General features: G+C 61.9%; 56 protein-coding genes (1 of these 56 running past the window's edge). 30 read left to right on the top strand and 26 right to left on the bottom strand.

Translation table 11 applies throughout. The features are described from left to right. On the bottom strand, positions 1–449 hold a 449-nt coding region (locus E8A46_RS06785), incomplete at its 3' end, for a glutamine synthetase beta-grasp domain-containing protein (protein WP_291558992.1). 550 nt (positions 450–999) lie between these two features. Here E8A46_RS06785 and E8A46_RS06780 point away from each other — a divergent pair. Next, positions 1,000–1,200, top strand: coding sequence for a DUF2735 domain-containing protein (locus E8A46_RS06780; RefSeq protein WP_291558990.1), 201 nt, complete (start codon positions 1,000–1,002; stop codon positions 1,198–1,200). A gap of 90 nt (positions 1,201–1,290) precedes the next feature. Here E8A46_RS06780 and E8A46_RS06775 read toward each other — a convergent pair whose 3' ends face one another. Together E8A46_RS06775 and E8A46_RS06770 are read right to left on the bottom strand one after the other, a co-directional pair. Further along, entirely contained in the window at positions 1,291–1,731 is a 441-nt protein-coding gene (locus tag E8A46_RS06775) for an MliC family protein (protein ID WP_363251230.1), read from the bottom strand. Between the two features lie 8 nt (positions 1,732–1,739). Then, complete coding sequence (locus E8A46_RS06770) at positions 1,740–1,940, bottom strand: hypothetical protein (protein ID WP_291558989.1); 201 nt, start codon at positions 1,938–1,940, stop codon at positions 1,740–1,742. A 309-nt stretch (positions 1,941–2,249) separates the two neighbouring features. On the opposite strand from E8A46_RS06770, the gene fabG reads away from it, so the two are divergent. Next, on the top strand, positions 2,250–2,930 hold the full coding sequence (gene fabG / locus E8A46_RS06765; RefSeq protein WP_291558987.1) for a 3-oxoacyl-ACP reductase FabG: 681 nt from the start codon (positions 2,250–2,252) through the stop codon (positions 2,928–2,930). On the opposite strand, the gene E8A46_RS06760 is transcribed toward fabG, so the two are convergent. Beyond that, positions 2,927–3,271: a GrlR family regulatory protein gene (locus E8A46_RS06760; protein ID WP_291558985.1), complete on the bottom strand. Its 345-nt coding sequence runs from the start codon at positions 3,269–3,271 to the stop codon at positions 2,927–2,929. The genes fabG and E8A46_RS06760 overlap by 4 nt on opposite strands. A gap of 138 nt (positions 3,272–3,409) precedes the next feature. Here E8A46_RS06760 and E8A46_RS06755 point away from each other — a divergent pair, with 138 nt between their 5' ends. From E8A46_RS06755 to E8A46_RS06745, 3 genes are all read left to right on the top strand, one after another. Then, complete coding sequence (locus tag E8A46_RS06755) at positions 3,410–4,096, top strand: DUF2161 family putative PD-(D/E)XK-type phosphodiesterase (protein WP_291558984.1); 687 nt, start codon at positions 3,410–3,412, stop codon at positions 4,094–4,096. A 34-nt stretch (positions 4,097–4,130) separates the two neighbouring features. Then, positions 4,131–4,430 (top strand): putative quinol monooxygenase, encoded by a 300-nt coding sequence (locus E8A46_RS06750; protein ID WP_291558983.1) that lies wholly within the window; start codon positions 4,131–4,133, stop codon positions 4,428–4,430. Between the two features lie 94 nt (positions 4,431–4,524). After that, entirely contained in the window at positions 4,525–4,827 is a 303-nt protein-coding gene (locus tag E8A46_RS06745; protein ID WP_291558981.1) for a hypothetical protein, read from the top strand. A gap of 73 nt (positions 4,828–4,900) precedes the next feature. Here the strand turns inward: E8A46_RS06745 and E8A46_RS06740 are convergent, their stop codons facing one another. Both E8A46_RS06740 and E8A46_RS06735 read right to left on the bottom strand, forming a co-directional pair. Further along, the gene (locus E8A46_RS06740) at positions 4,901–5,521 is read right to left on the bottom strand and encodes a GNAT family N-acetyltransferase (protein WP_291558978.1); all 621 of its coding nucleotides are present in this window, start codon (positions 5,519–5,521) and stop codon (positions 4,901–4,903) included. Between the two features lie 154 nt (positions 5,522–5,675). Continuing rightward, a complete protein-coding gene (locus tag E8A46_RS06735; protein ID WP_291558976.1) occupies positions 5,676–6,074 on the bottom strand; it encodes a PaaI family thioesterase in 399 nt (132 codons plus the stop codon). 171 nt (positions 6,075–6,245) lie between these two features. Between E8A46_RS06735 and E8A46_RS06730 the strand changes: the two genes are divergently transcribed. Further along, positions 6,246–7,061 carry a cobalamin-binding protein gene (locus E8A46_RS06730; RefSeq protein WP_291558974.1) on the top strand — a complete coding sequence of 272 codons (816 nt, stop codon included), beginning with the start codon at positions 6,246–6,248 and terminating at the stop codon, positions 7,059–7,061. On the opposite strand, the gene E8A46_RS06725 is transcribed toward E8A46_RS06730, so the two are convergent. Beyond that, complete coding sequence (locus tag E8A46_RS06725; RefSeq protein ID WP_291558972.1) at positions 7,027–8,307, bottom strand: ArgE/DapE family deacylase; 1,281 nt, start codon at positions 8,305–8,307, stop codon at positions 7,027–7,029. The two genes, E8A46_RS06730 and E8A46_RS06725, sit on opposite strands and share 35 nt — an antisense overlap. A gap of 85 nt (positions 8,308–8,392) precedes the next feature. Here E8A46_RS06725 and E8A46_RS06720 point away from each other — a divergent pair, with 85 nt between their 5' ends. Then, positions 8,393–8,545 (top strand): hypothetical protein, encoded by a 153-nt coding sequence (locus E8A46_RS06720; RefSeq protein ID WP_291558970.1) that lies wholly within the window; start codon positions 8,393–8,395, stop codon positions 8,543–8,545. A gap of 17 nt (positions 8,546–8,562) precedes the next feature. Then, entirely contained in the window at positions 8,563–8,841 is a 279-nt protein-coding gene (locus E8A46_RS06715) for a DUF6719 family protein (protein WP_363251225.1), read from the top strand. Positions 8,842–8,931: 90 nt separating this feature from the next. On the opposite strand, the gene E8A46_RS06710 is transcribed toward E8A46_RS06715, so the two are convergent. The 3 genes from E8A46_RS06710 to E8A46_RS06700 form a co-directional block, all read right to left on the bottom strand. After that, positions 8,932–9,297 carry a hypothetical protein gene (locus E8A46_RS06710; RefSeq protein WP_291558969.1) on the bottom strand — a complete coding sequence of 122 codons (366 nt, stop codon included), beginning with the start codon at positions 9,295–9,297 and terminating at the stop codon, positions 8,932–8,934. Between the two features lie 38 nt (positions 9,298–9,335). Then, the gene (locus tag E8A46_RS06705) at positions 9,336–9,494 is read right to left on the bottom strand and encodes a hypothetical protein (RefSeq protein WP_291558967.1); all 159 of its coding nucleotides are present in this window, start codon (positions 9,492–9,494) and stop codon (positions 9,336–9,338) included. Between the two features lie 823 nt (positions 9,495–10,317). Then, the gene (locus E8A46_RS06700; protein ID WP_291558965.1) at positions 10,318–10,863 is read right to left on the bottom strand and encodes a CreA family protein; all 546 of its coding nucleotides are present in this window, start codon (positions 10,861–10,863) and stop codon (positions 10,318–10,320) included. 211 nt (positions 10,864–11,074) lie between these two features. Here E8A46_RS06700 and E8A46_RS06695 point away from each other — a divergent pair, with 211 nt between their 5' ends. The 5 genes from E8A46_RS06695 to E8A46_RS06675 all read left to right on the top strand — a co-directional run bounded on the left by E8A46_RS06695 (position 11,075) and on the right by E8A46_RS06675 (position 16,913). Beyond that, positions 11,075–12,826: a L,D-transpeptidase family protein gene (locus tag E8A46_RS06695; RefSeq protein WP_291558963.1), complete on the top strand. Its 1,752-nt coding sequence runs from the start codon at positions 11,075–11,077 to the stop codon at positions 12,824–12,826. A 73-nt stretch (positions 12,827–12,899) separates the two neighbouring features. Beyond that, positions 12,900–14,540: a hypothetical protein gene (locus E8A46_RS06690; protein ID WP_291558961.1), complete on the top strand. Its 1,641-nt coding sequence runs from the start codon at positions 12,900–12,902 to the stop codon at positions 14,538–14,540. A gap of 79 nt (positions 14,541–14,619) precedes the next feature. Next, positions 14,620–15,195: a glutathione peroxidase gene (locus E8A46_RS06685; protein ID WP_291558960.1), complete on the top strand. Its 576-nt coding sequence runs from the start codon at positions 14,620–14,622 to the stop codon at positions 15,193–15,195. Between the two features lie 191 nt (positions 15,196–15,386). Beyond that, positions 15,387–16,331, top strand: a complete 945-nt coding sequence (locus tag E8A46_RS06680) for a polysaccharide deacetylase family protein (RefSeq protein WP_291558958.1) — start codon at positions 15,387–15,389, stop codon at positions 16,329–16,331. Between the two features lie 72 nt (positions 16,332–16,403). Continuing rightward, positions 16,404–16,913 carry a dihydrofolate reductase gene (locus tag E8A46_RS06675; RefSeq protein WP_291559015.1) on the top strand — a complete coding sequence of 170 codons (510 nt, stop codon included), beginning with the start codon at positions 16,404–16,406 and terminating at the stop codon, positions 16,911–16,913. On the opposite strand, the gene E8A46_RS06670 is transcribed toward E8A46_RS06675, so the two are convergent. Together E8A46_RS06670 and E8A46_RS06665 are read right to left on the bottom strand one after the other, a co-directional pair. Further along, on the bottom strand, positions 16,910–17,356 hold the full coding sequence (locus E8A46_RS06670) for a DoxX family protein (RefSeq protein WP_291558956.1): 447 nt from the start codon (positions 17,354–17,356) through the stop codon (positions 16,910–16,912). The genes E8A46_RS06675 and E8A46_RS06670 overlap by 4 nt on opposite strands. Positions 17,357–17,493: 137 nt before the next feature. Next, complete coding sequence (locus E8A46_RS06665; protein ID WP_291558954.1) at positions 17,494–19,803, bottom strand: NADP-dependent malic enzyme; 2,310 nt, start codon at positions 19,801–19,803, stop codon at positions 17,494–17,496. 1,077 nt (positions 19,804–20,880) lie between these two features. Between E8A46_RS06665 and E8A46_RS06660 the strand changes: the two genes are divergently transcribed. Both E8A46_RS06660 and E8A46_RS06655 read left to right on the top strand, forming a co-directional pair. Then, complete coding sequence (locus E8A46_RS06660) at positions 20,881–21,873, top strand: ABC transporter substrate-binding protein (RefSeq protein WP_291558952.1); 993 nt, start codon at positions 20,881–20,883, stop codon at positions 21,871–21,873. A gap of 209 nt (positions 21,874–22,082) precedes the next feature. Then, positions 22,083–23,402 carry an adenylate/guanylate cyclase domain-containing protein gene (locus E8A46_RS06655; RefSeq protein WP_291558950.1) on the top strand — a complete coding sequence of 440 codons (1,320 nt, stop codon included), beginning with the start codon at positions 22,083–22,085 and terminating at the stop codon, positions 23,400–23,402. 246 nt (positions 23,403–23,648) lie between these two features. On the opposite strand, the gene aspS is transcribed toward E8A46_RS06655, so the two are convergent. Beyond that, on the bottom strand, positions 23,649–25,421 hold the full coding sequence (aspS, locus tag E8A46_RS06650) for an aspartate--tRNA ligase (protein ID WP_291558948.1): 1,773 nt from the start codon (positions 25,419–25,421) through the stop codon (positions 23,649–23,651). A gap of 352 nt (positions 25,422–25,773) precedes the next feature. Here aspS and E8A46_RS06645 point away from each other — a divergent pair, with 352 nt between their 5' ends. Together E8A46_RS06645 and rnd are read left to right on the top strand one after the other, a co-directional pair. Beyond that, positions 25,774–27,252 carry a protein adenylyltransferase SelO gene (locus tag E8A46_RS06645; protein ID WP_291559013.1) on the top strand — a complete coding sequence of 493 codons (1,479 nt, stop codon included), beginning with the start codon at positions 25,774–25,776 and terminating at the stop codon, positions 27,250–27,252. Positions 27,253–27,664: 412 nt separating this feature from the next. Then, positions 27,665–28,813 (top strand): ribonuclease D, encoded by a 1,149-nt coding sequence (gene rnd, locus E8A46_RS06640; RefSeq protein WP_291558946.1) that lies wholly within the window; start codon positions 27,665–27,667, stop codon positions 28,811–28,813. Positions 28,814–28,975: 162 nt separating this feature from the next. Here rnd and E8A46_RS06635 read toward each other — a convergent pair whose 3' ends face one another. The 5 genes from E8A46_RS06635 to E8A46_RS06615 form a co-directional block, all read right to left on the bottom strand. Beyond that, complete coding sequence (locus E8A46_RS06635) at positions 28,976–29,152, bottom strand: hypothetical protein (RefSeq protein WP_291558944.1); 177 nt, start codon at positions 29,150–29,152, stop codon at positions 28,976–28,978. A 63-nt stretch (positions 29,153–29,215) separates the two neighbouring features. Further along, positions 29,216–29,392, bottom strand: coding sequence for a hypothetical protein (locus E8A46_RS06630; RefSeq protein WP_291558942.1), 177 nt, complete (start codon positions 29,390–29,392; stop codon positions 29,216–29,218). After that, entirely contained in the window at positions 29,389–29,952 is a 564-nt protein-coding gene (locus tag E8A46_RS06625; protein ID WP_291559011.1) for an isochorismatase family protein, read from the bottom strand. The genes E8A46_RS06630 and E8A46_RS06625 overlap by 4 nt, the downstream gene beginning before the upstream one ends. Before the next feature lie 33 nt (positions 29,953–29,985). After that, positions 29,986–30,594 carry a GNAT family N-acetyltransferase gene (locus E8A46_RS06620; protein ID WP_291558940.1) on the bottom strand — a complete coding sequence of 203 codons (609 nt, stop codon included), beginning with the start codon at positions 30,592–30,594 and terminating at the stop codon, positions 29,986–29,988. Further along, positions 30,581–31,207, bottom strand: a complete 627-nt coding sequence (locus E8A46_RS06615; protein WP_291558938.1) for a hypothetical protein — start codon at positions 31,205–31,207, stop codon at positions 30,581–30,583. Before E8A46_RS06615 ends, E8A46_RS06620 begins: the two co-directional genes overlap by 14 nt. A 53-nt stretch (positions 31,208–31,260) precedes the next feature. Here E8A46_RS06615 and E8A46_RS06610 point away from each other — a divergent pair, with 53 nt between their 5' ends. Continuing rightward, on the top strand, positions 31,261–32,307 hold the full coding sequence (locus E8A46_RS06610) for a LysR family transcriptional regulator (protein ID WP_291558936.1): 1,047 nt from the start codon (positions 31,261–31,263) through the stop codon (positions 32,305–32,307). Between the two features lie 57 nt (positions 32,308–32,364). On the opposite strand, the gene E8A46_RS06605 is transcribed toward E8A46_RS06610, so the two are convergent. Beyond that, positions 32,365–33,447, bottom strand: coding sequence for an autotransporter outer membrane beta-barrel domain-containing protein (locus E8A46_RS06605; protein ID WP_291558935.1), 1,083 nt, complete (start codon positions 33,445–33,447; stop codon positions 32,365–32,367). A gap of 445 nt (positions 33,448–33,892) precedes the next feature. On the opposite strand from E8A46_RS06605, the gene E8A46_RS06600 reads away from it, so the two are divergent. Then, complete coding sequence (locus tag E8A46_RS06600) at positions 33,893–34,096, top strand: cold-shock protein (RefSeq protein ID WP_291558933.1); 204 nt, start codon at positions 33,893–33,895, stop codon at positions 34,094–34,096. 183 nt (positions 34,097–34,279) lie between these two features. Here E8A46_RS06600 and purN read toward each other — a convergent pair whose 3' ends face one another. Together purN and purM are read right to left on the bottom strand one after the other, a co-directional pair. Next, positions 34,280–34,933, bottom strand: a complete 654-nt coding sequence (gene purN / locus E8A46_RS06595) for a phosphoribosylglycinamide formyltransferase (protein ID WP_291558931.1) — start codon at positions 34,931–34,933, stop codon at positions 34,280–34,282. A 23-nt stretch (positions 34,934–34,956) separates the two neighbouring features. Next, the gene (purM, locus tag E8A46_RS06590) at positions 34,957–36,030 is read right to left on the bottom strand and encodes a phosphoribosylformylglycinamidine cyclo-ligase (RefSeq protein WP_291558929.1); all 1,074 of its coding nucleotides are present in this window, start codon (positions 36,028–36,030) and stop codon (positions 34,957–34,959) included. Between the two features lie 158 nt (positions 36,031–36,188). Here purM and E8A46_RS06585 point away from each other — a divergent pair, with 158 nt between their 5' ends. The 4 genes from E8A46_RS06585 to ppx all read left to right on the top strand — a co-directional run bounded on the left by E8A46_RS06585 (position 36,189) and on the right by ppx (position 41,304). Then, positions 36,189–36,731 (top strand): CDP-alcohol phosphatidyltransferase family protein, encoded by a 543-nt coding sequence (locus E8A46_RS06585; RefSeq protein WP_291558927.1) that lies wholly within the window; start codon positions 36,189–36,191, stop codon positions 36,729–36,731. Positions 36,732–36,772: 41 nt separating this feature from the next. Beyond that, positions 36,773–37,453: a DnaA/Hda family protein gene (locus tag E8A46_RS06580; protein ID WP_291558925.1), complete on the top strand. Its 681-nt coding sequence runs from the start codon at positions 36,773–36,775 to the stop codon at positions 37,451–37,453. A 137-nt stretch (positions 37,454–37,590) separates the two neighbouring features. Further along, positions 37,591–39,789, top strand: a complete 2,199-nt coding sequence (locus E8A46_RS06575; protein ID WP_291558923.1) for an RNA degradosome polyphosphate kinase — start codon at positions 37,591–37,593, stop codon at positions 39,787–39,789. Between the two features lie 12 nt (positions 39,790–39,801). Further along, on the top strand, positions 39,802–41,304 hold the full coding sequence (ppx, locus tag E8A46_RS06570; RefSeq protein WP_291558922.1) for an exopolyphosphatase: 1,503 nt from the start codon (positions 39,802–39,804) through the stop codon (positions 41,302–41,304). Between the two features lie 45 nt (positions 41,305–41,349). On the opposite strand, the gene E8A46_RS06565 is transcribed toward ppx, so the two are convergent. Both E8A46_RS06565 and ndk read right to left on the bottom strand, forming a co-directional pair. Next, the gene (locus E8A46_RS06565) at positions 41,350–42,219 is read right to left on the bottom strand and encodes a TerC family protein (protein ID WP_291558920.1); all 870 of its coding nucleotides are present in this window, start codon (positions 42,217–42,219) and stop codon (positions 41,350–41,352) included. Between the two features lie 78 nt (positions 42,220–42,297). Then, positions 42,298–42,720: a nucleoside-diphosphate kinase gene (gene ndk, locus E8A46_RS06560; RefSeq protein WP_291558918.1), complete on the bottom strand. Its 423-nt coding sequence runs from the start codon at positions 42,718–42,720 to the stop codon at positions 42,298–42,300. A gap of 280 nt (positions 42,721–43,000) precedes the next feature. On the opposite strand from ndk, the gene E8A46_RS06555 reads away from it, so the two are divergent. The 3 genes from E8A46_RS06555 to E8A46_RS06545 all read left to right on the top strand — a co-directional run bounded on the left by E8A46_RS06555 (position 43,001) and on the right by E8A46_RS06545 (position 45,608). Continuing rightward, positions 43,001–43,249, top strand: a complete 249-nt coding sequence (locus E8A46_RS06555) for a sulfur globule protein precursor (RefSeq protein ID WP_291558916.1) — start codon at positions 43,001–43,003, stop codon at positions 43,247–43,249. 206 nt (positions 43,250–43,455) lie between these two features. After that, positions 43,456–43,647 carry a hypothetical protein gene (locus E8A46_RS06550; RefSeq protein ID WP_291558914.1) on the top strand — a complete coding sequence of 64 codons (192 nt, stop codon included), beginning with the start codon at positions 43,456–43,458 and terminating at the stop codon, positions 43,645–43,647. Positions 43,648–43,742: 95 nt separating this feature from the next. Next, positions 43,743–45,608: an ABC-F family ATP-binding cassette domain-containing protein gene (locus E8A46_RS06545; protein ID WP_291558913.1), complete on the top strand. Its 1,866-nt coding sequence runs from the start codon at positions 43,743–43,745 to the stop codon at positions 45,606–45,608. Positions 45,609–45,649: 41 nt separating this feature from the next. Here the strand turns inward: E8A46_RS06545 and E8A46_RS06540 are convergent, their stop codons facing one another. The 3 genes from E8A46_RS06540 to E8A46_RS06530 form a co-directional block, all read right to left on the bottom strand. Then, positions 45,650–46,189: a hypothetical protein gene (locus E8A46_RS06540; protein WP_291559009.1), complete on the bottom strand. Its 540-nt coding sequence runs from the start codon at positions 46,187–46,189 to the stop codon at positions 45,650–45,652. Positions 46,190–46,353: 164 nt separating this feature from the next. After that, positions 46,354–46,806 carry a DNA polymerase III subunit chi gene (locus E8A46_RS06535; RefSeq protein WP_291558911.1) on the bottom strand — a complete coding sequence of 151 codons (453 nt, stop codon included), beginning with the start codon at positions 46,804–46,806 and terminating at the stop codon, positions 46,354–46,356. Between the two features lie 11 nt (positions 46,807–46,817). Further along, the gene (locus E8A46_RS06530) at positions 46,818–48,323 is read right to left on the bottom strand and encodes a leucyl aminopeptidase (RefSeq protein ID WP_291558909.1); all 1,506 of its coding nucleotides are present in this window, start codon (positions 48,321–48,323) and stop codon (positions 46,818–46,820) included. 349 nt (positions 48,324–48,672) lie between these two features. Between E8A46_RS06530 and lptF the strand changes: the two genes are divergently transcribed. From lptF to E8A46_RS06510, 4 genes are all read left to right on the top strand, one after another. After that, positions 48,673–49,842 carry an LPS export ABC transporter permease LptF gene (gene lptF, locus E8A46_RS06525; protein ID WP_291558908.1) on the top strand — a complete coding sequence of 390 codons (1,170 nt, stop codon included), beginning with the start codon at positions 48,673–48,675 and terminating at the stop codon, positions 49,840–49,842. Next, positions 49,839–50,936 (top strand): LPS export ABC transporter permease LptG, encoded by a 1,098-nt coding sequence (gene lptG / locus E8A46_RS06520; protein WP_291558906.1) that lies wholly within the window; start codon positions 49,839–49,841, stop codon positions 50,934–50,936. The genes lptF and lptG overlap by 4 nt, the downstream gene beginning before the upstream one ends. 77 nt (positions 50,937–51,013) lie before the next feature. Beyond that, complete coding sequence (locus E8A46_RS06515) at positions 51,014–53,425, top strand: LPS-assembly protein LptD (RefSeq protein WP_291558904.1); 2,412 nt, start codon at positions 51,014–51,016, stop codon at positions 53,423–53,425. Positions 53,426–53,510: 85 nt separating this feature from the next. Then, a protein-coding gene (locus E8A46_RS06510) for a SurA N-terminal domain-containing protein (protein ID WP_291558902.1) crosses the window boundary here: on the top strand, positions 53,511–53,817 show its beginning. 629 nt of this gene lie beyond the right edge of the window; the window shows 307 of its 936 coding nt (coding positions 1–307); it begins with the start codon at positions 53,511–53,513; its stop codon lies beyond the right edge, outside the window.

Here is a 53,817-nt window from a genome sequence, read left to right as displayed (position 1 = left end):
TTGCGCGCGACGTCGCCGACATTCTTGTAGCCGACGCCGGTATAATACGGGCCCTGCGGCGCCGGATAGCCAGCCGCGGGAAAGCCGAGCGGACGGCCGTCCTTGTAAAAGAAATATTCCTGCTCGAAGCCGAACCACGCGCCTTCGTCGTCCAGAATGGTCGCGCGCTTGTTGGTGACATGCGGTGTCTTGCCGTCGGGCATCATGACTTCACACATCACCAGCGCGCCGTCGGTGCGCGCGCCATCGGGATAAATGGCGACCGGCTTGAGCACGCAATCCGAACTGTGGCCCTCTGCCTGCATGGTCGAGCTTCCGTCGAAGCCCCAAAGCGGAAGCTGCTCCAGCGTCGGGAAGGAATCGAATTCCTTGATCTGGGTTTTGCCGCGCAAATTCGGAGTCGGCGCGTATCCGTCGAGCCAGATGTACTCGAGCTTATACTTTGTCATTGAGCCTCTCTTGAGTTGATGATGCGAAGGTGGGGAAACCGAAGCCTCTTGGTCACCACACGCGTACCCGGCCACCATCGGCCAGTCTTTACTAAGCAATTAAAGTGCCAATCGCTGCATTGCGGGAGAGCTATCGCGACGGGGAAATCCCGTTCGGTCGAACCGACTTCCGGTCGCTTCGAGGTGCGGCAAAGGCGCGCGGGGCGCGTTGCCGGCGGACGCGGGATGACCTGACTTAGGCCCAGATTGCGCCTGTTTCCGCAGCAATCGGCGGCATCGCCCCTCGCCCCGATCAATAGCGCGGCAGCTCTCCGCAATATTCCGCAAGAAGATGAAGTCTCTCCGCAACCTTGGCATCGGCCCACGCGTTAGCCAGGCTGCCGCTGCTTTGGAGGAGGCAAAAGCAAAAGTGCCTACATTTTATTCATAAAATGATTTTTCTTTAATCAGGTTGCACGACCGGAGTGCAGGGACGATATCGATTCCAGTAACCACTCGCGAACGAGTCGGGCGCACCATGAATCAAAGCGCTACGACAAAGGAGATACCGATGAATACGAACCTGAATCACGGGTCTGCAAAGATCTACCAATTCCCTGCCGGGGGCCGCGCGGCTCTCGGCGTCCGTCGCCATGAGGAGACCAAGGCCGTCACCGATTCCGACTCATTGCGCGTCAGCGAAGCTGCGTGCGGTGGCAGCTGGTATCACGAAGCGGCCATCCAGGAATCCAAACCGTTGCGTGAACGCTGATGCGAGGCGCGGACTCGATACCGATGCGCCGCCAGTCGCCGATGCGATATCAACAACAAAGGGTCGGAACGAAAAGGTTTCGGCCCTTTTTCATGTCAGCTCGCACGCGGTAACCGGTCGTTTGACATGCCTGATCGTGCTGCCAGCCTTTGTGATCATCAGGGTCACGCCGCCGCCCGAATAGTGCGCGCCGGAGAAGGCCAGACGCTTTTTCAGCGTCACCGCCCGTCCATCGATCTGCAAATGTGCGCGCGTATCGTATTTGAAAAATCCGACGATGAACCGGGTGCCATCGGCACAGCGATAGTTCTCGAAGCTCTGCGCTAACGCGGCCGACGAGCCGGTGACAACGCCTGCGAAAACGAGCGCGGCACCGGAAATGGCGGCCTTGTACCCAGTCATATTGCCCCCGGCTGCTTCTCTCCCCCGCGGATATGATCCGCCGGACACGATGTGCAATACCCGCGTGATGCGCGGGTGTACAGCCAGGATCGGAAAGGGCCGATGAACGCGCCGCTGCGAAGCAGCCAAAGAACTGCTTACGCCGCTGCTTCCAGTTCAGCGTCGAGGTCGGCAATGACGTCCTCGAAGGCCGAGATCGCCTGCTGAACCGCGGCGATCTGTATCAATTCCCAGCCGCCAACCGGACCGTTGCGGTTTTGCAGCGCGACAACCAAATCCCGCCGCTGCTCCTTGAGCTGAACCAGCGGCAAGCCGTGGTCAGGCAAATGTCTCATCATGATGTTTTCCAACCCCTGGATTGAACCAACCGCAGCATAGCCGGACGGTTCTGCAGTTCGCTTATAGAATTCGGACAAATTTTAACGATCGGCGCCAGGAGCCGAGGCCCGGAGATCCAGGCCCCTTGCCTGGGGCGCGGTTTTAATCGCGTCGCCGGGTGCTTTTGCCCGTGTCAGGCATTGGGACCGTCCGTTCGCGGCGACGTAAGACGTATCGACCCGAATTTGGTCGCAAAGTCTCGCAGCATTGCAAATGAATTTTGCCTGACGGTAGTGTGGGCCGCTTCCTCCTCGCCCCGGAGATCAATCATGGACGGAAAAATCATTGTCGTGACCGGAGCCTCAGGCGCGCTTGGCAGGGTTGTCGCGATCTCCGCCCTGGCGATGGGTGCCCGGGTAGCCGGCGTCGATCACGCGGCATCGCAGGTTGCGGCAACACCCAACCGGATCGAGCTCGGCGGCGTCGATCTGACCGACGCGGCCCAGGCCAAGCAGGCCGTCGACGCGGCGGCGGCGCATTTCGGCAAGCTCGATGCGCTGATCAACATCGCCGGCGGCTTTGCGTTCGAGGCCATCGCCGACGGTGATCCAGCGACTTGGCAGCGCATGTATGCGCTCAACGTGCTCACCGCGCTGAACGCGTCGCGATCGGCGATCCCGCATCTTGTCGCGTCCGGCGCAGGCCGAATCGTCAATGTCGGCGCGATCGGCGCATTGCAGGCAGGTTCCGGCATGGGCGCCTACGCTGCGTCAAAAGCCGGCGTGCACCGCCTCACCGAGACGCTTGCCGCCGAATGGAAAGGCAAGATTACCGTCAATGCCGTGTTGCCGTCGACCATCGACACCGCGGCCAACCGCGCCAGCATGCCGAAGGCGGATTTCACTAAATGGGTGACGCCGGAGGAACTCGCCAGCGTGATCCTGTTTCTCGCAAGCGATGCGGCCAGCGCCGTCACCGGCGCGTTGCTTCCGGTGAGCGGCCGGGTCTAGTCTGGAACCAGCAGCCGCAGCCTGGACTTGAATCGAATGCTCTGCTTGCCGGCGAGCGCGATGCCGTCGCTTTCGGCGGCGTCATCGGTATAGGTTCCGGTAAAGCCGATCGTCACCACCTTGCGTTCCCAGACCGGCCGCTCGCCAAATGTCGGGGAATGCTCTTGGTTGGTTACCTCGCCCTTCCACCTGCCGTCCGCCGCCGTGTAGGTGCCGAAGGCATAGAAGAACGAGTCACCCCCGCGCAACGTGCCGTCGCGCACGACCATGACCCCCTGATTGCCGCCCTTGATCCCGTCAAGCATCTCGACGGTGATGTGGTAGAGGCCGTTTCTGATCATCGCTTCCGCCACGCCCGCAGTCTGGTCCCGGCGGCAGAATAGCCGCTCCAGGCCTGCCTGATCAAATCCCGCCGCATGCGCCCGGGCGATCCGGGCTAAACTCGCACAGTGAGTCGCAGGCACGACACTGGAGATTGCTTGGAAACCGCACTTTATCTGCCCGTCAAACGTTTCCTCGAGAAGCTCGGCTTTGCGGTCAAGGGCGAAGTCGGCGGCTGCGACCTCGTCGCGCTGAGCGGCGGCGACCCCCCGATCGTGGTCATCGGCGAATTGAAGCTTTCCTTCAACCTTGAACTGGTCTTGCAGGCGGTCGATCGCGCCACCTCCTGCGACGAGGTCTGGCTCGCCGCCAGACTGTCCGAGCGCGGCAAGGGACGGGAGAGCGATGCGCGCTATCGCAATCTCTGCCGCCGACTGGGCTTTGGCATGCTTGCGGTCACCAAGTCGGGCGATGTCGAGGTGATCGTCGCGCCGCCCACGACCAGCCCGCGCCGCGATCCGAAGAAGCGCTCGCGCCTCGTTGCCGAGCATCGGCGGCGCAAGGGGGACCCGGCACTGGGCGGCAGCACCCGCACTCCGATCATGACGGCATACCGCCAACAGGCGCTGGCCTGCGCATTGGCGCTGTCGCAGGGGCCACGGCGCGTGCGCGACCTCAAGCCCGGAATTCCCGATGCTCCGAAGATTCTGCTGCACAACGTGTATGGCTGGTTCGATCGCGCCGAGCGCGGCATTTATCTCCTAACCGATGCCGGACACGCTGCGCTCAAGCGCTGGCCGCAGCAGCCGATCGACTTTGCGGGCGCCGGCGATTCAGTCTCGTGAGATGCCCTGAATTGAAAACGGCGGGAGGGACGCGATGATCGTGGTGACCGGCAGCGTAACGGCGCGGGAAGATTCCTTCCATGAGGCCCGCAAACTGAGCCTGGAGCACGTGCATCGCTCGCGCAACGAGCAAGGATGCATCGCGCACGCCGTGCATATCGATTGCGAAAATTCGCTGCGGCTGGTGTTCATCGAACAGTGGACCAGTCGCGACGCGCTGGCAGCACATTTCGCGGTGCCGGCCTCACGCGATTTTGTCCGCGCCCTGCAGCCGCTGGCCGCGGCCAACCCGACGATCGAGATTTACGACGCCACAGGGGTGGAGAAGCTCTGAACTCGGAAGACGCATAGCTGGATTGCCACATCAATTTCATATTGCAATGCAACATAATGCTCCCTAGATACGCTGCATCAAACAAGAGGCCGCGATGAGTCAGGACTGGAACACGAAATATGGGCCGCGGCGCGTGCGACGCGATCCGCCGACGTTGGAGGAAGCTATCTTCGCCGCGGCGGGTATCACCGACGATCAGAGTGAACAGGCGGAAATCGCGGCATCCCTAATGGGGCTGCCGATCGAATCCGTCACGGCCGAAGTGAAGAAGGCCGGACGCGCCTTTGCGCGTTCCACGACCCGCGTGATCGCCGGAGAACAGGGCGCGCAGCGCTCGGTCGTGGTCGAGCGCCGGATTGTCAGGAAGTTCGGCAACGCCAAGCGGACGGGGACCTGAGACACGTATTTGTCGCGTGACCGCCGATCGCCTGGCCGGCGATCGGCAAATGACGGTGCGCCCGTGCGCCTCGTCAGGCGGTTCGTCCCCAGCCTGACATCCGCAGCATAAATTTCCAGTATTCGCGGTTGAAATTGGCCATCGCCCGCGCCGCATCGAACGGTGTGGCGATCGGGGACCGCGCAGATTCGGGCTGCGCTTGCTGCTTCAGATCGATGCTGCCGGTGGATTCGCCGTGGCGGAACGTCAGATGCGCGCCGAACTTGTTGGCAAGCGTCCGCATCGCCTCATTTTGCGCGCCGGTGGTGATCCGCAAGGAGCGGTAGCCTTTGGCCCGCGCTTCCGCGATCACCTTTCGGAACAATATGCTGCCGACGCCCTGCCGGCGCAATTGGGCTTCCACGCTGAATGCGATTTCCGGCTGTGAATCCGGTGATCGATCCGGCGGATGCAATTCCGCAGCACCTCGGACCAAACCGTCTTCGAGATAGGCGATAATGATGGTGCCGTCTTCAGCGCATTTTGCGGCATAGCGCTCAATGAAGCCATCGTCCATGAAGCCGTGGAAGCGGTCATGGCGGCTTTCCCGGTCAAGCCGCAACAGATGATCGCGCAGCAGCGGCAGTTCTTCCTGCTGACTCAGCGTCCGAACTATGCCTTTGGCCGTCGAGCGGGTCGTATTTTCGTAATTCACGTCAAAACTCCTCTTGGAAGGCCCTCGAGGAGGCGTCGAATCCCTAGATCACGTATATTGTGCATTGCAACATGAAATTCAAGGCCGCTTCCCGCCGCAAATTACGGCAGAAAGTCGCGACCAATTCGTTAACCAACCCACCGGCGGACATTTTTCACAGCACCATCTGGGTCTGGGTTACCACCGCGATCAGCTTTCCGTCCTCGGTTTCCAGCCTTGTCTGCCAGACCTGGGTACGCCGCCCCCGATGCACCGGGGTCGCGGTCGCGATCACCGTCATTCCCTCCCTCGCGCCGCCAATGAAATTGGTCTTGCTCTCGATGGTCGTGGTCCCGTTCGCGCCTTCCGGCAGATTGATCACGGTTGCCGCGGCGCCAACTGAATCCGCCAACGCCATCACCGCACCGCCATGAATCATGTGGTTGAGCGTACAGAGGTCGGGGCGGACCAGCATCCGCGCCACGACGCGATCCCTTTCGGCTTCGGTGAAGCTGACCCCCTTCAATTCGGCAAAAGGCATCTTCATCGAATTGACTTTCTCCAGCGGCGTCATGGTCGCCCTCCCGTTGAATTTTCAACCGTCATACGCGGGCTTGACCCGCGCATCCATCAAACTTCGCCAAAGCACTTTTCCGAGAGGATAGATTGCCGGGTCAAGCCGGCAATGATGTCTCTGGTCATACCCGCCGTGACAACCCGTTCAATATTCTGCATATCGTCCGCCATGCGCCAATTCCCTCCCCGCCGGATCGTCTGTCTCACCGAAGAAACCGTGGAGACGCTATATCTGCTTGGCGAGCAGGACCGGATTGTCGGCGTATCCGGCTACGCGGTGCGGCCGCCGCAGGTCCGGCGCGAAAAGCCCCGGGTTTCGGCGTTCATTTCGGCCGACATTCCGAAAATCCTCAAGCTCGAGCCGGACCTCGTCCTCGCTTTCTCGGATCTGCAGGCCGACATCGTCTCCGATCTGGTCCGCGCCGGTATCGCCATCCATGTCTTCAATCAGCGCGACGTCGCGGGCATCCTGGCGATGATCCGCACGCTGGGGGCGCTGGTCGGTGCGGCGGAGCGCGCCGATCAACTCGCGACCAGCTATGAAGAGCGTCTTGCGAACATCGCGTCGGCCACCCGCCCCTCGCCCAAACCAAGGGTCTATTTCGAGGAATGGGACGATCCCCTGATCAGCGGCATCGGCTGGGTGTCCGAACTGATCGAGATCGCGGGCGGCGAAGACATCCTGCCGGACCTGCGATTCCAGCAGGCGGCGAAGGACCGGATCATTTCCCCTGATCTCGTGCGCGCTGCCGCGCCCGACGTGATTCTGGCGTCCTGGTGCGGCAAGAAAGTCGTTCCGGACAAGATCAGGCGGCGGCCGGGATGGGACCAGATTCCGGCTGTCGACAACGACCGGATCGTCGAGATCAAATCGCCGCTGATCCTGCAACCCGGTCCCGCCGCTCTGACCGACGGGCTGGATGCGATTGTCGCAGCACTTTGGCCCTCCGCTACACCTTCTCCACCCCGCACCATTCGGCGATAAACAGCGCGGTGACCTTGGTTGATTTGCGCAGCGAGTCCAGATCGACATATTCGTTGAAGCCATGCATTGCCGCCCCGCTAGCGCCAAAGCACAGGCTCGGAATGTTGTAGTTCAGCCCATAGAACCGCGTGTCGGTGAGCGCGGTGAAGACGAGGTCCTGCACGGCGCCGCCATAGACCTCGTCATAGGCCTTGCCGAACGCGGCTTCCGCCGCCGCTGAATCCTTCAGTTCATAGCCTTCCGAAAGAAACCCGGACCACTCCACGCCAGGCGGATTGTTGGAAAGAAATCGATGATCGCGCGCGGCCGCAGCGATATGGCTGAGAATCTCGGCCTGGCAATCGGCAACCGACCAGCCCGGCAGGATCGCAATCCGGCAATCGACGTCACACCAGGCCGGCACGCTGGAAGCCCAGTCGCCGCCCCTGATGATGCCGGGATTGAAGTTGATCGGATGCGTCACCGCCCTGAAATGGCGATCGCTTTTCGCGCGCTCGTTCCATTCGGCCTCGAGTTTTTGCAGCGACTGGATCAGATGATAGGCCGCGGTGATCGCATTGGAGCCTGAGCCAGCCTCGAACACATGCACGGGATGGCCGCGCACCTTCAGGCGAAACCAGATCACGCCGACCTGCGAGCGCACCATCTTGCCGGAGGTAGGTTCGGGAATGAAACAGGCATCGGCGCGATAGCCGCGCTGCAGGGTCGAGAGCGCGCCGACGCCGGTGCTCTCCTCCTCGATCACGGACTGGAAATGAATCCGCCCCGTCGGCTTGAGGCCCGCCGCCGCGATCGCATCGAGCGCATAAAGCGCGCCGATGGTCCCCGACTTCATGTCGCAGGCGCCGCGGCCATACATCTTGCCGTCCCTCACCACGGGCGAAAACGGCGGCGTCTCCCACATCTCAAGCGGACCGGTCGGCACGACGTCGCAATGCCCCTGCAGGATCAGCGATTTGCCGGCGTTATTTGGCGGACGGTAGGTGCCGACCACGGTGCGGGCTCTCGAAAAATCATGCTCGATCGGCCCGAAACCGCGCAAATCCTTCAGGTCGTCGACATCGATATGCCAGTCGTCGACCTCGTAACCGCGCCGGCGCAACAGATCGCCGATCATGTCCTGGCACGGCCCCTCCGCGCCACGGATAGAGGGTATGGCGACAAACTCCCTGGTGGTCGCAAGCTGCGCGTCGAAATGGCCATCGACCGCGTCGAGGATTTTTTGCCTGGTATCGGTGGCGTTCATGCGTCACGTTTCCCGTTGTTGCTTTCAGAATCGCAGCCGCGTCAATACACTGCCCGCTTCGGTTTCACGCGCCATGGAGACAGCAATGCCCGCTAACCGCAATATTATGTTTCTGATCATCGGCGCATTGATCGTGGCAGTGGGCGTGCTCGGCTACAATCTCTACCAGACCAAAAAGCAGCCGGAAGGCCTGCAGATCAATGTCGGCCCCAACGGGCTGAAGATCCAAAACAAGTGAGACAGAATGCGCCGATCATGAAGCTGCCGCCCGTCAAACGCCGGTCGTCACCGGTATTTGCACTTCTGCTGCTTGGTGGCTGCGCCATGATCGGGCTGGTTACCCCGACACCGGCACAACAGGTTTCTCGCGAGCAGGATATCGGCGACTTGCGGCTCGGGCAGCGCATCAAGGTCGATGACGGAACTTGCCCCGCCGGCCAGGTCAAGGAGATTTCCGGCGCCAAGATGAGCTCGGGCGGGGTGGTCCGGGCGAGCAAGTGCGTTCCGCGTTTGGGACCCAAGCAAAGAAAATAACGGTGCGCCCTCACTCCGGCGGGCGGACGGTCGTTAGCCGATGTCCGCCACCATTCCTTTGCAGCGATGACAGGTTTCCCGGAAGCCAGCCTATTTCAACGGCTCGAACATGCACTGCAGCGTCGGCTTTGCAACCTTTGTGAAGGTTGCTCCGATCTCGGACCGTTTGGCGGGCGGTACCCATTCGGTCTCGATGGTCGGCACGCCGGTTTCGCTGATCCCGCGCAGCAACGCCGAGCGCAGATCGGTGTCTTCTACAGCGGCGGCCGCGTAGTCATGAAGGCAACCGCAAACGGATTCTGGATGCTCCCAGCGCCCCACCATACGGGCAGCGCATTGCCGCACGAATTCTCCGCGCGGATCGGTCGGTTTAATCAGTGATCGCGGCTGGGCGCGCACAGGTCCGCCCAGAACGAGCCAGCCAACAATCACGACGGAACAGATACGAAAAAACATACCAGGCCTTGCCGGCAAAAATTCCGCTCAGCTGCGTCCTAACGGGCCGCAACAACGATGGCGGGCGCGGCCGTGACCAACGCCGAGCCGCTATAGGCGAACGCGCCGAAACCCGGCAGGTTGCCATCCGGCGAACCAGCCAATGTTGGTCCAGCCAGCACGAAGGCGAAAGCGAGGAGGAAACTGAGGGTTCGCATTTGACTGTCTCCGGTTTTTCTGCCGGCGCTGTTCGCCGTTTCTCTTGGCGAAATTGGTAACCATCCGCCGTTTCCGGAGTTCTGCGTCGAAGCCGAAAATGGTTTCGTCGGTCAGGAGAATTGTTTCGTCGCCGCAGCCGGACGAAACACTACGTCAAAAAGACAAATAATTTCAGCAGCATGCCTCCGGAAGAGCACTCGTCCGGGCCTCCCGGCGTCGCCCGGCAAGCCAAAACCAGCGACGACGATGCACCGGACGACCGTCGGCCATTGGCCGAGATGCGGTCGTTCATTGGCCCAGGCGGCCCCAACGCCGGCATGAAGGCCAATGCCACTTCTTAACTTCTCTCGGGTGAAGAGAGCGGGACCGATCGCCGGCTGCCATGAACCGGGACCTTCCGCCTGGCTAATTCGTCAAACCGCATGCAACTTTTATCGGGAGTTGGGCGTTGCCACAAACACCTCAACCAAGGACCGCATCGTGGGCAATGGCAACATCGATGTTGGCAAGGCCGGCCCGACTCGCAAACTCCGTCGGCCAAGTGTTGAAAGCCTGGCTGGACCTGACGGGTTTCCCCAGTTGCGGATCGACGGCAGAGGCCCGGTGAAAGCGGACCTGGAGAGGATTTGTGGCGCGATGTCACAGCAGCATGGCGACAGCGGCCGCGGCAATGAATCGGTGCCGCAAAAGTTGGTGCACCTGGTGGGCTGCCGTGACCCCAACGCGCGGACCGAGCCGTGGGTTCGCCCGCGGCCGGCTTCCCCGAAGCCGTAGCTTCGGGGTACATCATCCCGATTTCAGCTACTGGACGAACTCATTCAGCTACTGGATGAACTCGCCACATTTTTGAACCGCATCGCCGGATCCCCAGGGCATGATGGGTACCGAGGAGGTCGAATTCTTCGGTGACCCTTCGATCAGCCTGTCCGAATAGACCATATAGACCAATACGTTCCGTTTGGCGTCGCAGCCGCGCACGATCTGCATCTTCTTGAAGAACAGCGAGCGCCGCTGCCGGAACATATCGTCGCCCTGCTCCAGCTTGTTCTTGAAGTGGATCGGCCCGATCTGGCGGCATGCCAATGAAATATCCGAGACTTCCTCGGCAATCCCCAGCCAGCCCTTGACGCCGCCCCTTTCTGGCACCGTGAAGTGACAAGCCACCCCTTCGACTTCGGGATCGTCTACGCCATAGGTGGCGAGCTTGTCGTTGGGAGTGAGCCACTTGAAGACGGTTGAACGACGGAAGATCAGGTCCGGTTCGTCGGCCGCCAAGGCCGTCGAAACCGGCCACAACACCAGCGCGAGCGCCAACAGCGCCCGGCGTCCCCATCGTGTGTCATGTTGGCTTAAGGCTTGGCGTGTCATGGCTGTCTCCGTCCGCGGATTCATTGATGTAGGCACTGGCAACAAGCGCCGAAAGCCTGCCGGTAACCGGTGCCGTCCGGCGTTTAACCTAATGTGAGGCTTTTTTGTTACGCTTGGGGCCAAATCGCGGGTGCTGGACGCGTTGCGCTGGTGAACGCGTATCTCGTCTGCAACACTAAATCTCAAGAGTTGGGATTCGAGGAAGATGCGCGTGAACGGGCATACCGCTGCTTTTTTGGCCAAACGGCTTTGGCGATTTGCCATTTTCACTGCGGTCGGAGCGATCGGCATCGCCTCACAGGCGGAAGCCGCGCTGTATTACTGGTCCGATTCCGATCCGGCCCTTTCGCGGCCCGGTCCAACGGTTCCCCCGTCTCGCCAGGGAAAGCGCCGTCATCCTGAAAAAAAGGCCGAGCTTGCCGAGAAGGAATCGGCCAAGCCGCAGGGACCGCTGATCATCTCGATCTCGATCGCCCAGCAAAGAATGAGGGTTTACGACGCCAACGGATTCTTCGCGGAAACCCCGATTTCCACGGGCATGCCTGGCCACCCGACGCCGATGGGTGTTTTCAGCGTCATTCAAAAACACAAATTGCACCATTCCAACATCTATAGCGGCGCTCCCATGCCCTATATGCAGCGGATCACCTGGTCGGGCGTGGCCATGCATGCCGGCGTACTGCCCGGCCATCCGGCATCGCATGGTTGTATCCGCATGCCCATGGCCTTTGCCGTGAAGATGTGGAACTGGACCAAAATGGGCGCGCGGGTCGTCGTCACGCCCGGCGAGATCACCCCAGTCAGCTTCTCGCATCCGCTTCTCGCTGCATTGAAGGTCCCGCCTCAGCCGATCGCAGCCGCCCAACCGAACCAGGACGCGCCGGCCGCTGCAAACGTCGACAAGACCGTCGGCACGGACGCGAACACCAAGCCCGTAATCTCGGAGGCGGTCGCCGAGCTCAGACCGACCCTTGGTCACGATGGCAGCGCCAAGCCGGCAGCGGACGAAACACCGGCTCCGGGGCCGTCGCAGACCCGAACCGCCGATGCCAGCGCTGCTTTGCCGGCGGCCAACCTTGCGGTCACGATGTCCGATGCCGCGCCAGCCAGCCGGAACGCGTCACCGGCCGCTTCATCCGACGACAAAGTCGCCGCTGAAAAAACAGCCGACGCCAAATCATCTGAAGTCACATCTGCCGAAATCGAGCCGGCTAAAGCCGACGCAGTCGATTTCGCGGAAAAGAAGGCCGACGAGGCCGCAGGAAGCCCGGACGTCGTGGCCGTCAAGATCGAGACCGTGGCACGCGAAAACATCAAGGCTGACGCGCCGACAACCGCGGCCCCCAAGGCAATCGAGAAGCCAAGCGAGAAGCCTGACCAAAGTGCCCAGGCGCTGGTAGCTCCCGCCGCCATCCCGGAAGCGAAGAAGGATCAGAGTCGCCCGACCGATGTCGTGAAGGCCGCCGTCCCGAAGCCTGATCCGGCATGGGCTACGGCGCTCAAGCGTGCCGGGCAGATCGCGGTGTTCGTCAGCCGCAAGGATTCAAAGCTCTATGTCCGGCAGAATTTCGCACCGCTGTTCGAGGTGCCCGTGACGATCGCGCCCAGCGACCGGCCGCTCGGAACGCATGTGTTCACCGCGCAGGTCGACAAGGGCGATGCCAACGTCCTGCACTGGTCGGTGGTCTCGCTCCCCGCGCCCGCCAGGAATGCCGTGCGGCGCGACGAGGACGAGCGCAGCTTGCGTCGGCGCAAGATCGCGGGCGCTGGCTCGGTTGAGGTGAAGCCGTTGCCGGTGCCGGACAGTCCCGCCGAAGCGCTGGATCGTCTCACCCTACCCGCCGACACCATGGCAAGGATTACCGAGGCGCTTTCGACCGCTGGATCGATCATCGTTTCGGATCAGGGCATCGCCGCCGGCGAAACCGGCGAAGGAACGGATTTCATCGTTTCGCTGCGTTAGGCCTTTTCGGGAGGGCCCCGCCCTTCGGTCTCCCGTCGCTTTGAGCCAGAGGCTGGGCTAAAAGACCGCCGGCATGGACCAATCTCCCACCCGGGCCTCAACGACCTCACCGCGGATCCGCGCGGCGCCAGATGCCTTCGACCGACTGACATTTCTCGGCTGGCAATGGGGATTGACGGCGATTCTCGCCGGGATGGCAGTCTCGTTCCTGCTGTACGGCTACGCGCTGATCTACTGGCGTAACGCCGACATGGATTTCATGGTGATCTATAACGCGCTTGTCCTCAACGACGGCAAGCCGCAGCTGTTCTTTGATCACACCGGCTACATAACCATCCTGTCCGTCAAGGCCTGGTTCGAGCTGCTGCATCGTCTTGGCCTGCTCAACTCCTACTCGTTATCCGCGATTCCGGCGGCCTCCGACCCCGGAGCCTTCGACGCCGCCATGACCAGCGCCGTTCGCGCCGGTCGCGTTCTCGCGTTTCTGATCGCGACCGGTTGCGTGCTGATTTTTGCGGCGCTGCTCCGCCTCATCGTGCGCGACTGGCGCGTGGCGCTGATCGCGACCTTTGCATTCGCATTTTCCGGCGGCGTCGCCGTGCATTCGCGGATTTTGCGCACCGAGCTTGTCGCGGCGTGTCCGGTCATCTTTGCGCTCATGATCCTGATCGCGATCGGGCGCCGCGCCGGTGTGGCGCGGCCGCTCGGGATGGCGGCGGCGGCGGCACTCTGCATGGTGGGTCTCGAAAACAAGGTGCAGGCGATCCTGCTGATCGGCGCACTGCCGGTTCTGGTCATGCCGTTCGGATGCGCGGGAAGCGCCAGCGTCGCGTTCTGGCGCCAGACACGATCGGGCTGGCCGGCGATAATCGCAGCTGTCGCGGCCGTGGTGGCGGCGTGGGCGGCGTGGCCGCTCATCGCCACCGGCTTTGATCGCGCCCTGCTCGATGCCGCGCTGTTTCATCCGCTGTTGCTCGGCCGCTTCGGCATCTATCAGGCTGCGCTATTGGTCCTGACAGCCGGCTGCATGATCGCCTACGCCGTGATCTGGCACGTCAGCGCGACCGAGACGTTGGCGTCGATGCTGGCGGTCGCCGCCGGCGCTTTGGTGGCGCTGCTGGCGCTCGATCTCGCATACAACCCCGGCAACGTGATCGCGGTGTTCAATCCGCTGGAAAAAATGCTGACCTTTGCCGATGCGGGCACGAACGCTGCGGCGGGCGAATCCAGGCCGTCCGGAATTCTGTGGCTCCTGCTCGATGGAATCGCATCGGTCCTTGCGCGCTACACTTTCGTGCTGCATTCCTCGCCGCGTCCGACCGTGTTTCTCACCTGGCTGATCGTGCCCGGCATCGTTTATGCGTGGATACGCGGCGAAAAGCAGACCGCGGTCCAAGCCCTCGTCCTCCTGCTGGCGGCGACCGGTATCGACGCGCTTGGCGTGCGACGCGGACTGAAATCCGAATATTTCATCTTTACCGATCCCCTGATCATCCTCGCGGGCGCGATCCTGCTCGATTCCCTGACCGAGCTGCGCTTTCGTCAGTGGACCTATCCCATCGCAATGGTTCTGTTCGGATTGCATATCGCGGTCGGCCAGGCCGAGCCGATCAAATACGCCTTCATGCGCAGGGGGCCGGAATCGATATGTGAATGGAACCGCCACTATATTCCGCTGCTCTCGTTGCCCTGGTGCCCTGCGGCCCGCTCATAACGGCTTGTTGAGAGGCACCCGCGCGCCGCTTGCGCTAGTTTCGGCCAGCCTTGATCATGATGAACCCAGGGGGCTTTCGATGATCGACCGGAGGACAATTCTCACTGCAGCGCTGGCCGCGCCGATAAGTCAGGCATGGACACCGACCGCCGGCGCACAGGCCGCAATGACCAAGGTCACCGCCTACGCCTTTTCCTTTCCCGCCTTGGCCGGAGCCGATATCAGTCTGGCGGACTATGCCGGCCGTCCGGTGCTGATCGTCAACACGGCGTCATTGTGTGGCTTCACGCCGCAATATGCCGGCTTGCAGCAGCTGTGGACCGAGTTTCATGACCGGGGCCTGATGATCATCGGCGTTCCCTCCAACGATTTCGGCGCACAGGAACCCGGCGGCGCCACCGAGATCGCGGAGACCACCCAGCACCAATATGGCGTTACCTTTCCAATCGCGGCAAAGACCGTGGTGAGAGGCCCGGACGCGCACCCATTCTACAAATGGGCCGCAAATGCGCGGCCGAAGGACGTTCCTCGATGGAACTTCCACAAATACCTGATTGGCCGCGATGGCTATATCGCCGAGGTGTTCCCTGAAACCGTGGAGCCGCTGGATACACGGGTCAAAACCGCGATTGCGCGGGCGCTCGCTGACTCCTGACCCGGCGCGTCAGGACTAAAGGCCAAAACCCCCGGAATTAACCGGTCTGTGCGACAAATCCACCGGCGGCGAAAAAGCCGTTGCCGTGGCCGCACAGCTCCAACTAGGCTATCATGATCGGGGCAGGAAATCGCTCAGGCGACGGCAAAACGCCGAGGCCGGGCGCGCGATCACGGTAGAGGAAGAACACCATGCGTATTGCGGCAGGTTTGATCTTTGCAGGCGCGGTTTCGCTGTGCATGTCGGGTGCAGCGTGGTCGCAGACCCCCGCCCCCAAGAACAACGCCGCGCCAGCCGCGACGGCGGCAGCAGCGCCCATGCCCGCCGCGGCACCCGCGCAGGCAAAGACGCCTTGCGCAAATCCGGATGCGCTTGGGATCGGCCGCGTCGTCGAGATCGACACCACGGGCGGACCGGGCTTCGGATTCGAGCACTTCAAGCAGCTCGATTTCCTGCGCGACAAGGAAGTGGTGCTGACGTTCGACGACGGTCCGTGGCCGCTCAACACGCCCTCGGTGCTGAAGACCTTGGCGGACGAGTGCACGACCGGCATTTTTTTTCCGATCGGCAAGCACGCGACTTATTACCCGGAAATCCTCAAGCAGGTTCTCGCGGCCGGTCACACCGTCGGATCGCATACCTGGTCGCACGCGACCCTCACCAACAAGAAGCTGACGGAAGACCAGCGCAAGGAAGAAATCGAGAAGGGTTTCAGCGCGGTGAAGTGGGCGCTGGGCGCTTCGCCCTCGCCCTTCTTCCGCTTCCCGGCGCTGCAGCACCCGCCTGAAATGGTGACCTATCTCGGCACCCGGAACATCGCAATGTTCTCCTGCGACCTCGACTCCTTCGATTTCAAGGCGCGCAATCCGCAGCAGGTGATCGACGTCACGATGAAAAAGCTCGACAAGCTCGGCAAGGGCATCATCCTGATGCACGATTTCCACAAGCATACCGCAGAAGCCTTGCCTGCCCTGCTGCGCAAACTGAAGGCCGGCGGCTACAAGGTGGTGCAGATGAAGGCGAAGGCGCGGGTTGAGACCCTTCCGCAATACGACGAAGAGGTTCTGAAGGACGCCAAGCTGCCGACGGTGAGTTCCCGGCCCGTCTCCAGCGTGGTGCAGACGATCTCGGAATAATCCCGGCCGCTGACGAAAACGTCCGTGCCCGCGCTCCACATCGACGGCTATGTCATCGTGTCCGCCGACGGAATGCTGGCGAACGCTGGGCGTGCGATGCCGGATGAATTGAAATTCGAGGGCGACAAGCGATTTTTCACCGCCGCCCTCGACCGCGCCGATCTGATCGTGCACGGCCGGAATTCCTACGAGGACCAGCCGAACTCGCCGGGCAGAAAGCGGATCATCCTGACCCGGAAGATCAATGCCATTGCGCCCGATCCGTCCAATGCGAGGGCCACGCTGTGGAATCCGGCCGGCGCTTCGTTCGAGGCCGCCTGCGACCATGCCGGCGTGGATTCCGGGACGATCGCGATCATCGGCGGACCGGCCGTGTTCGAGATGTTTATGGACCGCTACGATACCTTCTGGCTCTCCCAGGCGCCGCGCGTCAATTTGCCCGGCGGTGTGCCGTGCTTCCCCGGCGTGCCCCGCCATTCACCCCAGGAAATTCTGGCCGCCCATGGCTTAAGAGCCGGCGAAAGCCAGGTCCTCGATATCGCCGACGGCATTACCGTCACACCATGGCGGCGCACGATCTAGACGTCGTAGGCGGGCTCCGGTGCCCGCGACATCCGGCCGTATCCCGCGATCATGAACAGCGCGCCGATGATCGACAGATTTTTCAACGCATGGACCATGTTGTTCCTGGCGTCAGCACCGGTTTGATTCCAGAAGTCGTGAAAGTAGAAGGTTGCGCACGCCACGAACAGGATCAGCAGAAGCGCAAAAAAGCGCGCGCCGAAATTCAGCGCGATCATGAAGCCACAGATCAGCTCGATCGCCCCCGCCGCAATCGCCAGCATCTGCGGCATCGACATCCCGGTCAGGCCCTCCAGCTGCGAGGTGTAGGTTGCCAGCATCGCCGGAAGAACAATCTTCTCGGTCATTTGCGTGGTCGCCGTCAGATCCAGAAGCTTGGAAGCCCCTGAGACAATGAAAAGCACGGCGAACAGAACTCGCCCGAAAGTAATGAACGCTGGCATGGTCGGCCTCACTGAATGCTGCAACCGCGGGTTGGCTGGACGGCGGGACGATTATGGGGGTTCCGCTCCGGCTTTTCAAACAGTCAAATCGATTCCCGGTTGGCTGCCATCGCCAACCGGTGCCCGATTCCATCCGGCTAGCCAAACAGCGACGGTTGCCGGCGGCCCGCCCGCTCCTGGGCTTCGACGGCGGCAACCGCGGTCATGTTGAGGATGCCGCGCGCGGTCACCGAGGGGGTCAGAATATGAGCGGGCCGCGACGGGCCAATCAGAATGGGCCCGACCGGCAGCGCGTCGGCCAGCGCCTTGATCATCTGATAGGCGACGTTGGCGGTGTCGAGGTTCGGCATGATCAGGATATTGGCCTCGCCCTCCAGCTTCGAGTGAGGCAGGATCATCTTCCGCGCCGCCTCCGACAGCGCGGTATCGCCCTGCATCTCGCCATCGGCCTCGATTTCGGGATGGTTCTGCTTCAACAGCGCCGTGGCGCGGCGCATTTTGCGGGAGGATTCGGTATCATAACTGCCGAAATCGGAATGTGACACAAACGCGATTTTTGGCTTGATGTTGAAGCGCTGGACATGGATCGCCGCCAGCGCCGCCATTTCCGCAAGCTCCTCGGCGCTCGGGTTCGGCCGCACCTGGGTATCGGCAATGAAATAGGCGCCCTTGCTGGTGATCATCAGCGCAAGCGCCGCGAAATCGCTCACGCCGGGCAGAAAGCCGACGATCTCGCGGACGTGACGCAGATGGCTCATATAGCGGCCCTCGACGCCGCAGATCATGGCGTCGGCCTCACCGCGCACCACCGCGAGCGCAGCAATCACGGTTGCGTTGGTCCGCACCACGGTGCGCGCGGCGTCGGGGGTCACGCCGTGCCGGCCGGCGACATCGATATAGGACTGGACATAGGACCGGTAGCGCGGATCGTCCTCGGGATTGACGAGATCGAAATCACGGCCGGCCTTGATGGCCAGACCAAACCTTTTGATCCGCGCTTCGACCACCGACGGACGCCCGACCAGGATCGGCCGCGCCAGTTTTTCCTCCAGAACGACCTGCGTCGCATGCAGGACCCGCTCATCTTCGCCTTCGGCATAGATCACGCGGACCGGCTGGGTCTTCGCCTTGGCAAACATCGGCTTCATGACCAGCCCGGAGCGGAACGCAAAACGCTCGAGTTGGGCCGCGTAATCCTCGAAACTGGCGATCGGCCGGGTGGCAACCCCCGACGCCATGGCCGCCTTGGCGACCGCGGGCGCAATGCGCAGGATCAGCCGCGGATCGAACGGGCTCGGGATCAGCGAGCCCGGGCCAAACCCCTGGGATTCGCCGCTGTCAAAGCCGGGCGCGATCGCGTCCGACGGCGGATCGCGCGCGAGCTGCGCGATCGCTTCCACCGCGGCATGCTTCATGTCCTCGTTGATCGCGGTGGCGCCGACGTCGAGCGCACCCCGAAAGATGAACGGAAAGCACAGAACGTTGTTGACCTGATTGGGAAAGTCGCTTCTGCCGGTGCAGATCATCGCATCGGGCCGCGCCTTTCGGGCCTCATCCGGCATGATCTCCGGCGTCGGATTGGCGAGCGCCATCACCAGCGGCTTGTCCGCCATCTGCTTGATCATTTCCGGCTTCAGCACATTGGGAGCGGAAAGGCCGAGAAAGATATCGGCGCCGCCGATCACATCGGCCAGCACGCGCTTGTCGGTCTTCTGCGCATAGACTGCTTTCCAGCGATCCATCAGCGTGTTGCGGCCCTCGTGCACCACGCCGTCGATATCGCAAACCCAGATATTCTTGCGCTGCGCGCCCAGCGAAACCAAGAGATTGAGGCAGGCGATCGCCGCGGCACCGGCACCGGAGGCGACGATCTTGACGTCCGCGAGCTTCTTGCCGTTTAGCAGCAGCGCATTGGTGATCGCGGCGCCGACGATGATGGCGGTGCCGTGCTGGTCGTCGTGAAACACCGGAATTTTCATGCGCGCCTTGAGTTGCGCCTCGATCTCGAAGCACTCCGGGCCCTTGATGTCCTCCAGGTTGATGCCGCCGAAGGTCGGCTCCAGCGCCGCCACGGTCTCGACCACGCGCTCGACGGTGTCGGCGGCGATTTCAATATCGAACACATCGATGCCGGCGAATTTCTTGAACAGAACCGCCTTGCCCTCCATCACCGGCTTCGACGCCAGCGGGCCGATATTGCCAAGGCCGAGTACCGCGGTGCCGTTGGAAACCACAGCGACCAGATTGGCGCGGATCGTCAGCGACGCGGCCTCGGCGGGATCGGCAGATATCGCCATGCAGGCGGCGGCAACGCCCGGCGTATAGGCGAGCGCGAGATCGCGCTGGTTGGCGAGCGGCTTGATCGCCTGAATTTCGAGCTTACCCGGCCGCGGCAGCCGGTGATAGGCGAGCGCCGCGGAATCAAGATCTTCAGAATGGGATGTCATAGATGCTCCAGCGTTTCCGGCCGGGAAACCTCGATTTCGTCAGGCTCGGGGCCAGTTTTCCGGCGGATGGAGGTTGCATGTGAAGCACGCACAGGTGCCTTCGCGCAACATCTGAAACGGCACACGTCAACAGCTCCAGGGGGTATTGATCGTGGCCCGCTGGAGACCCCCTGCCCGCAGCACTTGGCCAGGATTGTGACAATAGCCATGGCCTAACGGCAATCTGAACCGACCTTGAGGGTAACTGCCAAGCTCGCCGAATCAGGCCGGGCCGCGCCCTCAAGCCCTCGTGCTACCTTGAGGTGAACACATCTCCGCGATCCCGCGACGCGTTCGCGCCCGGGTGCTGCCAATAACGTGGCCCTCGACAAACGAAGAGGGCGCAGGGAATGCCGGGTGACGACCTCACCCATGGCCCGCCTGCAACAAAAAAAGCAGGCGGCAGTCACCACAGGTTCGGCCGGATCAACCGGCATTCCCTGCGCGATGGTTTTAACGGTTTCCTTCGTACTCTCCCCGGGGACCGGGCTTTCTTGCCCCCGTCGCAAGCGTGATGCGAAGCATCATCGCCAACTTGACCTCAGCGTCGGGAGGCCAGGACCATACGACTTCGCCGTCCGCGCAAGCCACGTTCGTCTCACGTTCGTCTGACGTGCCCTCCGCGTCCATCGCATCCCCGCCTCACGTGTCGTGACGACCGCGCGTACGTCCCTCTTCATCGAGGCGGGATGCGCGAGAAGATCGTTCCGATTTGCCCGACGCGGCAAGCGCTGATGCGTGCGGCAGATTGGCACGACGGGCATTTTAAGCATGGCGTGCATGCGGGAGTTGCCTGTCGCCGAAGGCGTAACGCGCCATCTTGTCGATTCATAACGGCAGATGACGATCCACCCTACGAGCTGATGATGTCCGTTGATCGGGGTAGACCGGAAGTGACTGGCCCTCGGTCAGAACGACGCGAATGATCCGAAGCGGATATCGGTTGCCTCCTCAGCAACCACATGCGCAGCCGCTTTAGGCCTTCCGTGAAGCTCAATTAAACGAGTAAGATGCCGTTCGCGTGAGCAGAGGGCGAACATGAGGCGGCGCGAGTTCATTACGCTTCTCGGCGGCACGGCGGCAACGTGGCCGCTTGCGGCTCGCGCGCAGCGAACCGAACGGGTGCGCCGGATCGGCGTCCTGACGTTCTCCGCCGAAAGCGACCAAGAAGGGCAGTCGTCGGTCGCGGCGTTTCGGGAGGAGCTTGCGAAGCTCGGATGGGTGGAGGGCCGCAATAGCCAGATCGAGATTCGCTGGGCGGCGGCTGACGTCGAGGTAATGAAACGATTCGCGAAGGAACTCGTCGCGCTTCAACCCGACCTCATTCTGACGAGCAGCACCCCCGCTACCGCGGCCATGCTCCAACAGACGCGTACGCTTCCCATTGTTTTCGTGATTGTCGCCGATCCTGTCGGCAGCGGTTTCGTCGAGAGCCTGCCGCGGCCAGCTGGCAACGCGACTGGTTTCACCCCCATCGTGACGTCGCTGGGTGGCAAGTGGGTGGAGCTGCTCAAGGAGATTGCGCCGCGGCTCGCGCGGGTCGCGTTATTGTTCAATCCGCCAACGGCGACGTTCGTTGAAGGTTATCTGGACCCATTCAGGTCCGCCGCTGCCGCCGCGCGCGCGGAGGCGATTATCGCACCCGTTAAGGACATGCCGAGCCTCGAATCCCTCATTGCCACAGAGGCACAACAGCCAGGTAGTGGCCTCGTCGTGATACCGGACGCCTTCACTATCCAGCATCGTGCGGAGATTATTGCGCTAGCTGCTCGCTACCATGTCCCTGCCATTTATTGGTCCCGCTCATTTACTGAAATCGGCGGCCTGATCTCCTACGGCCCTTATATCGTCGATGAGTACCGACGTGCGGCGGTGTACGCCGACCGCATTCTCAAAGGCTCGAAACCGAGCGAGCTTCCCGTCCAGGCGCCAGTCAAGTTCGAGCTGGTGGTTAACCTCAAGACCGCCAAGTCGCTCGGGCTTGATCTGCCGCCGTCGCTGCTCGCCGCCGCTGACGAGGTAATTGATTAGCCACGCTGTTGCTGCGGTGCATGAGTCCGCTATTGGGCACCAACCGGACCAACGGGGCCGGTCTGATGATGTCCGTTGATCGGGCTAGACCGGAAATGACTGGCCCACGGTCTGAACGACGCGAATGACGACTTCCCCCGGCGGTCAGACTTGATCATGTCGCTCCAGCGCGAATAAGGTTACGTTTCTAATTTAGAGAGAAACGTCCGATGAGCGAAATCGCTCTACCAGAAACGCGTTACGCGCTCAGCGGCGACGTCAACATCGCCTATCAGGTGATGGGCACGGGACCCCTAGATATTGTCATGGTCCCCGGTTTCATTTCACATGTCGAGTTCACGCATGAGCTGGCGGGGTATACGGCATTCTTGCGCCGTCTTTCGACTTTTGCCCGCGTCGTCACGTTTGACAAACGAGGCCAAGGATTATCCGACCGAATTTCAGGCGCGCCGTCACTCGAGCAGCGCATGGATGACGTTCGCGCCGTTATGGATGAGATAGGTTCACAACGGGCGGTGATCGTAGGATTCTCGGAAGGCTCCGCGATGAGCGTGTTGTTCGCCGCGACGTATCCTGAGCGCGTGATGCAACTCATTCTCTTCGGCGGCTTTGCTTTTCCAACGTTTCTGTCGAATGATCTGGAAGAAAGAGTTGCGCGGACCGTGAAGGCCTGGGGCACGGGCGAGATTATGAAGACCGTGATCCCCAGCCAGGCGGCAAATCAAGACGCTTTAAGCCAGTTCGCCAAGCTGGAACGGCTCTCAGCTAGTCCGGGCGCGGTCAGAGCGATCGCGTTGTTGAACGCTCAAATCGACATCAGATCAATACTTCCGGCCGTGCAGGTTCCGACACTTGTGCTACATCGTTCTGCAGACGTGCGCGTTCCAATCGAGGCCGGCCGCGATCTGGCGGCACGGATTCCCAATGCCAAATTCATCGAATATCCAGGCGATGATCACGCTTACTGGACCGGCGATACCGAAGCGTTGCTGGGCGATATCGAAGAATTCGTCACCGGGCATCGCGAAAGTTCATCGACTGAACTTGAGCGGGTCCTGGCCACGGTTCTGTTTACCGACATCGTCGATTCAACGCGCTCCGCAGCGACAATGGGCGATCAGGCATGGCGTCGATTGCTTGACAAGCACGACGAACTTGCGAAGCAGGTCGTCAAGAAGCATCGTGGGGCTTTGATCAAGACAACCGGTGACGGCATTCTCGCAACTTTCGATGGACCCGGTCGTGCCGTGCGATGCGCGCTGGCATTCGGGTCGGCCGCCAATCAAATTGGAATACCGCTGCGAGCTGGGCTTCACACTGGGGAGATTGAAGTTCGGGGCAGTGACATCGGTGGCATCGCAGTGCACGTAGCGGCCCGCGTCATGTCGCAGTGCCAATCTAGCGAGGTCCTCGTATCACGGGTGGTAACCGACCTTGTGGCCGGTGCGGGTCTGCAATTTTCCGAACGTGGATCTTACGAGCTTAAGGGCGTCCCGGGCCGATGGGACTTATTTGCAGCGAGCACCTAGTGCATGTCCGGGTTTGGCGCAAAGACGAAGCGCCGGATGCGTCGGGCAATGTCCGAGTTCGGAAGCAAAGCGGAAGGCATCCGCTCGCGGCGGGTATTTCGCATCTTGCGTCATTTCCGCTATCGCGCGGAATTGTTTGCAGGCGCAAATACACGGCATCGGTCAAGCCAATCTCACGCCTGTCATGAGTCGCGCGCATGGGTCCCAAAGGCAGCAACAAGTCGGCGCCTCGTCGTCGCCGCCGAACTACTTGGCCGGCAGATTGGTCCGGATGTGCAGCTCGCGCAGTTGCTTCGTGGTCGCCTCCGACGGTGCGCCCATCAGCAGATCCATGGCCTGCTGGTTCATCGGGAATAGCGAGATTTCACGCAGGTTCGTCGTGCCGCATAACAGCATGACGATGCGATCGACCCCGGCCGCCATGCCGCCATGCGGCGGCGCGCCGTACTGGAAGGCGCGGTACATGCCGCCAAAACGCTCGACGACGTCCTTTTCGCCATAGCCGGCGATCTCGAAGGCCTTCACCATCGCTTCGGGCCGATGGTTACGGATGCCGCCCGAAGCAATCTCGTAGCCGTTGCAGGTGATGTCATACTGGAACGCCTTGATGGTCAGCGGGTCCTGCCCGTTGAGCGCGTCCAGGCCGCCCTGCGGCATCGAAAACGGATTGTGCGAGAAGTCGACTTTCTTGTCTTCCTCGTTGTATTCGTACATCGGGAAGTCGACGATCCAGGCGAGCTCGAACCGTTCCTTGTCGATCAGGTTCAACTCTTCGCCGAGCTTTGTTCGCGCCAGACCAGAAAACTTCCAGAATTTTTCGGGGTCGCCGGCAACAAAGAACGCGGCGTCGCCTTCCTTCAATCCGAGTGCTGCGCGGATCGCAGCGGTGCGCTCCGGGCCGATGTTGTTGGCGAGCGGACCGGCCCCCTCGCCGCCTTCGCGCCACATGATGTAGCCAAGCCCGGGCTGGCCTTCGCCCTGCGCCCAGGAGTTCATCCGGTCGCAGAACGCGCGTGAGCCTCCGCCGACTCCGGGGATCGCCCAGACCTGGTTCTTCGGGTCTTCCAGCATCCGCGCGAACACCTTGAAGCCGGAGCCGCGAAAGTGCTCGGAGACGTCCTGCATCAGAATCGGATTGCGCAAATCCGGCTTGTCGGATCCGTATTTCCGCAACGCTTCCGCGAACGGGATCCGCGGCCAGGATTTGGTCACCGGCTTGCCCTTGGCAAACTCCTCGAACACGCCCGTGATGACCGGCTCGACGGCTGCGAAAACATCGTTCTGCTCGACAAAGCTCATTTCCAGATCGAGCTGGTAGAACTCACCGGGCAGCCGGTCGGCGCGCGGGTCCTCGTCGCGGAAACAGGGCGCGATCTGGAAGTAACGGTCGAAGCCGGACATCATCAAGAGCTGCTTGTACTGCTGCGGCGCCTGCGGCAGCGCGTAGAACTTGCCCGGATGAATCCGCGACGGCACCAGGAAGTCGCGCGCGCCCTCCGGCGACGAGGCTGTCAGAATCGGGGTCTGGAATTCGAAGAACCCCTGCTCTTTCATGCGCTTGCGCATGGAATCGACGATCGCGCCGCGGGTCATGATGTTCTGATGCAGTTTCTCGCGGCGAAGGTCGAGGAAACGGAACTTAAGCCTTATGTCTTCAGGATATTCCTGTTCACCGAACACCGGCAGCGGCAGCTCGCCGGCCGGGCCCAGCACCTCGATCTCGCTGACGTAAAGCTCGACCGCCCCGGTCGGCAGATCCGGATTCTCGGTACCGCCGGGACGGCGGCGCAACTTGCCGTCCATCCGCACCACCCATTCGGAGCGCAGCTTTTCGGCATCCTTGAACGCCGGCGAATCCGGGTCGGCGACGCATTGCGTCAGCCCGTAATGGTCGCGCAGGTCGATAAACAGCACACCGCCATGGTCGCGGATACGATGGCACCAGCCGGACAAACGAACGCTCTGGCCGATATCGCTGTCGCGGAGCGCGCCGCAGGTGTGGGACCGGTAACGATGCATGGCGACCTTAAGGGTTCAATTCGGAGGGAATCGGAAGGCGAGAGGCCGGTCCGAAGCGGCTGAGGGTTTACCCGAGGCGAACCGGCCGGGCAACCGACCTCTACGGCGTCAGTCAGCCGCGGAAACAAGGCCTTTAAGACAGTCATTCCGGGGCAATGCGAAGCATCGAACCCGGAATCTCGAGATTCCGGGTCTGGTGCTGCGCACCATCCCGGAATGACGCCCAATACCATAGCCTGCATTTTGGGTCAGACCCCTCAGGATGAGGGGATAAAGCGGTTATGACGTGGTAAGACACCGCGCGGCCGTTTTGGGCTCGAAAAAGCCGGCTCCCATGCCTATCTTGAAGGCCATGACGGTCCATTTCCCCTTCCAGAATACCTATGCGGCGCTGCCGGACGGCTTTTTCGCGCGTGTTGCGCCGACGCCGGTCGCTTCACCCCGGCTGATCAAATTGAACCGGCCATTGGCGCAACATCTCGGCCTCGATCCGGACTGGCTCGATAGCCCGGAAGGGACCGAAATCCTGGCTGGCCAGCGCATTCCCGACGGTGCGGAGCCGATCGCCATGGCCTATGCCGGCCACCAGTTCGGCCATTTCGTGCCGCAGCTCGGCGACGGCCGCGCCATCCTGCTCGGTGAAGTGATCGACGCCGATGGGGTCCGCCGCGATATCCAGCTCAAAGGTTCAGGGCCGACGCCATTTTCGCGCCGGGGCGATGGCCGCGCCGCGCTGGGCCCGGTGTTGCGCGAATACATCGTCAGCGAGGCGATGGCGGCACTTGGGATTCCGACCACGCGATCGCTCGCCGCCGTGGTCACCGGCGAGAACGTGATGCGCGAGACCGCGCTGCCGGGGGCGGTGCTGACCCGCGTCGCCTCCAGCCATATCCGGGTCGGGACGTTCCAGTATTTCGCGGCGCGCGGCGATACCGAGGGTGTGCGGCGGCTGGCGGATCACGTGATTGCCCGGCACTACCCGCAAGCGGCGAGCGCGATGCGCCCCTATCACGCGCTGCTGGAAGGGGTCATCGCCCGGCAGGCGGAACTGGTGGCGCGCTGGCTGCTGGTCGGCTTCATCCACGGCGTCATGAACACCGACAACACCTCGATCTCCGGCGAGACCATCGACTACGGTCCATGCGCGTTCATGGATGCCTACGATCCGGCGATGGTGTTCTCTTCCATCGACGAGCAAGGCCGCTATGCCTACGCCAACCAGCCGCGGATTGCGCTCTGGAACCTGACGCGGCTTGCGGAATGCCTGCTGCCGCTGCTGGCCGACGCGCAGGACAAGGCGATCGAGCAGGCGCAGGCCATCCTCGGCGAGTTCGCGGAAAAGTTCACCGCCGCCTATCAGGCGGGACTGCGCGACAAGATCGGTCTGTTCACGACGCGCGACGGCGACGAGGCGCTGGTGCAGGATCTGCTTGATGCCATGGCCAAAAACCAGGCCGACTTCACGCTGACGTTCAGGCATCTCGGCGAGGCCGCGCTCGGTGCCGATAACGATCACGAGGTACAGCAATTGTTCGCCGATCCCGCCGCCTATGACGAATGGGCGGTGCGCTGGCGAGCGCGGATCGGCGATGAGCCGCAGGCTGCGACGGCGCGGCGGACCGCGATGCGGGCGGTCAATCCAGCCTTCATTCCCCGCAACCACCGGATCGAAGAGGTCATCCAGGCCGCGGTCACCCGCGACGATTTCGCGCCGCTCGAAAAGCTTCTGACGGTGCTGTCGCGGCCCTACGAAGACCAGCCGGCCCTTTCGGAGTATGCCGAGGCGCCCGAGCCGCACCAGCGCGTGCTGCAGACGTTTTGCGGGACGTAAATCGTTAACCTTCCGTCGAACATTGGGCGCAAGCGACGGCACCCAGGGTCAGAAATTAACAAGCGGTCAATGGCTTCCCGACAAATCTAGCGGTTTGTTGGGGAGATTTTACCGTGGACGCGCTGGTATTTGAATTCATGGGACTTGCGATCCTTGCGCTTTGCGTCGTCGTGCTGGCGGTTCCCGCCTCGCGGCGGCCATCCGGCCGGCCCGCCAGCGACTACTGACCGGTCTCGTTTCCAGGGCGAAGGGTTTTGACCTGGTCTGAGCCGCCGTCGAATGCGGCCGCTGGCTGTTGCCTAGCGAAAAGGCGCTGGCGGACGCAGATTCAAGGCTCGAATCCACCGCAAGACCCTTGACATATCAGCGCTTTCGGCAGAACGCCGTTCTGAAAAAGCGTTATGGACCGTTCATGGATCTGATTACCACCACCACCGACCTCGCCGCCGTTTGCTCCCGCCTCGCCAAGCACCCGGTCATTACCGTCGATACCGAATTCCTGCGTGAGACGACCTACTATCCGCTGCTATGCGTCGTGCAGATGGCGAGCGCGGAGGAAGCTGTCATCGTCGATGCGCTGGCACAGGGCATCGACCTCAAGCCGTTCTTCGACCTGATGGCCGACGAGAAAGTGCTCAAGGTCTTTCACGCCGCGCGCCAGGATATCGAAATTGTCTGGCATCAGGCCGGGATCGTTCCGCACCCGATCTTCGATACCCAGGTCGCGGCCATGGTACTCGGCTATGGCGATTCCATTGCCTACGACCAGCTGGTCGAGCGCATTGCCGGCCACCGGCCGGACAAGACCCATCGTTTCACCGACTGGTCGCGCCGGCCACTGACCGAGGACCAGATGCACTACGCGCTCGCCGACGTCACCCATCTGCGCGACGTGTTCGCAGCCCTCGACGCCGATCTCAAAAAGCGCGGCCGCAGCGACTGGGTGAGCGAGGAAATGGAGGTGCTGACAAGCCCGAAGACCTACGACTTTCACCCCGAACGCGCGTGGGAGCGGCTGAAGACGCGGGTCCGCAAGCCGAAGGAACTTGCGGTGCTGATGGAAGTCGCGGCGTGGCGCGAGCAGGAGGCGCAGAGCCGGGACGTTCCGCGCAGCCGGGTTCTGAAAGACGACGCGGTCGGCGATATCGCCACCCATGCACCAACCAGCCTCGAGCGGCTGGCCAATCTACGCTCGCTGCCGAAGGGGTTCGATCGGTCGAAATGGGGCGCCGATATCGTCGCCGCCGTCCAGCGCGGCCTCGCGCGCGATCCCGCGACATTGCCGAAGATCGAAAAGCCCCGCAGCAATTCGAATGGTGCTGCGATCGTCGAGCTTCTCAAGGTTCTGCTGCGGATGACGTCGGAACGACACGCCGTCGCCAGCAAGGTGATCGCGACAGTCGACGATCTCGAGCAGATCGCCGCCGACGACGACGCCGACGTCGGCGCATTGCACGGCTGGCGCCGCGAGTTGTTCGGCGAAGCCGCACTTTCGCTGAAACATGGCCGGCTGGCGCTGGCCATCGAAAAAGGCAGGGTCGTCAGGGTCGACCGGAGCTAGAGCGTTTTCGAGCGAAGTGGATAGCGGTTCGCGTGAAGAAAACGCGTCAAAACAAAAGATTAGAGCGTTGGTTCTGATTCAATCAGAACCAACACTCTAGCGTCTTCGTTGTCCTCCGCGCGCAGAACCGGCCCGACAAGGCCTCGCACAGGAGCGCCGAGTTTATTGCGCTGCGTCGTCCGTAACGTTGTCCTCCGCCGCTTTCGTGGCTTCCGATACTTCCACCAGGACCATCGATAGAATATAAGCGCTGGTGGGTAGCTTTAGCTGGCGCGCTTTCTCGATCGCCGTCGAGATCGTGATAGCCAGTTCGTTGAGATCGTTTTCGGGGCTCGCCATCTGTTACTCGCTTTTGGAGCTCTCATTGTGAACATTGAAGATTCCGATCGTCCGGGCGACAAATTATTGCAGCTGCTCCGGGATAATCAGATCGACCTGAATGTTGTCGAAGGGCTGCGGCTTGTCGTCGCCTTCAGGAAGATCAAGGATCCCTGCGACCGCCGTACCCTCATTGAACTCGCCGAACGACTTGCAAGGTAGCCGCTGGCTGGTGGCGATGAATTTCGAATTTCCGATCATACCGTGATTCCGCTGCTTGCCTCGATGACATCGGAGCTCTCCTGAATTCCGGCGTAGTTGCCGATGACCCTGACGACCGCCTGCCTGTATGAAACGGCGTCGCCGGTGCCCGGACGCCTGCAGGCCACCGCATCGCTCACGATCTGGTACCGATGGCTGCGATGAAACCCGTCGATGGCGGTCGACAGAATGGTTTCGTCGAGGGAAAATCCCAACAGCACGCAGCGAATGCTCTTCATGTTCGACATGTATTCGGCGAACCGCGCCGAACTGTATGCCGACGGCAACGGATGCTCGAAGGTGAGTTCCCCCGGTTTCGGCCGGAGGTCGGCGATCCAATCCGTCAGGTTTGATGCCGGGTTGAACCACGCGGCCTGGGCGATCCGCTTCAGATGCATGATCGGCCAGAGATTGTTGCGCCACAGCGTCATCAGCTCCAGGCATCGCGAGGTAATGGCGCCGGCGTCCGCAATGAAGTGGCTGCGACCTTCGGTGAGATACTCGGCCTGAAGATCGGCGCATACCAGGATCGGCGGATCGTCATGCATGACGGCCATCACTTTTTTGATTTTTTGATTGGGGTTCATGTCTTGTCACGCGGTGCGCAGCGGAGATGTCGCCGCGCGGCCCGACGAACTCTCCAGGATGCCCGGCCTGTCCCAATCGCCCTCCGGCCGAATGATCACATAGGGATCGCTATCGAGGGTGATGGCATCGGCGGCCGGCTCGATATCGAGGATCATTTCGGTATAGGAGAAATCGGAGAAGACAATCTTTCGGTTGTGACCGAGCGGCTTGGCGCCAAAGTGCGCCCAGAAGTCCACCAGCCGGTCCTGCGCCTGGCCGTAGATCTTCTTGAACCCCTTGCGCTTGATGTAGTCGACGCTCGCCTGCACGAGCTTGAATGAAACCCGCGACCGGCGGAACTGATGGCGAACCGCCAGCCGCTCGACCTTGGCGAATTCGCCGAAAAATCGCACGCGCAGGCAACCGGCGGGTTCTGAGCCAACAAATCCGATGAAGTGCGCCGCTACCAGATCGTTGCCATCAAACTCTTCCTCGATCGGGCAATCCTGCTCCGCCAGATAGACCGCGGCGCGGATAGCGGTCACCAGCATAAGGTCGTTTAGATCGCGCGCGATACGGATCGAAATCGAACGCTGGCCCGGATTCGCCAGCGATGGGGGCCTACTGCCGTGCATCTGCAAAACTCCCTGCTGAGACAAAGGATGCCGGCATGTGCGGTGGGAGGCGGTTCCAGGGCCGCTCGTAGCACCAGAGATCCGGCTGGAAGCTCGGAATCTGCTTGAAGCAGGTCGCAACCAGCCAATCGCGTCCCGCCTTTGTCGTTGGCTGGGCGAAGCAATTGGCATTGACGTAGCGCGGCGTTCTCAAATGGGCGGCGACCTTGCCGTATCCGGCGATGCCACGGCCGACCGTCGCCATTGCCCAAATGTAGATGGCCGACACCTCGTCATCGCTTCCGGCCAGCAACCCGGTGTCCGGGCACGTCAACGAAATCTCATCCAGAAGGAGCGCGTCGTGTCCGCTTCTGTTGAGATAAAGCAGCGCGATCGCACCGAGCAATCTTTGCTGCCGGCTGAACGTCAGGATGCATTCGGGGTCGAACGCCAGGTATCTGCCAAGGATCGGGGCCGTCATCTGAATGCCGGGAACGAGGCGGTGGGCCATGTCCGCGAGGATCGGAAGCTCGGAGTGTCGCGCGAGCCGTACCTCGATATCCGAGTTGGTCGACAGTGAATCGAAATCGTGCCTTGCGGCAAAAGACACCCTTTCCTTAACCTGATCGCGCATCTATCGTCCCTCCTGCCCGTGGGCTGGAACCATAGCGGGCTGGGAAATCAGGTATGCAGCAACTATTGCACCGGGGTGCTGCGGTGACGCAGCACCGGATTGACGAGGTTCTGGATGCGTCCTGGGACGATCTGAGATCGTTTCTGGTTTGTGCGCGATACAAAAGCTTCCGAAACGCCGCTGACGTGCTCGGTCTGACGAGCACGACCCTGATGCGCAGGATCGACCGGCTCGAAGAGCGCATCGGCTGCAAGCTGCTTCTACGCGATCAAAGCGGGCTGACGCTCAGCGAAGAAGGCGCTGCGATGATCGCGGATGTGACGGAAATGGAAAGCCACGCTTTCAACATTTTGAGGCGCGCATCCCAGTCGTCGAATGACGCCGCGGGGACCGTGCGCGTCGCCGTCACCGAGGGGCCGGGCAATTTCTGGATTCTTCCGCGCTTGATCGATTTCCAGAAAACCTATCGCAAGATCACGGTCGATCTTCGCTGCGCGATGGAGCAGGCCGACGTCGCGCGGCTGGAAACCGACATCGCCATTCAGCTTGAACCGCCGACAAATCCCGACCTGATTGTCACCAAGCTCGGCAGGCTTCACATCTATCCCTTCGTTTCCGAAGGGTACCGAAACTTGTACGGCGTTCCTGCGTCGCTCGCCGAGCTCAAGAGTCACAGAATTATCAAGCAGAGCGCGCCGCAAGTAGACGATACCGCCTATGCACGAATTTTGGGACTGACCTCGCTGGAAGGCGTCGTGGGGATCAAGACAAATTCCAGCATCGGGGTTCTGTACGCGGTGGAACGAGGGGCAGGTATAGGTTTCCTGCCAAGTTCGTCCATTGCGTTGGGCGCGCCGTTGGTCGCGGTCGACATGGACGGCTTCAGCCATCATGCCGACCTCTGGCTCACTTATCACAAGGAATTTCGCAACTCCGATCGACACAAGATCGTCATCGATTGGATCAGGAAAATCTTCGATCCCAAAGCCTACCCGTGCTTCAGGGACGAATTCGTCCATCCGAACGATCTGATACCGCTGATGACCGGGTCTCGGGAGAATTTCGGACTGGCAGGATATGTTGCCGCCAAGCCGTTCTGACGGAGCACCGCAACGGCTCGGCTGGGCGGGCGCGCGACGCTCTGCTTAACGGCAGCGCTACCACTTCAGCTCGACTCCCATCGTCCCCTGATGCGATTGCAGCGCGGCGCGAAACTTGCCGTCATAGTTGAGGTAAAGCCGCGCCGTATTGCTCAGGCTGAGCGACGCCGACGCGCCCGCGTCCGCGCCGTACCTGCTTTCTCCGATACCCTGCACCGAGATGCTCTGAGGTCCGAGGCTGACCGTGACCGCGCTGAAAGTCTGCTCGAAATTGTCGACGAATTTGCCGTAAGCGGACAGATCGACGACCTTTTGATCCACGATCCAGTAGCGACCGATTTCCGCGCCCAGCAGGAACCGCGAGCGCTCGAGCGTCGCTCCGGTCGCCGCCACCGGATTGAGACCGCCGGTCTCCTGGAACGATCCGGTCGAGGCGCGAACATATTCGAGTGCTGCCTTCGGCACGATGCGGCTTTGATCCGTATTCCAGTAGTAGCTGATCTCGGTAAGCGCGCCGTTGATCTGCGCGCGGTAACCGGCGCTGGCGTTGCCAGATCCGGTGTCACGGACTGAATCGACTTTGCCAAAACCGTGAACCAGCGCGATGGCCCAGGTCCACGGCCCCTTGTCCACCGAGGCGTTAAAGCCGAACTGGCTGAGATCGAGCGTCGCCGACTGCAGCGCCAGTGGAACGTCGATGGCGGTGCGGCTTTGGTCGACTGAAAAGCCGACGTTGACGCCAGGTGCGATGCGGGCGCCCAGCCCGGCGACGCCGCCCCAGGTCTGGCGCCGATCGCCGACGAACTCGCCCTGCGCGCCGGTCCGGCTCGAGACTCCATACGCCTCTCCCCAGGTCCGGAAAGTTGGCGCGTCCATCGCCTCCGAGGCACCGCCGCCGCCTGGATTGCTTCGCGACGCGCGGCCGAACCCGCCTGTCGCCTGGTCCCCGAGCCGCTCCAGGAAGTTGCTGCCGAGATTGGTCACCGCCGCGCCGGCCGAGAGCTCGGAATTGATCATGGTTGGTACCGGAACCGGTGTCGGCGACGGGATCGGCGTGGGCGTCGGCGAGGGAGACGGCGAGGGCGAGGGCGATTGCGCGTGAGCCGCCGACCCAGCCGCCGCCACGAGCACGAAGACCATAGCGAGGGCCCTTGCGCGCCCACGGCAGCCCCCGGTCTCCAGTGCTCGCGAAGACCGCGATCTGCAGGACATCGACGCAATTCCCAAAAAGGCGCACCAGCCCGACAAGAATGCCAAATCGCTGCCGGCCGGGGTCGATTTGCCCTCAGTTCCGAGGAAGCGTCAATCGGTTATGGCCGCCGGCTGGCGACGATTGCCGGAGCTTGTTGTTCCCAAGCCACAGCCGGCCAGGCGCGATCCCGTCGATTAACTGATTTCCCGAGCCGCGCCAGAAGCTTGCTAAGGCGCAAATTTCGTGTTGCAATCCCTGACACAATCGGATTTTGGCCGATCGGCTGTGCGTTTCGCGACTGGGAAATTGAGCAGACATCCGGAAGCCCGCTTGTGGCGTGGCACGCGATAAGCGTGACCGCGTCTTTTTTACGTCTAGACCAGGAGACAGGCGATGCAAAAAGGCACCGTCAAGTGGTTCAACCCGACAAAGGGTTATGGGTTCATCAAGCCGATGGTCGGCGATAAGGACGTGTTCGTCCATATCTCGGCGGTCGAGCGCGCTGGGCTCTCTACCCTCAACGAGAATCAGGTTATCGAGTATGAGCTTGTGGAAAATCGCGGCAAGACTTCCGCGGAAAATCTGAAGGTCTCCTAAGCTTCGTCACGATCCGCGCAAGCAATCCTGATGCACCCCTCCCCCGGCCGATGCCGGGGGATTTTGTTTTTAATAAAGCGTTTTCGAGTGAAGTGGATACCGGTTCACGTGAAGAAAACGCGTCAAATAAAAGATTAGAGCTTCGGTTCCGATTCAATCAGAACCGATCAGGCTATAGGCACGTCACGAACTCGCCGGCGAAATCAACGTACCATTCAAGCCGGTGCCGCCGTCGAGCTTGCAGATATTGCCCTCCAGACGGATTCTGCCGTTGGCGACCAGGCGTAACGCCTCCGGATAGATTTTATGTTCAATCTCGAGGATCCGCGCCGAGAGCGTATCCGGCGTATCGTCATCGCGAACCGCGACCGCACCCTGCATCAGGATAGGTCCAGCGTCGGTTTCCGGAATGACAAAATGGACGGTGGCTCCCGCGATCTTGACCCCGGCAGTCAGCGCCTGGCCGTGAGGATCGAGCCCTGGAAATGCCGGCAGCAGCGACGGATGAATGTTGAGCATCCTCCCGTACCAGCGTTGCACGAACCCGGCCGTGAACAGCCGCATGAAACCGCCGAGGCAGACCAGGTCGATCCGGTGTTCGTCCAGCGCCGACTGCAGAACCGCCTCGAACGCTGCGCGGTCTTTGCCGAACGGTTTGCTCTCGATGGTCACCGCGGGAATGCCGCTTGCCCTCGCCTTTTCGAGGCCGCCGGCATCCGCCCGGTTGGAAATCACCACGGCGATCTCGGCCGGAAAATCCTTCGTCACGGCTGCGCGGATCAGGGCGGCCATGTTCGACCCACGCCCGGAAATCAGGATGGCGACGCGGCGCTTCATGGCCTCACCATGCGGTTTCGATCTCACCATTCGAGAGCGAGATGGCCGTTGTAGACCACGCGGTGCTCGCCGGCTGCGGGGATCACCTCGCCCAACAGCGTCACGGTCTCGCCGGCCTCGACGAGAATCGCACTGACCGCTTCGACGGCGTCCGGCTTCACGATGGCAATCATGCCGATCCCGCAGTTGAACGTGCGCAGCAATTCGAGTTCGGCGATGTTCCCCTGCCCCGCCAGCCATTTAAAGACCGGCAACACCGGCAGGCGGGCAAGATCGATTCCGACGCCAAGGTGCTTCGGCAACACGCGGGGAATATTATCGGTGAAACCACCGCCGGTGATGTGCGCGAGCCCCTTGACCGCGCCGGTTTCACGGATCGCGCGCAGACATGACTTCACATAGAGCCGTGTCGGCGCCAGCAGCGCGCCGCCCAGCGTCATGACCGGCGAAAACGGCGCCTGCGCCTCGAAACCAAGGCCGGAGGTTTCGACAATCTTGCGGACCAGGGAAAATCCGTTGGAGTGAACGCCCGACGAGGCAAGGCCGAGCACGGCGTCACCGGCGGCGATATCCGGCCGCGGCAGAAGCGTACCGCGTTCGGCAGCACCGACCGCAAAGCCGGCGAGGTCGTAGTCGCCGTCCTTGTAGAGCCCTGGCATTTCGGCGGTCTCCCCGCCGATCAGCGCGCAGCCGGATTCCCTGCAACCCTCGGCGATGCCGGCAACGATCGCGGCGGTCGCCTCCGGATCGAGCTTGCCGCAGGCGAAATAGTCCAGAAAGAACAGCGGTTCTGCGCCCTGCACCACGAGGTCGTTGACCGACATCGCCACCAGGTCGATCCCGATGCCGCCGTGCAGGCCGGTCTCGATCGCGATTTTGACCTTGGTGCCGACCCCGTCGGTCGCCGCGACCAGAACCGGATCCTTGAAGCCTGCCGCCTTCAGATCGAACAATCCGCCAAAGCCGCCGATTTCGGCGTCGGCGCCGGCCCGCGCGGTGGCACGAACCATCGGCTTGATCAGATCGACCAGGCGATTGCCCGCATCGATATCGACGCCCGAATCTGCGTAAGTGAGCTGGTTTTTGCGCTCGACCATGGCCTTTTCCAGATGATGGCGGCTGGTTACGTTGGATTCCGCCGATGTGCAATGGCTCGCAACAGATGCGGGCATATACTATGTAGACAGGAACCGGTTCGGGCTGCAAAGGGCCGGATCTTTTGCAAAATCAGGCCGGTAGCCGGGAAACGACCGAGTTGAGTATTCCAAACATCATTACGCTGGGCCGCATCATTTTGGTGCCGATTATCGTCTGGGCGATTGCGTCCAGCCAGATGGAGATTGCCTTTGCGATCTTCGTCATCGCGGGCGTCAGCGACGCCGTCGACGGCTTTCTCGCCAAGCGATTCAACATGGCGAGCGAACTGGGGGCGCTGCTCGACCCGCTGGCCGACAAGGCGTTGCTGGTCTCGATCTATGTGGCGCTTGGAATCTGGGGCGCGGTACCGCGCTGGATCGTCATTCTCGTGGTCTCGCGCGACATCATGATCGTGAGCGCCGTTATTGTGTCATGGTTGTTCGGCAAGCCGATCCCGATGAAACCGTTGATGGTGTCGAAGCTCAACACGGTGGCGCAGGTGGCATTCGCGGCACTGGTCCTTGCCTCGCTCGGCTTCGGCTTCAAGCCGGTGCCGTATGATCTGATCCTGATGGGCTTTGTAACGGTCTTTACTTTGGTTTCCGTATCCCTCTATCTCGTGGAGTGGGTCCGGCATATGAGCACCATCGAGGCGCGCTAGGCTTCGACCATCGTGCCTCGATCCCCGGCATGGAGACTTGCGTGGCAGGCCGCGTCCAACCTCGTCAGCTGGCATTTGCGCTGCCCCATGCAGAGAGCTTTACGCGCGACAATTTCCTCGAGGGGCCGTCAAATGCCGCCGGCCTCGCCCTGGTCGATAGTTGGCCGGACTGGCCGAACCGCATCATGTTGCTGGTGGGACCGGAGGGTTCGGGAAAGAGCCATCTCGCCGCCATTTGGGCGGAGCAGTCAGGCGCGCGTTCGACATCGGCGCATGCGCTGACTGCGGCGGCGGTACCGGGCGCTTTGGCGACCGGGGCGCTGGTTGTTGACGACTTGAAATCGTCCGATGTCGACGAACGGGCCCTGTTCCATCTGTTGAATCTGGCGCGCGAAGACGAGGCATTCGTTCTGATCACCGCGCGGGTGCCACCGTCCGCGCTTCAGATCGAGCTGCGTGACCTGCGCTCACGGCTGCGCGCGATACCGACGGTGTTGCTGCTGCCGCCGGACGACCAATTGTTTCGCGCGCTGATCGTCAAATTCTGCGCCGACCGGCAACTCGCCGTCGACGAGGCCGTGGTGAGCTATCTCACCACCAGGATCGAGCGCTCTTATGCCGCCGTGCGGCAGGCTGTGGAACTCCTGGACACCGAAGCGTTGCGGCTCGGCCGGCCGGTCACCCGGGCGCTGGCGGCTGAACTGCTTCGCGGCAATACCTGATCGGCCCTCGCTTCGCACCTTGACGGCGCGCGTGGTCGGAACATCATGGTCATCGAAACGTCATCGCGATCACACATGGTTTGCGCCGTCTTTGCCCGGATGGCCATGCTGCCTGCCTTGAGATGGATTAGAACTTGATGGAAACCGCGCAAGCCATTGTAACTAAAGAAAAAGAATTAGATCTCGATGCCGGGGCAGGAATGGGCAGCAGCCCCGAGCGCTTCATCAACCGGGAGCTTTCCTGGCTGCATTTCAACCGCCGCGTGCTGGAGGAGTCGGTCAATCCTGGGCATCCAGCGCTTGAGCGGGTGAGATTTCTCTCGATTTCCGCCAATAACCTTGATGAGTTCTTCATGGTCCGGGTCGCCGGCATCAAGGCCCAGGTGCGCGAGGGCATCGCCGAGCGCAGTCCCGACGGTCTGACCCCCGCCGAGCAGCTTGTCCTCATCAACGAGACCGTCTCAAAGCTCGCCAGTGACCAGCAGGCGATCTGGCGCGATCTGCGCGGCATCCTGGCCGACGTCGGCATCGTTCTCGTCGATGGCCGCGATGTCACCAAGCCCGAGCGAGCCTGGATCGAGGATCATTTCCTCCACAATATTTTCCCGTTGCTGACACCGCTCGCGATCGATCCCGCGCACCCCTTTCCCTTCATCCCGAGCCTCGGATTTACCGTCGCGCTGCATCTGGCGCGGGTTTCCGATGGCAAGCCGATGAATGCGCTCATTCGCATGCCTGGCAAGATTGATCGCTTCATCCGCCTGCCCGCCGCCAAGGACGGCGCGGTACGACTGATCACGCTCGAGCAGGCCACCGGCCTGTTCATCGGCCGGCTGTTCCCCGGATATACCGTCAAGGGCCAGGGCGCTTTCCGCATTATCAGGGACTCCGAACTCGAGATCGAGGAAGAGGCGGAAGATCTGGTTCGCCTGTTCGAAACCGCGCTGAAGCGGCGGCGCCGGGGGTCGGTGATCCGGCTCGAGATCGAAGCCAAGATGCCCGAAGAGCTGCGCGCCTTCGTGCAGCGCGCGCTTTCCACCGCCGACGACGAGGTTCTGCTGGTCGATGGCGTGCTGGCGATGAACGAACTCTCGCAACTGACCCGGCTCGACCGGCCCGATCTCGAATTCGTGCCCTATGTGCCCCGCCACCCGGAGCGCGTGCGCGATCATGGTGGCGATATCTTCGCCGCGATCCGGCAGAAGGATCTGATCGTTCACCACCCCTATGAATCCTTCGACGTCGTCGTCCAGTTCCTGCAACAGGCCGCCCGTGACCCCGACGTCGTCGCCATCAAGCAGACGCTCTATCGCACCTCGAACAATTCGCCGATCGTGCGGGCGCTCGCCGAAGCCGCGGAGGCCGGAAAGTCAGTGACCGCGCTGATCGAGCTCAAGGCGCGGTTCGACGAGGAAGCCAACATCCGCTGGGCACGCGATCTCGAACGCGCCGGCGTGCAGGTCGTATACGGATTTATCGAACTGAAAACCCATGCCAAACTGTCATTGATCGTGCGCCGCGAAGGCGGCAGCCTTACGACCTATGTCCACACCGGCACCGGCAACTACCATCCCGTGACTGCGCGCATTTACACCGATCTGTCCTACTTCACTTCCGATCCGATCATCGGACGGGACGCCGCGCGGGTATTCAACTACATCACCGGCTATGCCGAACCGAGCGACATCGAGAAGATGGCGGTGTCGCCGCTCACCTTGCGCAAGCGAATGATCGAGCACATCCACGGCGAGACCGGCTATGCCCGCCACGGCAAACCCGCCGCGATCTGGCTGAAGATGAACTCGCTGGTCGATCCGGAAATCATCGACGCTCTCTATGAGGCCTCGCAGGCCGGCGTTTCGATCGAACTCGTGGTGCGCGGAATCTGCTGCCTGCGACCAGGCATACCGGGGTTTTCCGAGAACATCCGCGTCAAATCGATCATCGGCCGCTTCCTCGAGCACGGCCGAATCTACTGCTTCGGCATGGGACAGGGCCTGCCGAGCGCGAAAGCGGCTGTGTATATCTCCTCGGCCGACATGATGCCCCGCAACCTCGATCGCCGCGTCGAGGTGCTCTGTCCATTGCAGAATCCCACGGTGCATCAGCAGGTTCTCGAGCAGATCATGGTGGCGAATCTGAAGGATACCGAGCAAAGCTGGCAGTTATTGCCGGATGGGTCGTCAACGCGTATGAAGGCCGCGAAGGGCGAGGAGCCGTTCAACCTGCATAATTATTTCATGACCAATCCGAGTCTGTCAGGCCGTGGAAAGTCGCTTCAGGAATCTTCGCCGCGCCGTCTCACGCGCCGTACCGAACGCCAGCAATCGTCGTAAGGGGAATACCCTGTGAAGCGGCCGCGCAAACGCGCATCCAGCGTCGCGGTCATCGACATCGGTTCGAATTCGGTGCGCCTCGTCGTCTATGAATCGATGGCGCGCAGCCTGATCACGATCTTCAACGAGAAGGCCCTCTGCGGCCTGGGCCGGGAGGTCCAGACCACGGGTCTGCTGGCGCCGGACGCCGTCACCAAGGCACTGACGTCGCTGCGCCGCTTTCGCGCGCTATGCCGGGTCATGAAGGTCGATCGCGTGCACGCGATCGCCACCGCCGCCTGCCGCGACGCCAGCAACGGCGCGGATTTCATCGCCAAGGCCGAGCGCATCTGCGGGGTACCCATCGAAATCCTGTCGGGCCCGCGCGAAGCGAAGTTGTCCGCGCTCGGCGTGGTCTCCGGCGTGCACAAGCCGGACGGCATCGTCGGCGATCTCGGCGGCGGCTCGCTGGAACTGATCGACGTGCACGGCAACCGTGTCCGCGGCGGCGTGACGCTGCCGCTCGGAAGCCTGGCGTTGCAGGATCTATCGCACAAGTCGCTGAAGCGCGCCGAGCGCATCGTCAAGGCCGAACTTTCCGGCGTCGCCCAGCTCAAGGCAGGCCGCGGTCGCGCCTTCTACGCGGTCGGCGGAACATGGCGCGCGCTGGCGCGCATCCACATCATTCAAAGCGAGTACCCGTTGGGGGTCATGCACGGCTACTCGATACCGGCAGCAGACGCACTCGATTTCGCGCGCCGTCTGCGTCGTCTGGTATCGGCGAACATGCTGGCCAACATCGAAGTCATCGCCGATGCACGGCGGCCGCTGCTCGCCTATGCCGCGCTTGTTCTCGAATACATCATTCGCGTCGCAAAGCCGAAGACCATCGTCTTTTCGACCTTCGGGGTGCGCGAAGGTCTTCTCTACGAAAAGCTGCCCGAGGCCGAGCGCGCCAGGGACGGATTTATCTGCGCCGCGCAGAAGCTGAACGGACTGCTGTCGCGATCCGCCCGTCACGCCCAGGAATTGATCGAATGGACCGATCGTCTGGTGCGGGTCGTCAAGTTGAAGGAGACCGACGAGGATCGCCGCCTGCGCCATGCCGCCTGCCTTTTGTCCGACATCGGTTGGCGGGTGCATCCCGATCACCGCGGCGAAGAGACGCTCAATCTCATCACCAACGGCAACTTCGGCTCGATCAGCCACCAAGGCAGGGCGTTCGTGGCGCTGTCGGTGTTCTATCGCTACGCCGGCTTGAGCGAACAGAACGAACCGCCGGCGATGATTCAGAAGCTGGTGCCCCCGGCGATGGTCGAGCGCGCCCGCCTGCTCGGCGCCGCATTCCGCGTCGCCCATCTGATATCGGCAGCGCGGACCGGCGTATTGCCGGCCACGCATTTTCGCAGCAACGGCCGCAAGCTGATGCTGGTGTTCGAGCACAGGCTGGTCGATCTGGTCGCCGATCGCGTCGGCAGCCGTTTCAAGCAGCTCGCGCGGCTGGTCGGCCGCTCCGGATCGATCGTAAGACGGTGAAACCGATCGCATCGGTCCGGTGACGGCGCCCCCCCGCGATCGCGTTTAGGGCCGCTCGATCGGCTGAACCACCTCGCCGCCATCCGGCAGCGCGAGCTGTTCGACTTGCTGGCGCTTGCGCCTTCGCCATACCGACCCCATCAACAGCACGGCCACCACGCCGAGCACTGAAGCGAGGTATTCGTCAAGGTCTGCACCCAGACTGAATTGCGATGATACGCCGAAAATCGCCGATTTCGCATCGAAATTGAGTGCGATCGTGCCATCGAGAAGCCGGTGCAGCACCGGCTGCACGGCCGGATCGCTCGCGATCACATCTCCGGCGATCCACCCGAGCAAGATTGCGCCCAGCCAGATCAGGATCGGAAACCGGTCGAGCACCATCATGATCAGCGCCGCACCGGCGATAATCATGGGAATGCTAATGGCAAGGCCGAGGATCAACAGCGAGAGACGACCGTTCGCGGCAGCCGCGACCGCGATCACATTATCCAGGCTCATGATGATGTCGGCAATGACGACGATGCGGATCGCGTGCCAGAGCGTGGTGCCCGCGGCGATTTCATCGCCCTCGTCTTCGGGCACCAGAAGTTTGGCGGCGATGACCAGCAGCGCGATGCCGCCGGCGAGTTTCAGATAGGGCAAAGCCATCAGCGTTGCCACGATGCCGGTGAAGGCGATCAGCAGCACCACGGCAATGCCGGCGCCGATGATCATGCCCCACAGTCGGTGCCGGCCGTGCAGGCCGCGGCAGGCCATCGCAATGACGAGCGCGTTGTCGCCGGACAACAGCACGTTGATCCAGATGATCTTGCCGACCGCCAGCCAGAACGCCGCCGTTTGCATGTCGGTCTGAATTTGCGTGAAAAAGGCCCCGATGTTTGCGGGATCGACGACCTGCAGCAGCCCGTTCACAGCCTACCCCCTTGGGCCGCAAGCCGACGCCCGCCGCGGCTATCGTCGGACTAGATTGCGCGCCAACCCCGGTGTCAATCAGCCGACGATTTCGTTGCCCGAGAAAAACTGGGCGATCTCGATCGCCGCCGTGTCGGGCGCATCGGAGCCATGCACCGAGTTTTCGCCGATCGATTTTGCGTGCAGCTTGCGGATGGTGCCGTCCGCCGCCTTGGCAGGATCGGTCGCGCCCATGACGTCGCGGTGCTTGAGGACGGCGTTTTCGCCTTCGAGAACCTGAACGACCACCGGGCCGGAAATCATGAAATCGACCAGCTCGCCGAAGAACGGACGCGCCTTGTGAACGGCATAAAAGGTCTCGGCCTGTTCGCGGGTCATGCGAATACGCTTCTGGGCGACGATGCGAAGCCCGGCCTTTTCGATCAGCGCGTTGATGGCGCCGGTCAGATTGCGCGCGGTCGCGTCCGGCTTGATGATGGAAAAGGTACGTTCGATCGCCATGATTTCGTCCTTGAAAGCGCTAAGGGAAGTTGCGGGCTTATATCGGCGCCGTCGGTGCACGGCAAGCGATCAGGTGAAATGCCGCAGATCGCCCCGACCGCTCATCGATGCCTGGAATTACAACAATTTCACCAAGATGAACCCTTTCTGAAACGGTCGTCCCGGTTTCGTTCACCCTCAAGGGCGCAGGCTCAATCGACCGAACGCCTCGACGCTTGGGGCGCTTCGGGGCAGTGCTTCACCGATGGCGCCCACAGCGCCGAACCTTAAGGAGACGACTATGTTACGCAAACTCTCGCTTGTTGCGGTTGCCGCGGCTTCGCTGGGTGTGGCCGCGCTGGCGCCAACCTCCGCCTCCGCCTGGGGTGGTTGGCACGGCGGTTGGCATCACGGATGGGGCGGTCCACGCTTCTTCGTCGGCGGCCCGGCCTATTACGGATACGACTATGGCTATGGCGGCTGCTACGTGCGGCGATTGGTTCCGACGCCGTGGGGACCGCGCTGGCGGCTGATCAACCGCTGCTATTGAGGCGAATTGGCAATTAGCCAGTCAAAAGGCCCCGGTCCCGTGGTGACCGGGGCCTTTTGCCGTCCGATCATGGACAGTTCGCAATATTCATTCGAATTTTACCAAAAAGGAGGGGAATTCATGCGCGACCCGAAACAAAGTCCCCCTCAATTACTTGGTCTGGCGTCACCTCGTTACAATGAAATGACCACGAAGCGGAACTCGTCATGAACAGCCGAATCACCGACGACAGCGAACCGATTGATCGCGATACCAGCCGATCGATCTGCGACGCAGTAGGCGAACGGTTGCAGCAGAGCCTTCGCCCGGAGCCGTCGCGCCTGTCGTCCCACCTCCAGCATCTGCTCGACGAACTGCGCAGGCGCGACGAAAGCGGCAGCCGAAAAATGCCGAATTAGGCTGAATATCGCGGAAAAAGCGGCGGCGGAGACCTTGCTTCACCCGATCGCAACATACGGGTTGCGTTTTTCGGCGGCTGCGGTGAAAAGCCCGCATGCTTTCAATTACCGACATTTCGGTCCGGATTGCCGGGCGGCTTTTGATCGATCACAGCTCAGCTCAGATCGTGCCCGGCGCGCGCGTTGGCTTCGTCGGCCGCAACGGCGTCGGCAAGTCAACGCTGTTTCACGCGATCCGCGGTGAACTGCCCACCGAAACCGGCACCATCTCGATTCCCCCGCGCTGGCGGGTCGGCAGCCTCGCGCAGGAGGCACCCGACGGCCCGGAAAGCCTGATCGAGGTCGTATTGAAGGCCGACCTCGAGCGCGAGGCGCTGATGCGCGAAGCGGACACCGCGCACGATCCCACTCGCATCGCCGACATTCAAACCCGGCTGGTCGACATTGACGCCCATTCGGCCCCTGCGCGTGCTGCCGCCATCCTCAGCGGCCTCGGATTTTCCGCCGCCGATCAGGGCAGACCCTGTTCGGAATTTTCCGGCGGCTGGCGCATGCGCGTCGCGCTCGCCGCGACGCTGTTTTCCGCGCCCGATCTGCTGCTGCTGGACGAGCCCACCAACTATCTCGACCTCGAGGGCACGCTTTGGCTCGAGGATCATCTGGCGAATTATCCCCGCACCGTGATCGTCATCAGCCACGATCGCGACCTGCTCGATACTTCGGTCGATCAGATCCTGCACCTCGATCGCGGCAAGCTGACGCTCTACAAGGGAACCTACTCCTCGTTTGAAGAACAACGCGCCACGCGGGAAATGCTGGACGCCAAGCACGCCAAGCGGCAGGCCGACGAACGCAAGCGGCTGCAGGCTTTCGTCGACCGCTTCAAGGCCAAGGCATCGAAAGCCCGCCAGGCCCAGTCCCGCGTCAAGATGCTGGAACGAATGAAACCGGTGACCGCGCTGGTGACGCAGGACGTGCGCGAAATCTCGTTTCCGGTGCCCGAGAAGATGCTGTCGCCGCCCATCATCGCGGTCGACGATGTGTCGGTCGGCTACGATCCGAAGCGGCCGGTGCTCAATCGCGTCACGCTGCGCATCGACACCGACGACCGAATCGCCCTGCTCGGCTCCAACGGCAACGGCAAATCAACGCTGGTCAAACTGCTCGCCAACAAGCTGGCGCCGTTCTCCGGTCACGTCACCCGCGCGGAGAAACTCTCGGTCGGATATTTCGCGCAACACCAGGTCGACGAGCTCAACCTCGACGGTTCGCCCTACGATCACGTTCGCAAGTTGATGCCGGATGCGCCCGAAACCAAGGTACGCGGGCGCACCGGCGCGATCGGCTTTTCGGGCAAGGCCGGCGACACGCTGGTCAGGAGCCTGTCGGGTGGCGAGAAAGCGCGGCTGCTGCTGGGGCTTGCGACCTTCTTCGGGCCCAACATGATCATTCTGGACGAGCCCACCAACCATCTGGATATCGACAGCCGCGCGGCGCTGGCGGAAGCGATCAATGATTTTCCGGGCGCGGTCATCATGGTCTCCCATGATCGTTATCTGATCGAGGCCTGTGCCGACCAGTTGTGGGTCGTGGCCAATCATGCCGTCACGACCTACGACGGCGACCTCGATGATTATCGTCGGATGGTGCTGTCGGCGCGTGGCATGCGCGCCAATTCGCGCGACCGCGGCAGCAATAATCGCGACAAGCCTCAGCGCAACCCTGCTGAAAAGCGCGTACCGCTGAAGCAGAAGATTTCAGACGCCGAAGCCGAAATCGCGCGCATCAGCGGCATCATCGCCAAGATCGATACCGCGCTCGCGCTGCCGGATCTGTTCAAGCGCGACCCCAAACAGGCCGCCCAGCTCAGCAAGGCACGCGCCAGTGCGGCGAGCGCCTTGCAGCGGGTCGAGGAAGAATGGCTGATGGCGAGCTCGCAATATGACGAGGCCCCCGGCTGATCCGGGTTGGCGCCGGTCGAGGACGACCGGCAGAGCCGCGATCAGGTCGCGGCCGGCTTCTTTTTCGCCTTGGGTTTTGCGGTCTTTGGCTCCGCCACCGGATCAGACCCGCGCTCGATCGACGTCAGACGCCCGGATGTAAACGTATAGATTCCGGCGCGCTGTCCCCGCGAATAGTTGACGACCGCCACCCGATCGCCACGGGGATTGTTGGAGATATTGACGCTGTCCGGTGCGCCAATTCCGCGCACGACATCGCATTCGGTATGGCCAAGCGCGACCGTTCCGGTGGTCGACGCGGTTGGCGCGGCGGCTGCGCCGTCGGACAGAGCGTTGGCATTTGCCGGCATGCCGGCGGACGCCATTCCCGGGCAGGAGCCCTCGGCACTGACCAAATCTTCGGAAATGACGGGTTTGTCGGGGGTCAGGGGCGGCGTTTCGATCGAGACGTTCTTGATGAAAAGCCTGCCGCTACGCGAAAACCACTCCGCATCCTTCGACAAAAGATCGGACGAAAAGATATCGGACGGCGTGGCTGCACAGCCCGCGATCAGGGGGGCAAACAGCAGCAGCACCAGCATTGATTTCCGGTGACGGTATTTGTCTCGCACGATCAACTTGGTCCCATCCCGCCCTAAGCGATTGTCCCACCATCACTTTGCGGCGTCACCGTGGCTATATACAAGGTCACGGTCGGAAACTTTAGACTATCATTATTTAGATTATCATTAATCGCGCCAACCCGCTATTCGCGCCGCTGCCACCGGCCCCTCTCGTCGGCCTGCCAGTAGGTGACCTCAAAACCCCGCGTCTTGCAATCGGTCCAGGCGCTCCGCGCGGCGGCGAGCGCATCGCCATCGTCGCCGTTGAACACCAAAACGACCCGATCATAGGCAGCGGAGTCCGCCGGCAAAGCGGCGCTGTCGACCAAAAACCTGATATTGGCGCGATTCGGGTTGCTTTCCTCCACCGCCAGCACGATCGGCTGATCCTCTGCGTCGCCGGCGCGCCAGGTGGCGTGCGGCAGGAACGAATCTTCGCGATAGGTCCACAAATGAGCGTCGAGCGCGTCGGCACGCTCGGGCGATGTCGACTGCACGACGACCCGCCAGCCACGCTCCAGCGACTTTTCGAGCAAAGGCGGCAGGACGCTTTCCAGGGTCATGTCTTGCAGGTGATAGAACAGAACTTCCGTCATCGGGTTTTCAGCTATTTCCTGGCTTCGTAATACTCCGCGACCAGCCGATCGAGCAGCCGAACGCCATAGCCCGAACCCCAGCTTTGATTGATCTCGGTTTTCGGCGCGCCCATCGCGGTTCCCGCAATATCGAGGTGGGCCCAAGGCGTTCCGTCAACAAAGCGCTGCAGGAATTGCGCCGCGGTGATCGATCCGCCGTTGCGGGTGCCTGTGTTTTTCATGTCGGCGAACTGCGAATCGATCAGCTTGTCGTATTCCGGGCCAAGCGGCATGCGCCAGACCCGTTCCCCCGTCGCCAGTCCAACCTTGCTCAACCGTTCGGCCAGTTCGTCGTTGTTGGAGAACAACCCCGCATATTCGGTGCCGAGCGCAACCATGATCGCACCAGTAAGCGTTGCAAGATCGACCATGAATTTCGGCTTGAATTTCTTCGCCACGTACCAGAGCACGTCGGCCAACACCAGCCGGCCCTCAGCGTCGGTGTTGATGATTTCGATGGTCTGGCCGGACATCGAGGTCACGATATCGCCGGGACGCTGCGCGTTGCCGTCGGGCATGTTCTCGACCAGGCCGATGGCGCCGACCACATTGACCTTCGCCTTCCGCGCGGCCAGTGCATGCATCAATCCAACGACGCAGGCTGCGCCGCCCATGTCGCCCTTCATGTCCTCCATGCTTGCCGCGCCCTTGATGGAGATGCCGCCGGTATCGAAACAAACGCCTTTTCCGATAAAGGCGACAGGCTGATCGCCGCGTTTGCCGCCATTCCAACGCATGATCACGGTGCGGCCGGGCTGCTTGGAGCCCTGGGCAACACCGAGCAGCGCGCCCATTCCGAGTTTCGTCATGGCCTTGACGTCGAGCACGTCGACGCCAACGCCGAGTTTGCGCAACGCTGCCGCGCGGCGGGCGAATTCCACCGGGAACAAGACGTTGGGCGGCTCGTTGACGAGGTCGCGCGCGGTGATGACACCGTCGACAATGTGGCTGGCTGGAGCGAAAGCTTTTCGCGCCGCAGCCACGTCGCCAACAGCGACCGAAACATCGGCGCGCAAGGCGGCCTCCTCCTCGCCCTCCTTTTTCTTGGTCTTGTAGCGGTCGAATTTATAGCCGCGCAGCCGCAGGCCCGATGCGAGCGCGGCTGCCTGATCGGGCTTCATCGGGCCTGTGGGCAAGTCCGCAACGATCGTCACGGCGTCGTTCCCGGCCCGCAGCTTGCCGGCCGCCGTGCCGCCCAGACCGAGAAAATCGTTGTCCTTGAGCCCCGCAAGCTTGCCGACGCCCATCACGATCAGGCGTTTGGCCTTAAGGCCCTCCGGCGCCAGAATATCGAGCGCGGCCCCGCTTTTTCCCTTGAACCGGTTGGTTTCGGCAGCCCGCCTGACCAAATCGACCGCGGCGCCCAGCATCTTGCGGGTCGCCGCGCCCAATTGCATCGTATCGTCACAAAAAACCACGAGGATTCCACGCGGGGCGGCGGAAAACGGGACGAAGCCGACCTTGACGGCGTCGGGCATAGGTAAATCCTCCAAAATCAGGGCTATCGCTGGGTCGGGGACCCGCCGAGCGGCTGCGAATGTTCTCTTCTCGGCTGCGATAGACATCCGTCAAGAGCAAGCTCGGCGCACTATGGCCCGTCCGCCGCCGCGCTGCCAAGCATCCCCGTGGCCGAAGGGCCACATAAGGCGAATTATTAACCATATCGTAAGGGTGCCATGGCCCAGCCATTTTGTTGACGGATCAAAGGGATGGTAGTGAGAGACTAAGCCAGCCGGAACCACGGCGGCCCGACCAAAGGGGATCCCGGTCTCGGGATTGGTCGCGGGCCGCAATTCCAGTGCGCAAGGTGGGGATCGTGCGGTAGCGATGGGGTCGATCGACAAGTATATCTTTCGCACGACGCTTGCGTCGTTTGCGCTGGTTCTGGTCAGCCTGACGGGGGTGATCTGGATTACGCAGGCGTTGCGTGGCATCGACCTCATGACCAGCCAGGGTCAAACGATCCTGACCTTCCTTGGCGTTACCAGCTTGGTCATTCCGGCGCTGGTCCTGATCATCTCCCCGATCGCCTTGATGATCGCGATCTCCCACACGCTGAACAAGCTCGCGACCGATTCGGAAATCATCGTGATGAACGCGGCCGGCTTTTCGCCGCTGCGGCTGTTCCGCCCGTTTATCTACGCCACCGTGGTGGTGGCGGTCATGGTGGCGTTTATCGCCTCCTATCTCGCCCCCGATGGCATGCGCCGGCTCAAGCAATGGGATGCCGAAATCACCGCGGACGTACTGGCCAACATTCTGCAACCCGGCCGCTTCGCCCAGCTCGACCAGAACCTGACCATCCGAATTCGGGAGCGGCAACCTGGCGGCCTGCTGGTCGGCATCTTCATCGATGACCGCCGCGATCCGAAGGAACGCGTCAGCATCGTCGCCGACCATGGAACGGTCGTGAAGAACGAAGGTGGCTCGTTTCTGATCCTTGAGGACGGCAATCTCGAACGTTTCGAGGCCGGCAAGCGTGATCCGGCGCTCGTTGCATTTGGCCGCTATGGTTTCGACATGTCGAAATTCTCGAATCAGGGCCACGACGTCGCGCTGGGCATTCGCGAACGCTATCTTTGGGAGCTGCTCTCGCCGGCGCCGGACGATCCGGTCTACGAACAGTTGTCCGGACAATTTCGCGCCGAGTTGCATGACCGATTCATGGCGCCGATCTATCCGTTCGCATTTGCGGCCCTCACCTTTGCCTTTCTCGGCGCACCGCGCACGACGCGGCAAAGCCGAAACTTCTCGATCGGCGGTTCAATTCTCGCCGTGTTCGGGCTGCGCATGGCGGGATTCGCCTGCTCGGTCATGGCGGTGAAAACACCGCTCGCTCCGGTCGTTCAATATCTGATGCTGGCCGCCGCGATCGGCGCAAGCCTCTGGATCATCATCGGGGGTATCGTCATAGAGCCGCCGGCTACGTTGATGGAAGCCATCAACAAATCGAACGCGCAACTGCTGCGGCTGTTCGGGCGGCCCGCCACCGCATGAGCATGATCACCAACACACTTGGGCGCTATTTTGCCGGCCGCTTTGTGGTTTCGGCACTCGGTGTGTTTGTCAGCATCTTCGTGCTTCTGGTGCTGGTCGATTACATCGAAATGGTCAGGAAGACGTCGGGGCTGGTTGATGCTTCAGCAATCACGGTCGCGGAAACCTCGCTGTTCCGCGTGCCCCAACTGCTCGAAAAGATGATGCCGTTCTGCATCCTGATCGGTGCGATGACCTGCTATTTGGCGCTTTCGCGGCGACTGGAACTCGTGGTCGCGCGGGCGGCCGGCGTTTCGGCGTGGCAGTTCATCGCGCCGGCGCTGGCAAGCGCGATCGTGCTCGGGGTCCTGGCCACGACGGCTTACAATCCGATGTCGGCAAATCTGCGCGAAATCTCCAAACGGATGGAGGCGGAGTTGTTCGGATCCGCGCCCGGTGGCGGCGTGCAGGATGCGTCCGGTTTCTGGATCAATCAGGTCAACAATGACGGCCAGGCCATCATCAATGCCGCCCGCAGCGAGCAGCAGGGCGTTCGGCTGACCGGGCTGACCGTGTTCCGATTCGACAACGACTACCAGTTCAAGGAGCGGATCGAAGCCCAGGAGGCCACCCTTGAAGAGGGACACTGGCTGTTCAAATCCGCGCGGCGCTATACCCTCGACGGACCACCGGTCGACCAGGACAGCTTCTTGCTGGGAACCAGCCTGACGCCGGCCCAGGTCCGGAACAGCTTCTCCACCCCCGAAACTGTGTCATTTTGGCAACTGCCGGGCTACATCCGATCGTCTGAAAGTTCGGGATTCGCGACCGCCGGTTACCGATTGCAATACCACAAGCTGCTCGCACAGCCGTTTTTACTGGCTGCGATGGTCATGCTGGCCGCGGCCGTCAGTTTGCGGTTCTTCCGATTCGGCGGCGTGCAAAAGATGGTTTTGAGTGGCGTGGGAGCAGGCTTTCTGCTCTACGTTTTGTCGAAAGTAACTGAGGATTTGAGCAAGGCTGAGTTGATGCATCCGATCGCTTCGGCGTGGCTGCCCGTTTGTGTGGGCGGCCTCACCGGCTTTTTGGCCTTGTTGTACCAGGAGGACGGGTAGTGGCCGTTGTCGCCGCCCGCCAAGTAAGGTCGCCTGCGTCCCGGCGGCGCGCGGTTGTGCGCCGCTATCGTGCTCGCTTGACCGCCGTCAGCCGACTATTTGTCGCCGTTCTCTTCGGCTTCCTCCTCGCCGGTGTGCTGGGGCTGGCGACAGCGCCTCCCGCTTCGGCGCAAGGCTTTACCTACAATCCGAGGCCTCCCAAGCCCCCCGTGACAGCGCGGCCCGCCAACGATGGGCAGATGCTCGTCCAGGCGGTCGAGGTCGATTACGACTACAACAATTCGCGGGTGTCGGCGGTCGGCAACGTGCAGATGTTCTACAACGGAACGAGCGTCGAGGCGGACAAGGTCATCTACGATCAGAAGACCAAGCGACTGCATGCCGAAGGCAACATCCGCATGACCGATGCGGAGGGCAAGATTACCTACGCCAACGTCCTGGATCTGAGCGACGACTATCGCGATGGTTTCGTCGATTCGCTGCGTGTCGATACCGCCGACGCGACCCGCATGGCCGCGACCCGCGCGGACCGCACCAGCGGCAATTACACCGTGTTCGAAAACGGCGTCTACACCGCCTGCGCTCCCTGCAAGGACGATCCGAAGAAGCCGCCATTGTGGCAGGTCAAGGGTATGCGCATCATTCACGACCAGATCGACAAGATGCTCTACTTCGAGAACGCCCAGATCGAATTCTTCGGCGTTCCCTTGGCCTATATTCCGTATTTTTCAACGCCCGATCCGACCGTAAAGCGCAAGACGGGATTCCTGATGCCGGGCGTGTACACGGGTGTCGGCTACGGGGTTGGCTTCGAGACCCCATTCTACTGGGCGATCGCTCCGGACATGGATGCGACCTTCAACCCACGCTTCACAACTCAGCAGGGCGTGCTCATGCAGGCCGAATTCCGTCAGCGCCTGATGGACGGCTCGTATCAGATCCGGGCTTATGGCATCGACCAGCTTGATCCCGGCGCCTATGCCGGTCAGCCGGGAGACCGTCAGTTCCGCGGCGGCGTCGAATCGAAGGGCGAGTTCGCGCTGAACCAGCAATGGGTTTGGGGTTGGGAAGGCATCGTGCTCACCGACCCCAATGTGTTGTTCGACTACAGCCTGTCCGTTTACAAGGATCCGCTGCAGTCGTTCCTGACCTTGCCGACCGAAGCCATTTCGCAGCTTTATCTGACCGGCGTCGGCAACCGCAGCTACTTCGATGCGCGGACGATTTATTTTCTCAGTCTTTCGGGTAACCAGTCCCAGGTACCGGTCGTTGCGCCCGTTATCGATTACTCCAACGTGATCAACCACGCGGTGCTGGGCGGCGAGTTCAGCTACAAGACGAATTTCACCAACCTTAACCGCGAAAGCGCGGTGTTCGATCCAATCAATTCGTCAGCCGCCGCCAACGGCTCCTGCGTGGCAACCATTTCGGCCGATCCGGGCAAGGCTATCGTGCCGGCGAACTGCCTGCTTCGCGGCATGCCCGGCACCTACACGCGATTGACGGCTGAAGCGGACTGGCGCCGATCCTTCACCGATTCGGCGGGTGAAATCTGGACGCCGTTTGCAAGCATCCGTGCCGATGCGGTCAACGCCTCGATTTCGAACCAGCCGGGCGTTTCCAACTTCCTGCCCGTCGGCGACACCCAGGCGCTGCGGGTGATGCCCACGGTCGGCCTCGAATACCGCTACCCCTTCATCAACGTCCAGCCGTGGGGCACCACCACCATCGAACCGATCGCGCAGGTCATTATCCGTCCCAACGAAACCTATGCCGGCAAGCTGCCCAACGAGGACGCGCAAAGCACGACCTTCGACACCAGCAATCTGTTCAGCGTCGACAAGTTCTCGGGCTATGACCGCGTCGAAGGTGGTGGCCGCGCCAATGCCGGCGTGCAGGCGACAACCCAATTCGACCGCGGCGGCGCGGTGACGGCGGTGTTCGGCCAATCCTACCAGCTGTTCGGTTTGAACTCATTCGCCGTGCAGGACGTGACCAATACCGCGGTTGATTCCGGTCTGCAGACCCCGAAGTCGGATTACGTCGCCAGCCTCAGCTATTCGCCGAACAGGACTTACACGTTCTCAACGCGCGCGCGATTCGACCAGGCCACCGGAAGCGTCCAGCGCTTCGAGGCCGAGGGCCGCGCCAACTTCGACCGATGGTCGATCAGCGTGATGTATGGCGACTACGGCGCTCAGCCGGATATCGGATATCTGACCCGTCGCGAAGGCATTCTCGTCAACGGTTCGGTCAAGATTGCCTCGAACTGGGTGGCAACGGGAGCAGCCCGTTGGGATCTCGTCGCAAACCAGATCAACCAATACGTCGTCGGCGCCGGATACGTGGACGACTGCTTCGTGCTGGCGGCCAACTACGTCACTTCCTTCTCCTATGCGACCGCGACATCGCCGCCAATACTTGGCCACGCTTTCATGCTGCAGCTCGGCCTGCGGACCCTTGCCAATACCAATTCGTCGACGCAATAAGACCGGCACCGGGCCTGCTCCCGGGGGACGAATACCCGGCGCAGCGTTGCCTCAACCAGGATCGGCTAACGTAGCGAATATGACCATGACCACCGCTTTTTTCCGCCGACTTTCGGCTGTCATCCTGGGTTGCGCGGCGACCCTGGTCTTGATGGGATCCGTGTCGCCGGCGCATGCCCAGGTCGCCGTTATGGTCAACGGCGAGCCCATCACCAATTACGATATCGAGCAGCGCGGCAAGCTGAACACGCTAAGCACGCACAAGCCTGCGGACCGCCAGCAGGTGATCGACGAGCTGATCGACGAAAAGGTGAAGATCAGGGAAGGGAAGAAGTTCGGAATCGACCCTTCGGCCGCCGATGTCGATCAGTCCTACGGCAGCATGGCCGCGC

This window comes from Bradyrhizobium sp. (assembly GCF_004799445.1).
Lineage (GTDB): Bacteria > Pseudomonadota > Alphaproteobacteria > Rhizobiales > Xanthobacteraceae > Bradyrhizobium.
The sequence above is the reverse complement of the archived record's forward strand: the minus strand, read 5'-3'. Positions and strand labels throughout refer to the sequence as shown.

Coding starts and splice junctions, on each gene's coding strand:
- E8A46_RS06545 (WP_291558913.1), top strand. CDS start 43,743: ATGCTTTCAATTACCGACATTTCGGTCCGGATTGCCGGGCGGCTTTTG.
- E8A46_RS06690 (WP_291558961.1), top strand. CDS start 12,900: ATGGACCAATCTCCCACCCGGGCCTCAACGACCTCACCGCGGATCCGC.
- E8A46_RS06530 (WP_291558909.1), bottom strand. CDS start 48,323: ATGCCCGACGCCGTCAAGGTCGGCTTCGTCCCGTTTTCCGCCGCCCCG.
- E8A46_RS06540 (WP_291559009.1), bottom strand. CDS start 46,189: ATGCTGGTGCTGCTGCTGTTTGCCCCCCTGATCGCGGGCTGTGCAGCC.
- E8A46_RS06680 (WP_291558958.1), top strand. CDS start 15,387: ATGCGTATTGCGGCAGGTTTGATCTTTGCAGGCGCGGTTTCGCTGTGC.
- purM (WP_291558929.1), bottom strand. CDS start 36,030: ATGGTCGAGCGCAAAAACCAGCTCACTTACGCAGATTCGGGCGTCGAT.
- E8A46_RS06700 (WP_291558965.1), bottom strand. CDS start 10,863: ATGACACGCCAAGCCTTAAGCCAACATGACACACGATGGGGACGCCGG.
- E8A46_RS06720 (WP_291558970.1), top strand. CDS start 8,393: ATGCCCGCTAACCGCAATATTATGTTTCTGATCATCGGCGCATTGATC.
- E8A46_RS06665 (WP_291558954.1), bottom strand. CDS start 19,803: ATGACATCCCATTCTGAAGATCTTGATTCCGCGGCGCTCGCCTATCAC.
- E8A46_RS06715 (WP_363251225.1), top strand. CDS start 8,563: ATGAAGCTGCCGCCCGTCAAACGCCGGTCGTCACCGGTATTTGCACTT.
- E8A46_RS06605 (WP_291558935.1), bottom strand. CDS start 33,447: ATGGTCTTCGTGCTCGTGGCGGCGGCTGGGTCGGCGGCTCACGCGCAA.
- E8A46_RS06675 (WP_291559015.1), top strand. CDS start 16,404: ATGCTGGCGAACGCTGGGCGTGCGATGCCGGATGAATTGAAATTCGAG.
- E8A46_RS06620 (WP_291558940.1), bottom strand. CDS start 30,594: ATGCACGGCAGTAGGCCCCCATCGCTGGCGAATCCGGGCCAGCGTTCG.
- E8A46_RS06575 (WP_291558923.1), top strand. CDS start 37,591: ATGGAAACCGCGCAAGCCATTGTAACTAAAGAAAAAGAATTAGATCTC.
- E8A46_RS06635 (WP_291558944.1), bottom strand. CDS start 29,152: ATGGCGAGCCCCGAAAACGATCTCAACGAACTGGCTATCACGATCTCG.
- lptG (WP_291558906.1), top strand. CDS start 49,839: ATGAGCATGATCACCAACACACTTGGGCGCTATTTTGCCGGCCGCTTT.
- rnd (WP_291558946.1), top strand. CDS start 27,665: ATGGATCTGATTACCACCACCACCGACCTCGCCGCCGTTTGCTCCCGC.
- E8A46_RS06735 (WP_291558976.1), bottom strand. CDS start 6,074: ATGACGCCGCTGGAGAAAGTCAATTCGATGAAGATGCCTTTTGCCGAA.
- E8A46_RS06730 (WP_291558974.1), top strand. CDS start 6,246: ATGCGCCAATTCCCTCCCCGCCGGATCGTCTGTCTCACCGAAGAAACC.
- E8A46_RS06725 (WP_291558972.1), bottom strand. CDS start 8,307: ATGAACGCCACCGATACCAGGCAAAAAATCCTCGACGCGGTCGATGGC.
- E8A46_RS06685 (WP_291558960.1), top strand. CDS start 14,620: ATGATCGACCGGAGGACAATTCTCACTGCAGCGCTGGCCGCGCCGATA.
- E8A46_RS06705 (WP_291558967.1), bottom strand. CDS start 9,494: ATGCGAACCCTCAGTTTCCTCCTCGCTTTCGCCTTCGTGCTGGCTGGA.
- E8A46_RS06710 (WP_291558969.1), bottom strand. CDS start 9,297: ATGTTTTTTCGTATCTGTTCCGTCGTGATTGTTGGCTGGCTCGTTCTG.
- E8A46_RS06745 (WP_291558981.1), top strand. CDS start 4,525: ATGAGTCAGGACTGGAACACGAAATATGGGCCGCGGCGCGTGCGACGC.
- E8A46_RS06600 (WP_291558933.1), top strand. CDS start 33,893: ATGCAAAAAGGCACCGTCAAGTGGTTCAACCCGACAAAGGGTTATGGG.
- E8A46_RS06750 (WP_291558983.1), top strand. CDS start 4,131: ATGATCGTGGTGACCGGCAGCGTAACGGCGCGGGAAGATTCCTTCCAT.
- purN (WP_291558931.1), bottom strand. CDS start 34,933: ATGAAGCGCCGCGTCGCCATCCTGATTTCCGGGCGTGGGTCGAACATG.
- aspS (WP_291558948.1), bottom strand. CDS start 25,421: ATGCATCGTTACCGGTCCCACACCTGCGGCGCGCTCCGCGACAGCGAT.
- E8A46_RS06645 (WP_291559013.1), top strand. CDS start 25,774: ATGACGGTCCATTTCCCCTTCCAGAATACCTATGCGGCGCTGCCGGAC.
- E8A46_RS06780 (WP_291558990.1), top strand. CDS start 1,000: ATGAATACGAACCTGAATCACGGGTCTGCAAAGATCTACCAATTCCCT.
- lptF (WP_291558908.1), top strand. CDS start 48,673: ATGGGGTCGATCGACAAGTATATCTTTCGCACGACGCTTGCGTCGTTT.
- E8A46_RS06760 (WP_291558985.1), bottom strand. CDS start 3,271: ATGATCAGAAACGGCCTCTACCACATCACCGTCGAGATGCTTGACGGG.
- E8A46_RS06550 (WP_291558914.1), top strand. CDS start 43,456: ATGAACAGCCGAATCACCGACGACAGCGAACCGATTGATCGCGATACC.
- E8A46_RS06610 (WP_291558936.1), top strand. CDS start 31,261: ATGCAGCAACTATTGCACCGGGGTGCTGCGGTGACGCAGCACCGGATT.
- ndk (WP_291558918.1), bottom strand. CDS start 42,720: ATGGCGATCGAACGTACCTTTTCCATCATCAAGCCGGACGCGACCGCG.
- E8A46_RS06660 (WP_291558952.1), top strand. CDS start 20,881: ATGAGGCGGCGCGAGTTCATTACGCTTCTCGGCGGCACGGCGGCAACG.
- E8A46_RS06630 (WP_291558942.1), bottom strand. CDS start 29,392: ATGATCGGAAATTCGAAATTCATCGCCACCAGCCAGCGGCTACCTTGC.
- E8A46_RS06655 (WP_291558950.1), top strand. CDS start 22,083: ATGAGCGAAATCGCTCTACCAGAAACGCGTTACGCGCTCAGCGGCGAC.
- E8A46_RS06615 (WP_291558938.1), bottom strand. CDS start 31,207: ATGCGCGATCAGGTTAAGGAAAGGGTGTCTTTTGCCGCAAGGCACGAT.
- E8A46_RS06670 (WP_291558956.1), bottom strand. CDS start 17,356: ATGCCAGCGTTCATTACTTTCGGGCGAGTTCTGTTCGCCGTGCTTTTC.
- E8A46_RS06770 (WP_291558989.1), bottom strand. CDS start 1,940: ATGATGAGACATTTGCCTGACCACGGCTTGCCGCTGGTTCAGCTCAAG.
- E8A46_RS06555 (WP_291558916.1), top strand. CDS start 43,001: ATGTTACGCAAACTCTCGCTTGTTGCGGTTGCCGCGGCTTCGCTGGGT.
- E8A46_RS06535 (WP_291558911.1), bottom strand. CDS start 46,806: ATGACGGAAGTTCTGTTCTATCACCTGCAAGACATGACCCTGGAAAGC.
- fabG (WP_291558987.1), top strand. CDS start 2,250: ATGGACGGAAAAATCATTGTCGTGACCGGAGCCTCAGGCGCGCTTGGC.